General features: G+C 70.2%; 52 protein-coding genes (2 of these 52 running past the window's edge). 24 read left to right on the top strand and 28 right to left on the bottom strand.

Annotated elements, in window-relative coordinates; translation table 11 throughout:
• Together OG453_RS25895 and OG453_RS25890 are read left to right on the top strand one after the other, a co-directional pair.
• A protein-coding gene (locus tag OG453_RS25895; protein ID WP_266873128.1) for a carbohydrate ABC transporter permease crosses the window boundary here: on the top strand, window positions 1–96 show its end. The gene continues 768 nt to the left of window position 1, outside the view; 96 of the gene's 864 nt are visible here — the last part of the coding sequence; its start codon lies off the left edge, out of view; the stop codon is at window positions 94–96.
• Between the two features lie 81 nt (window positions 97–177).
• Complete coding sequence (locus OG453_RS25890; protein WP_266870890.1) at window positions 178–2496, top strand: bifunctional serine/threonine-protein kinase/ABC transporter substrate-binding protein; 2319 nt, start codon at window positions 178–180, stop codon at window positions 2494–2496.
• 33 nt (window positions 2497–2529) lie between these two features.
• On the opposite strand, the gene OG453_RS25885 is transcribed toward OG453_RS25890, so the two are convergent.
• Together OG453_RS25885 and OG453_RS25880 are read right to left on the bottom strand one after the other, a co-directional pair.
• On the bottom strand, window positions 2530–3039 hold the full coding sequence (locus OG453_RS25885; protein ID WP_266870889.1) for an HIT family protein: 510 nt from the start codon (window positions 3037–3039) through the stop codon (window positions 2530–2532).
• A 4-nt stretch (window positions 3040–3043) separates the two neighbouring features.
• On the bottom strand, window positions 3044–3874 hold the full coding sequence (locus OG453_RS25880) for a class I SAM-dependent methyltransferase (protein WP_266870888.1): 831 nt from the start codon (window positions 3872–3874) through the stop codon (window positions 3044–3046).
• A gap of 76 nt (window positions 3875–3950) precedes the next feature.
• On the opposite strand from OG453_RS25880, the gene OG453_RS25875 reads away from it, so the two are divergent.
• Complete coding sequence (locus OG453_RS25875) at window positions 3951–4559, top strand: TetR/AcrR family transcriptional regulator (protein ID WP_266870886.1); 609 nt, start codon at window positions 3951–3953, stop codon at window positions 4557–4559.
• Between the two features lie 634 nt (window positions 4560–5193).
• Entirely contained in the window at window positions 5194–5832 is a 639-nt protein-coding gene (locus OG453_RS25870; protein WP_323178714.1) for a helix-turn-helix transcriptional regulator, read from the top strand.
• Between the two features lie 26 nt (window positions 5833–5858).
• Here OG453_RS25870 and OG453_RS25865 read toward each other — a convergent pair whose 3' ends face one another.
• The gene (locus OG453_RS25865; RefSeq protein ID WP_266870882.1) at window positions 5859–6884 is read right to left on the bottom strand and encodes an ATP-dependent 6-phosphofructokinase; all 1026 of its coding nucleotides are present in this window, start codon (window positions 6882–6884) and stop codon (window positions 5859–5861) included.
• Window positions 6885–7154: 270 nt separating this feature from the next.
• On the opposite strand from OG453_RS25865, the gene pta reads away from it, so the two are divergent.
• From pta to pyk, 3 genes are all read left to right on the top strand, one after another.
• Window positions 7155–9233 carry a phosphate acetyltransferase gene (pta, locus tag OG453_RS25860; protein ID WP_266870880.1) on the top strand — a complete coding sequence of 693 codons (2079 nt, stop codon included), beginning with the start codon at window positions 7155–7157 and terminating at the stop codon, window positions 9231–9233.
• A 65-nt stretch (window positions 9234–9298) separates the two neighbouring features.
• Window positions 9299–10513, top strand: a complete 1215-nt coding sequence (locus OG453_RS25855) for an acetate kinase (protein ID WP_323178668.1) — start codon at window positions 9299–9301, stop codon at window positions 10511–10513.
• A gap of 87 nt (window positions 10514–10600) precedes the next feature.
• Complete coding sequence (pyk, locus tag OG453_RS25850; RefSeq protein ID WP_266870876.1) at window positions 10601–12031, top strand: pyruvate kinase; 1431 nt, start codon at window positions 10601–10603, stop codon at window positions 12029–12031.
• 97 nt (window positions 12032–12128) lie between these two features.
• On the opposite strand, the gene OG453_RS25845 is transcribed toward pyk, so the two are convergent.
• From OG453_RS25845 to OG453_RS25830, 4 genes are all read right to left on the bottom strand, one after another.
• Entirely contained in the window at window positions 12129–13442 is a 1314-nt protein-coding gene (locus OG453_RS25845) for a hypothetical protein (RefSeq protein WP_266870874.1), read from the bottom strand.
• Window positions 13432–13998: a DUF6114 domain-containing protein gene (locus tag OG453_RS25840; protein ID WP_266870872.1), complete on the bottom strand. Its 567-nt coding sequence runs from the start codon at window positions 13996–13998 to the stop codon at window positions 13432–13434. Before OG453_RS25840 ends, OG453_RS25845 begins: the two co-directional genes overlap by 11 nt.
• A 136-nt stretch (window positions 13999–14134) precedes the next feature.
• Window positions 14135–14752 carry a DUF6230 family protein gene (locus tag OG453_RS25835; RefSeq protein WP_266870871.1) on the bottom strand — a complete coding sequence of 206 codons (618 nt, stop codon included), beginning with the start codon at window positions 14750–14752 and terminating at the stop codon, window positions 14135–14137.
• A gap of 648 nt (window positions 14753–15400) precedes the next feature.
• Entirely contained in the window at window positions 15401–16387 is a 987-nt protein-coding gene (locus OG453_RS25830) for a tetratricopeptide repeat protein (RefSeq protein ID WP_266870870.1), read from the bottom strand.
• A gap of 349 nt (window positions 16388–16736) precedes the next feature.
• Here OG453_RS25830 and OG453_RS25825 point away from each other — a divergent pair, with 349 nt between their 5' ends.
• Window positions 16737–17369: a TetR/AcrR family transcriptional regulator gene (locus tag OG453_RS25825; protein WP_266870869.1), complete on the top strand. Its 633-nt coding sequence runs from the start codon at window positions 16737–16739 to the stop codon at window positions 17367–17369.
• Between the two features lie 76 nt (window positions 17370–17445).
• Here the strand turns inward: OG453_RS25825 and OG453_RS25820 are convergent, their stop codons facing one another.
• Both OG453_RS25820 and OG453_RS25815 read right to left on the bottom strand, forming a co-directional pair.
• On the bottom strand, window positions 17446–18450 hold the full coding sequence (locus tag OG453_RS25820; protein ID WP_266870868.1) for an SDR family NAD(P)-dependent oxidoreductase: 1005 nt from the start codon (window positions 18448–18450) through the stop codon (window positions 17446–17448).
• Window positions 18447–19628 (bottom strand): glycosyltransferase, encoded by a 1182-nt coding sequence (locus OG453_RS25815; RefSeq protein ID WP_266870867.1) that lies wholly within the window; start codon window positions 19626–19628, stop codon window positions 18447–18449. The genes OG453_RS25820 and OG453_RS25815 overlap by 4 nt, the downstream gene beginning before the upstream one ends.
• 198 nt (window positions 19629–19826) lie before the next feature.
• Between OG453_RS25815 and OG453_RS25810 the strand changes: the two genes are divergently transcribed.
• A complete protein-coding gene (locus OG453_RS25810; RefSeq protein WP_266870865.1) occupies window positions 19827–20531 on the top strand; it encodes a response regulator transcription factor in 705 nt (234 codons plus the stop codon).
• Entirely contained in the window at window positions 20528–21910 is a 1383-nt protein-coding gene (locus OG453_RS25805) for a cell wall metabolism sensor histidine kinase WalK (RefSeq protein ID WP_266870864.1), read from the top strand. Before OG453_RS25810 ends, OG453_RS25805 begins: the two co-directional genes overlap by 4 nt.
• Window positions 21911–21947: 37 nt before the next feature.
• On the opposite strand, the gene OG453_RS25800 is transcribed toward OG453_RS25805, so the two are convergent.
• The 5 genes from OG453_RS25800 to OG453_RS25780 form a co-directional block, all read right to left on the bottom strand.
• Window positions 21948–23045, bottom strand: coding sequence for an alpha/beta fold hydrolase (locus OG453_RS25800; RefSeq protein WP_266870863.1), 1098 nt, complete (start codon window positions 23043–23045; stop codon window positions 21948–21950).
• Between the two features lie 190 nt (window positions 23046–23235).
• On the bottom strand, window positions 23236–24936 hold the full coding sequence (locus OG453_RS25795) for a methylmalonyl-CoA mutase (RefSeq protein ID WP_266870862.1): 1701 nt from the start codon (window positions 24934–24936) through the stop codon (window positions 23236–23238).
• A 74-nt stretch (window positions 24937–25010) separates the two neighbouring features.
• Window positions 25011–25343 carry a DUF3817 domain-containing protein gene (locus OG453_RS25790; protein ID WP_266870861.1) on the bottom strand — a complete coding sequence of 111 codons (333 nt, stop codon included), beginning with the start codon at window positions 25341–25343 and terminating at the stop codon, window positions 25011–25013.
• Window positions 25344–25410: 67 nt separating this feature from the next.
• Complete coding sequence (locus OG453_RS25785; RefSeq protein WP_266870860.1) at window positions 25411–25920, bottom strand: MarR family winged helix-turn-helix transcriptional regulator; 510 nt, start codon at window positions 25918–25920, stop codon at window positions 25411–25413.
• A 10-nt stretch (window positions 25921–25930) separates the two neighbouring features.
• Window positions 25931–27214 (bottom strand): MFS transporter, encoded by a 1284-nt coding sequence (locus OG453_RS25780; RefSeq protein ID WP_266870859.1) that lies wholly within the window; start codon window positions 27212–27214, stop codon window positions 25931–25933.
• A gap of 82 nt (window positions 27215–27296) precedes the next feature.
• Here OG453_RS25780 and OG453_RS25775 point away from each other — a divergent pair, with 82 nt between their 5' ends.
• Both OG453_RS25775 and OG453_RS25770 read left to right on the top strand, forming a co-directional pair.
• On the top strand, window positions 27297–28280 hold the full coding sequence (locus OG453_RS25775) for a DUF5937 family protein (RefSeq protein WP_266870858.1): 984 nt from the start codon (window positions 27297–27299) through the stop codon (window positions 28278–28280).
• A 130-nt stretch (window positions 28281–28410) separates the two neighbouring features.
• Entirely contained in the window at window positions 28411–29448 is a 1038-nt protein-coding gene (locus tag OG453_RS25770) for a glycoside hydrolase family 6 protein (protein WP_266870857.1), read from the top strand.
• 7 nt (window positions 29449–29455) lie between these two features.
• Here OG453_RS25770 and OG453_RS25765 read toward each other — a convergent pair whose 3' ends face one another.
• The 4 genes from OG453_RS25765 to OG453_RS25755 all read right to left on the bottom strand — a co-directional run bounded on the left by OG453_RS25765 (window position 29456) and on the right by OG453_RS25755 (window position 34860).
• Window positions 29456–31414: a kelch motif-containing protein gene (locus OG453_RS25765; protein WP_266870856.1), complete on the bottom strand. Its 1959-nt coding sequence runs from the start codon at window positions 31412–31414 to the stop codon at window positions 29456–29458.
• A gap of 3 nt (window positions 31415–31417) precedes the next feature.
• A complete protein-coding gene (locus OG453_RS25760) occupies window positions 31418–33232 on the bottom strand; it encodes a cellulose synthase catalytic subunit (RefSeq protein WP_266870855.1) in 1815 nt (604 codons plus the stop codon).
• Between the two features lie 174 nt (window positions 33233–33406).
• The gene (locus OG453_RS45370) at window positions 33407–33619 is read right to left on the bottom strand and encodes an acyl-CoA carboxylase epsilon subunit (protein WP_353962303.1); all 213 of its coding nucleotides are present in this window, start codon (window positions 33617–33619) and stop codon (window positions 33407–33409) included.
• Complete coding sequence (locus OG453_RS25755) at window positions 33616–34860, bottom strand: cytochrome P450 (RefSeq protein WP_266870854.1); 1245 nt, start codon at window positions 34858–34860, stop codon at window positions 33616–33618. Before OG453_RS25755 ends, OG453_RS45370 begins: the two co-directional genes overlap by 4 nt.
• Before the next feature lie 189 nt (window positions 34861–35049).
• Here OG453_RS25755 and OG453_RS25750 point away from each other — a divergent pair, with 189 nt between their 5' ends.
• Genes OG453_RS25750 through OG453_RS25740 form a run of 3 tightly spaced genes read left to right on the top strand, consistent with a single transcriptional unit; the run spans window position 35050 to window position 37949 of the window.
• Window positions 35050–36138 carry a type III polyketide synthase gene (locus OG453_RS25750; RefSeq protein ID WP_266870853.1) on the top strand — a complete coding sequence of 363 codons (1089 nt, stop codon included), beginning with the start codon at window positions 35050–35052 and terminating at the stop codon, window positions 36136–36138.
• A 60-nt stretch (window positions 36139–36198) separates the two neighbouring features.
• Window positions 36199–37416 carry a cytochrome P450 gene (locus tag OG453_RS25745; RefSeq protein WP_266870852.1) on the top strand — a complete coding sequence of 406 codons (1218 nt, stop codon included), beginning with the start codon at window positions 36199–36201 and terminating at the stop codon, window positions 37414–37416.
• Complete coding sequence (locus tag OG453_RS25740) at window positions 37413–37949, top strand: cupin domain-containing protein (RefSeq protein WP_266870851.1); 537 nt, start codon at window positions 37413–37415, stop codon at window positions 37947–37949. The genes OG453_RS25745 and OG453_RS25740 overlap by 4 nt, the downstream gene beginning before the upstream one ends.
• 223 nt (window positions 37950–38172) lie before the next feature.
• On the opposite strand, the gene OG453_RS25735 is transcribed toward OG453_RS25740, so the two are convergent.
• The 6 genes from OG453_RS25735 to OG453_RS25710 all read right to left on the bottom strand — a co-directional run bounded on the left by OG453_RS25735 (window position 38173) and on the right by OG453_RS25710 (window position 42099).
• Window positions 38173–38496 (bottom strand): hypothetical protein, encoded by a 324-nt coding sequence (locus tag OG453_RS25735; RefSeq protein WP_266870850.1) that lies wholly within the window; start codon window positions 38494–38496, stop codon window positions 38173–38175.
• A 780-nt stretch (window positions 38497–39276) separates the two neighbouring features.
• Window positions 39277–39906 (bottom strand): TetR/AcrR family transcriptional regulator, encoded by a 630-nt coding sequence (locus tag OG453_RS25730; protein WP_266870848.1) that lies wholly within the window; start codon window positions 39904–39906, stop codon window positions 39277–39279.
• Window positions 39903–40586 carry a DUF4166 domain-containing protein gene (locus OG453_RS25725; RefSeq protein ID WP_266870847.1) on the bottom strand — a complete coding sequence of 228 codons (684 nt, stop codon included), beginning with the start codon at window positions 40584–40586 and terminating at the stop codon, window positions 39903–39905. The genes OG453_RS25730 and OG453_RS25725 overlap by 4 nt, the downstream gene beginning before the upstream one ends.
• The gene (locus tag OG453_RS25720; protein ID WP_266870846.1) at window positions 40583–41281 is read right to left on the bottom strand and encodes a hypothetical protein; all 699 of its coding nucleotides are present in this window, start codon (window positions 41279–41281) and stop codon (window positions 40583–40585) included. Before OG453_RS25720 ends, OG453_RS25725 begins: the two co-directional genes overlap by 4 nt.
• A 183-nt stretch (window positions 41282–41464) precedes the next feature.
• Window positions 41465–41758, bottom strand: coding sequence for an MTH1187 family thiamine-binding protein (locus OG453_RS25715; RefSeq protein WP_135330232.1), 294 nt, complete (start codon window positions 41756–41758; stop codon window positions 41465–41467).
• Window positions 41755–42099 (bottom strand): DUF3817 domain-containing protein, encoded by a 345-nt coding sequence (locus tag OG453_RS25710; protein ID WP_266870845.1) that lies wholly within the window; start codon window positions 42097–42099, stop codon window positions 41755–41757. Before OG453_RS25710 ends, OG453_RS25715 begins: the two co-directional genes overlap by 4 nt.
• A gap of 165 nt (window positions 42100–42264) precedes the next feature.
• Between OG453_RS25710 and OG453_RS25705 the strand changes: the two genes are divergently transcribed.
• From OG453_RS25705 to OG453_RS25690, 4 genes are all read left to right on the top strand, one after another.
• Window positions 42265–42903, top strand: coding sequence for an AIM24 family protein (locus OG453_RS25705; protein ID WP_266870844.1), 639 nt, complete (start codon window positions 42265–42267; stop codon window positions 42901–42903).
• A 1-nt stretch (window position 42904) separates the two neighbouring features.
• The gene (locus OG453_RS25700) at window positions 42905–43555 is read left to right on the top strand and encodes an AIM24 family protein (RefSeq protein ID WP_266870843.1); all 651 of its coding nucleotides are present in this window, start codon (window positions 42905–42907) and stop codon (window positions 43553–43555) included.
• 8 nt (window positions 43556–43563) lie between these two features.
• A complete protein-coding gene (locus OG453_RS25695) occupies window positions 43564–44361 on the top strand; it encodes an AIM24 family protein (RefSeq protein WP_266873127.1) in 798 nt (265 codons plus the stop codon).
• Between the two features lie 120 nt (window positions 44362–44481).
• Window positions 44482–44958 (top strand): MarR family winged helix-turn-helix transcriptional regulator, encoded by a 477-nt coding sequence (locus tag OG453_RS25690; protein WP_266870842.1) that lies wholly within the window; start codon window positions 44482–44484, stop codon window positions 44956–44958.
• Window positions 44959–44961: 3 nt separating this feature from the next.
• Here OG453_RS25690 and OG453_RS25685 read toward each other — a convergent pair whose 3' ends face one another.
• The gene (locus OG453_RS25685) at window positions 44962–46398 is read right to left on the bottom strand and encodes a HAMP domain-containing sensor histidine kinase (protein WP_266870840.1); all 1437 of its coding nucleotides are present in this window, start codon (window positions 46396–46398) and stop codon (window positions 44962–44964) included.
• The gene (locus tag OG453_RS25680) at window positions 46395–47078 is read right to left on the bottom strand and encodes a response regulator transcription factor (RefSeq protein ID WP_266870839.1); all 684 of its coding nucleotides are present in this window, start codon (window positions 47076–47078) and stop codon (window positions 46395–46397) included. The genes OG453_RS25685 and OG453_RS25680 overlap by 4 nt, the downstream gene beginning before the upstream one ends.
• A gap of 135 nt (window positions 47079–47213) precedes the next feature.
• Between OG453_RS25680 and OG453_RS25675 the strand changes: the two genes are divergently transcribed.
• Window positions 47214–47897: a PepSY domain-containing protein gene (locus tag OG453_RS25675; RefSeq protein ID WP_266870838.1), complete on the top strand. Its 684-nt coding sequence runs from the start codon at window positions 47214–47216 to the stop codon at window positions 47895–47897.
• 279 nt (window positions 47898–48176) lie between these two features.
• Here OG453_RS25675 and meaB read toward each other — a convergent pair whose 3' ends face one another.
• Together meaB and OG453_RS25665 are read right to left on the bottom strand one after the other, a co-directional pair.
• Complete coding sequence (gene meaB / locus OG453_RS25670) at window positions 48177–49133, bottom strand: methylmalonyl Co-A mutase-associated GTPase MeaB (RefSeq protein ID WP_135330224.1); 957 nt, start codon at window positions 49131–49133, stop codon at window positions 48177–48179.
• 51 nt (window positions 49134–49184) lie between these two features.
• Window positions 49185–50387 carry an acetyl-CoA C-acetyltransferase gene (locus OG453_RS25665; protein ID WP_266870837.1) on the bottom strand — a complete coding sequence of 401 codons (1203 nt, stop codon included), beginning with the start codon at window positions 50385–50387 and terminating at the stop codon, window positions 49185–49187.
• A gap of 135 nt (window positions 50388–50522) precedes the next feature.
• Between OG453_RS25665 and mce the strand changes: the two genes are divergently transcribed.
• The 4 genes from mce to OG453_RS25645 all read left to right on the top strand — a co-directional run.
• Window positions 50523–50963 carry a methylmalonyl-CoA epimerase gene (mce, locus tag OG453_RS25660; RefSeq protein ID WP_249587713.1) on the top strand — a complete coding sequence of 147 codons (441 nt, stop codon included), beginning with the start codon at window positions 50523–50525 and terminating at the stop codon, window positions 50961–50963.
• A gap of 231 nt (window positions 50964–51194) precedes the next feature.
• Window positions 51195–55067 (top strand): polarized growth protein Scy, encoded by a 3873-nt coding sequence (gene scy / locus OG453_RS25655; protein ID WP_266870836.1) that lies wholly within the window; start codon window positions 51195–51197, stop codon window positions 55065–55067.
• A 182-nt stretch (window positions 55068–55249) separates the two neighbouring features.
• The gene (locus OG453_RS25650; RefSeq protein WP_266870835.1) at window positions 55250–56185 is read left to right on the top strand and encodes a cellulose-binding protein; all 936 of its coding nucleotides are present in this window, start codon (window positions 55250–55252) and stop codon (window positions 56183–56185) included.
• Window positions 56186–56346: 161 nt separating this feature from the next.
• A protein-coding gene (locus OG453_RS25645; protein WP_266870834.1) for an ABC transporter ATP-binding protein crosses the window boundary here: on the top strand, window positions 56347–56744 show its 5' end (the start). The gene runs 592 nt beyond the window's last position; 398 of the gene's 990 nt are visible here — the first part of the coding sequence; its start codon is at window positions 56347–56349; the stop codon falls past the right edge of the window.

Genomic DNA, 56744 nt, shown 5'->3' with positions numbered 1-56744 from the left:
TCGATCATCTACTCGACGCCCGTGATCCTCCTGTACGTCCTGATCTCACGGAAGCTGGGCGGCGGCTTCGCGCTCGGCGGCGCGGTGAAGGGGTGAAGGGGTGAGGGAGTGAAGGGGTGACCTGCCCGCCCGCTGTCCGAGCCGCTGGCTAGGATCACCGGGTCTGAGGGAGGACACATGCGGGGGCGTTTGCTGAACGGTCGGTACGAGTTGCTGGCGCCGATCGGTGCCGGTGGCATGGGGCAGGTCTGGCGGGCCCGGGACAGAAGCCTGGGCCGCGAGGTGGCGGTCAAGCTCTTCGTGCCGTCGACGTCGGCGGGCGAGAGCGAGGCCGATCAGCTCCTGGCCAGGTTCCGGCAGGAGGCCCGTGCCGCGGCCGCGCTCGACAGCCCGTACATCGTCGCCGTGCACGACCACGGCACGGACGACGGGACCCCGTACCTGGTGATGGCCCTGGTGCAGGGGCGCTCGCTCGACCAGGTGCTGCGCGAGAGCGTCCGGGTCCCGGTGGCGGACGCGCTGCGCTGGGCGGCGGACATCTGCCGCGCCCTGGACGCGGCGCACTCGGCGGGCGTCGTGCACCGCGACATCAAGCCCGGCAACGTAATGATCACCCCGGACGGCACCGCGAAGGTCGTCGACTTCGGCATCGCCACGTTCATGGAACGCGTCGCGGGCGACTCGCGCCTGACCCAGACCGGGCAGCTGCCGTTCGGCAGCGTGCCGTACCTGGCGCCGGAGCGGTTCCGCCAGGAGCCGGGCGACGGCCGCACGGACCTGTACGCGCTCGGCTGCGTCCTCTACGAACTCCTCATCGGCAGACCGCCGTTCACCGGTTCCGCGGCCGGCGTCATGTACAACCACGTCAACGACGCGCCGCTGCGCCCGAGCGCGGCACGCGGCGAGGTGACGCGGCCGGTGGAACGCCTGGTCCTCGACCTGCTCGCCAAGGACCCGGAGGACCGCCCGGCGGACGCGGCGACGGCGCTGGAACGGGTCCTGGCGGCGGCTGGGGCGCAGCCGCCGGGTGCGGAGTCGACGCGTACGAAGTCGTCCGATTCCGTACGTCCCGCTGAAGTGCCGCCCGACGTACAGGACTCGGTTGCCGATTCCCCCTCGGACCGTCGACCGGCGACCTCACCGGCGGCGGATCCGCCCCACGAGCCGACGGTCCGGGTGGGGAACCCGGGCGGAGATCCGGGCGAGGCGCCCGCGGTGGCCCGTATCGCGAACGCCGACACCCGACCGGCCGTCCACAAGGACGCCGCCGCTCCGGCCGCGCCGGACGCCCGGCAGCCCCGCTCCCGCAAACGCCCGCTGATCGCCGCCGCCCTCGTCCTCGCGGTCGGCATCCCGACGGGCCTGGGCATACGCTCCCTGACGTCCGACTCCTCCAACGATTCCAGCAACTCCGTAGGCAAGGACAAGGAAACGATCTACGAGATCGGCGTCGCCCACGACTCCCGCCACGTCGGCGCCCCCAGGGAAGGCGTCGAGCCGGACGAGTACGAGACCTCGGAGTTCAAGCAGTTCACCACGCAGCAACTGCGCACCGTGAAGTCCGCGTTCGCCGAGACGCTCGGCACCAAGGGCGGCGGCCGCTTCCGCATCGTCCCTGTGACGGCCGACCCGGACGTCAGCTCCCGCAAGATGCTGGCGAAGCACCCGCGCATGCTCGCCGTCATCGGCGACACCTCCGGCTTCGCCTGGGTGCACGACACGGACGAGGCGTTCCTCCCCGAGATCAGCACCTGCTCGGGTGTCGCCCACGCCGACGGTGCGTTCGCCATCCCCGCGGATGACGCGCGGCAGGGCACGGCGATGGCCCGCTACCTCCTGTCGCAGACGAAGGCCCGCCGGGTGCTGGTGGCGGAGGACGAGCTCTGGGCGAACCGCGAGGACGGCATCGGCACGGCGCTGCGCAGGGGCGGCATCACCACCGAGGCACTGAACACCAGCCCCAGCGACGTGAAGCCGCCCCAGATCCCTGCCCTGGCCACCAAGGCACGGGCGGAGGCGGTGGTGGTCCCTGCCAACTCGGACGCCGGAATGTGGACCAAGCGCCTCAGGGCTGACGGCTTCAAGGGCCCCGTGCTCACCCAGAGCAGCTTCGAGGGCGTCTGCCAGGACTCCGAGAAGCGGACGAGCACCGAAGCCACCGAGAAGAACGTCCCCGCAGGCGTCCTGCGCACCCGCAACTACACCGGCGAACCCGACCAGAACCTCCCCGCGCAGGGCAACCAGGAGCTGTACGACGGCGCGCTGGCCCTGGCCACAGCCCTCGGCAAACTCCCCGCCGACGACTCGGCAACCTCCCTGCGACACACCCTGGACCGCGAGATCCAGCGGGTCTCGGTCAACGGCGTACTCGACGAGGTGTCCTTCGAGAAGCGCCGTTCGGCACGGGGCCGCCCCGTGTGGATCGACCGCCGCGGCAACGGCACTTGGCAGGAAATCGGCAAGGTGGACGACAAGTACGAGCGCATGGGTCAGTAACCCGGGGGCGGACACCAAGCCCCGCCCGACGTCCTACCCGTGCTCCTCACCATGCTCCCCGAGAACACCCCGCGCGCCCACAGCCGCACGGATCCGCGCGGCAATGCCGGCGGCCTCGTCCGGCGACACGGCAAGGACCCCGTTCTCGGTCATCAGGGAATGGAACTGCTGCTCGCAGTAAGGGACTCCGGGCGGCAGAGCCGCGATGTGCCAGTGCAGATGACTGTTCCCCTGCCGGCTGCCGAGGGAGTAGAGGTAGGTCCGCTCGACTTCGAGGACATCTTCGACAGCGAGGGCGACTTCCCGCACGACGAGCATGAGTCGTACGTAGGCGTCCTCGTCGACGTCACGGACGACATGCTCGATGTGCGCCTTCGGCGCGACGAGGACCTTCCCGGGGAGGGTGGGCCACCGGTCGAGGAAGGCGACATGTGCCTCGTCCTCGAAGACGATCTCGTGCGGGTAGTCCGGATGCCCGCCGAGAAACGCACAGACAAAGCACGGCCCGCTCCGCGAACGCTCCATATAGGCCTCGAGATCCATGTCGTCACCCTGAGGCAGGGTCAGTTCGCTTCGCGGTGACCGCCACCGTCGCGTACTCCATCGTGAATCCGCCGCCCATCGCGTCGATGGCGGACCCGACGCCCTCAAGGACCTTCGCCAGCTTGTCCGGCGGGAGCTGGGTGAGGTTGCCGTGGGTGGGCAGCTGGTCCAGCCACGCGTCCCGACCATAGGACTGCTCCCAGTCGAACCGCCACTGCTCCGGGGCGCTGAACCCACCCACTGCCCGCATGCCGTCGGCGGCCTTGTCGAACATGACCTGATACACGTCCAGGGCTCGCTTCGGCAGCGCGTCGACGTTGAACGGGGAGTCCGGCATCACCCGCCGGAAGACCGTCGCCTGGGCTTGTGCCAGTTCGGGCGGAAGCTGGAACACATGCCAGAACGCCGCAAGGCGGCCGCCGGGCCGCAGCACGCGCGCGGCCATGGCCGCTCCCGCGACGGGGTCGATCCAGTGCCAGGCCTGCCCCGCGACAACGGCATCGAATTCCCGCCCGGCGGGATCCCACTCCTCGAACGTCGCCACCTCCGCCTCCACCCCGAACTGCCGCGCCAGTCCGGCCATCCGCGGGTCGGGCTCGACGCCAAGGACCCGGCAGCCGGCGGCCTGGAACTGCCGGGCGACGATGCCGGTACCGGAGCCGACATCGAGAACTTCGGGTCCCCCGGCGACGATCCGGTCCACGAGACCCTGGGGATACCGGGGCCGGGCCCGGTCGTACCGCTCGGCGCCAGAACCGAACGACTCGGCCACGTGCCGATACTGATGAGGCTTGAGGGCAGGGGGAGTTGATCCCTCCGAAGGTATAGTGGGCATGCGCCCACTATGGTGGGCACGTGCCCACTCGTCAACGGAGGAGCGGGCCCGCCCACCCCCGAAGTGGAGACACACGGTGCCGACAGGGGTAGCCATCCGCGACGCCCGCGAGCAACTCTTCGACGCGGCAGAACGCATCCTGCTCCGCGACGGCCCGAGCGCACTGACCAGCAGGGCGGTCACGACGGAGGCAGGCTGTGCAAAAGGCGTCCTGCACCGCCACTTCACGGACTTCGACGCGTTCCTGGCAGAACTGATCCTGGACCGCATCGCGGTTGTCGAACGTCAATCCGCCGCCCTATGCGAAGCCGCCGGAACCAGCACGGTCACGGCCAACCTCACCACGGCCGTGACGACCCTGTTCGGAGGCTCGATCGCGGCGTCGATCGTCGCCCTGATCACCTTCCGAGACGACCTCAGAACCCGCCTCCGCGAAACGAGACCAACCCCCGGCATCCCCCTCCTGACGGAGGCCACGACCATGCTCGCCTCGTACCTGACCGCCGAACGGGACCTGGGCCGCATCACCCCCGGCGCGGACATCACCACCCTCGCCCCCACCCTGATCGGCGCCGCCCACCTCCTCTTCGCCGACCGGAGCGGCGCCCCGCCGGAGGCAGCGGCAGTCCAGAGAACCGTGACCACGGTGCTGGCAGACGCCGTACGGATTCCGGACCGCCCCTAGGCTCGGGCGAGATGCACACGGAACACGACCACATCCGAACCTGGCTGACCGGCCGTCAGCACTGGACCCTCGGGGCCGACACCTCCGACCGCTTCAACACCTTCCTGCGCGGCTTCCCCTGGACGACGAGCCGGGTCAGCACGCGTTCACGTACCTCATGTACTCCTGGCGCGAACCCGGCATCGTCTGCCGCACCGTCGACGCCATGAAAGACCTAGACCTGCTCTTTTCCTCGGCCCCGGGCCCGAGGTACTTCTGCGGTGCCGATCTGGTGAACGGTGTCCCGCGTCCGGTATTCGGTGACTTCGCGGAGTACGACGGCCACGATGTCGTCACGGCGTACGGAGCGAGGACTTCCGGATCGACGAAAGAGAGCCATGAGCACACCGCCCCCGCCGGGGCGGTCCACCGTCCACGAGGACGCGTCACCCCGGCCCGAGAGTCCGAGGGGCGAGACGGATGTAAACCCCACGAAACCCCCGTAGCTTCCTACCAATCCGCAACCTCGTGTGAACGCACCGTAGTCACCACCCCCGCGTGCACCTACCGTGTGCCCGTGCAACCGAGCCAGCCCAACCAGCCCACGCCCCCGTTCAACTTCCCCGCCGCCCGTCGCCTCCGCGAGGCGTTGGGGATGGCGCACGGGCATGTCGCCTACGGGATGCGGGCGAGCTACGGGCTCGCGTACATCACGCCCGAGACCATCGCCGCCTGGGAGCGCGGGCTCGCCGCGCCCACCTCCGCCGAGCTCACCGCGCTCGCGGGCACCCTGTGGTGCTCGCCCGGTGAACTCATGGGCGCCGCCACGACCCTGCGGGAGCACCGGATCGCCCGCGGGCTCGCCCCGGAGGACGTCGCTCGGGGGTCCGGCGTCGAGATCCAGGCGTATCTGCACATGGAGGAGACCAACACCTGGCGCGGCAACGACCGGCAGTCCGCCGCCCTCGCCGAAGTGCTGCAGCTGCCGCTGCAGGATTTCATCACCGTCACCGGGCGCGCCGACGAGCTCGCCGAGCTGCTGCGCAGCGCCGTGACCAGCCGCTGGCAGGGGCTCGTGCGGCCCGTGAGCAAGATGCTGCCCGTGCCGAAGCGGCACCTGGAGGACGTGCTGCAGCAGCTGCACACCGACTATCAGTCGCGGATGGTACGGACGCTGAGCTGGGGCGGCGGGACGGGTGCGGACGCGTCAGGTAGCGCCGGCCGCGACTACCTGGACCGGATCCTCGAGCACTTCTGGGCGCAGATGCGGGGGACTGGGACCGCCGGGCGCTGACACCCGGCAACCAGCCAGACCCACAGCTAGAAGACCGACTCCGCCTCGTCCATCCGGTCCTTCGGCACCGTCTTCAGCTCCGTCACCGCGTCCGCGAGCGGCACCATCACGATGTCCGTGCCCCGCAGCGCCGTCATCCGGCCGTAGTCCTCGCGGTGCGCCGCCTCCACCGCGTGCCAGCCGAAGCGGGTCGCGAGGACGCGGTCGTACGCCGTCGGGGTGCCGCCGCGCTGGACGTGGCCGAGGATGACCGGCTTGGCCTCCTTGCCGAGGCGGGCCTCCAGCTCGTACGCGAGAGCCGTACCGATGCCCTGGAAGCGCTCGTGGCCGAATTGGTCGATCTTGCCCTTGGTGTAGTCCATGGTGCCGTCGGCGGGGTGCGCGCCCTCGGCCACGCAGATCACCGCGAACTTCTTGCCGCGCGCGAACCGCTCCTCGACCAGCTTCACCAGGTCGGCGGGGTCGAAGGGGCGCTCGGGGAGGCAGATGCCGTGGGCGCCGCCCGCCATGCCGGATTCGAGAGCGATCCAGCCCGCGTGGCGGCCCATGACCTCGACCACCATCACGCGCTGGTGGGACTCGGCCGTCGTCTTGAGGCGGTCCATCGCCTCCGTCGCGACGCCCACCGCCGTGTCGAAGCCGAAGGTGCGGTCGGTCGAGGAGATGTCGTTGTCGATTGTTTTCGGGACGCCCACCACCGGCAGGCCCGCGTCCGACAGCATCTTCGCGGCCGTCAGGGTGCCTTCGCCGCCGATCGGGATCAGTACGTCGAAGCCGATCGACTTGGCGAGCGCGGGCGCGTCCTCGCAGGCCGCGCGGAAGCGGTCGCGCTCGAGGCGGGACGAGCCGAGGATCGTTCCGCCGCGGGCGAGGATGCCGCTGACCTCGTTGAGACCGAGGCTGCGGTAGCGGCCGTCGAGCAGGCCCGCGTAACCGTCCTCGAAGCCGATGACCTCGTCGCCGAAGTGCGTCACGGCTCGGTGCACGACCGACCGGATCACTGCGTTGAGGCCGGGGCAGTCGCCGCCTGCGGTGAGAATTCCGATGCGCATCGTGCTGTGTCTCCTGCTCCCTGTTGATACTTGTGAGCCGGTCCGATTGTTCCATGGCCGCGGAGGGGTCGCCGCTCGCGGCTGGGCCGCCGGATCCTGGGGAGGAGGGGCTTGGGGCCGCCCGACAGGGCCTTTCGTCCGGCGGGCGGCCTAGCCAGCCACGGAGGTATTGTCAAGGGGGCACGGCAACCTTATCGGGTCATTTGTGCAGCCTTGCCCGGTCTTGCCGGGACGGGTACCCAGACCGCAGCGAAGAAGGAGAGAGCACGCGTGACGCGCAGCGTGTACGTGACCGGGATCGACCGGGGCGACGGCCGCCAGGTCATCGAGCTGGGAGTCATGGAGCTCCTGACCCGTCAGGTCGACCGGGTGGGGGTCTTCCGGCCCCTCGTCCATGACGGGCCCGATCGTTTGTTTGATCTCCTCCGCGCCCGCTACCGGCTCGCGCAGGACGCGGCCTCCGGGTACGGCATGGACTACCACGAGGCCTCCGCGATCCAGGCCGAGCAGGGCACCGACGAGCTGGTCTCCCAGCTCGTCGACCGTTTTCACCGGGTGGCCAGGGACTACGAGGTCGTCCTCGTCCTGGGGACCGACTTCGCCGCCACCCAGCTCCCCGACGAGCTCGCACTCAACGCCCGTCTCGCCAACGAGTTCGGCGCCGCGGTCATACCCGTCGTCGGCGGCAAGAACCAGACCGCCGAATCGGTGCGCGCCGAGACGCGCAACGCCTATCGCGCGTACGAGTCGCTCGGCTGCGACGTCCTGGCGATGGTCACCAACCGGGTCGCCCCCGCCGACCGCGACGAGATCGACGAACGGCTCGCGGCCAGTCTGCCCGTGCCCAGCTACGTCCTGCCCGACGAGCCGGCGCTCGCCGCCCCCACGGTCGCCCAGATCACCCACGCGCTCGGCGGCCGGGTCGTCCTCGGCGACGACGCGGGCCTGGCCCGTGACGCGCTCGACTTCGTCTTCGGCGGCGCCATGCTGCCGAACTTCCTGAACGCCCTGACCCCGGGCTGCCTCGTGGTCACCCCCGGCGACCGCGCCGACCTCGTCGTCGGCTCGCTCGCCGCGCACAGCGCCGGTACGCCGCCCATCGCGGGCGTCGTGCTGACCCTCAACGAGCAGCCGGGCGAGGAGATCCTCAAGCTCGCCGACCGGCTCGCACCCGGCACCGCGGTCATCGCCGTCTCCGGCGGCTCCTTCCCCACCGCGGCCGAACTCTTCGCCCTGGAAGGGAAGTTGAACGCCGCCACACCCCGCAAGGCGGAGACGGCCCTCGGCCTCTTCGAGCGGTACGTGGACACCGGCGGCCTCCTCAAGCGCGTATCGGCGCCCAGCAGCGACCGCGTCACGCCGATGATGTTCGAGCACAAGCTGCTCGAGACGGCCCGCTCGGACAAGCGCCGCGTCGTGCTGCCCGAAGGCACCGAGGAGCGCGTCCTGCGCGCCGCCGACGTGCTCCTGCGCCGCGGCGTCTGCGACCTGACCCTCCTCGGCCCGGTCGAGCAGATCCGCAAGAAGGCCGCGGACCTCGGCGTCGACCTCACCTCCGCGCAGCTCATCGACCCGCAGACCTCCGAGCTGCGCGACGCCTTCGCCGCCAAGTACGCCGAGCTGCGCGCCCACAAGGGCGTCACGGTGGAGCTCGCGTACGACGTCGTCGCGGACGTGAACTACTTCGGCACGCTGATGGTGCAGGAGGGGTTCGCCGACGGCATGGTTTCGGGTTCTGTTCACTCCACGGCCGCCACCATCCGGCCCGCCTTCGAGATCATCAAGACCAAGCCCGACGCCTCGATCGTCTCGTCGGTCTTCTTCATGTGCCTTGCCGACAAGGTTCTCGTGTACGGCGACTGCGCGGTGAACCCGGATCCGAACGCCGAGCAGCTCGCCGACATCGCCGTCCAGGCGGCCGCCACCGCCGAGCAGTTCGGCGTGGAGCCGCGGATCGCGATGCTCTCGTACTCGACGGGCACGTCGGGTTCGGGCGCGGACGTCGACAAGGTGCGCGAGGCGACCGAGCTGGTGCGCGCGACACGCAGCGATCTGAAGATCGAGGGGCCGATCCAGTACGACGCCGCCGTCGAGCCCTCGGTCGCGGCGACGAAGCTGCCGGACTCCGAGGTCGCGGGCCAGGCCAGCGTGCTGATCTTCCCGGACCTCAACACCGGCAACAACACCTACAAGGCGGTCCAGCGCTCGGCCGGCGCGATCGCCGTCGGCCCGGTCCTCCAGGGTCTGCGCAAGCCGGTCAACGACCTGTCCCGCGGCGCCCTCGTCCAGGACATCGTCAACACCGTCGCCATCACCGCGATCCAGGCCCAGGGCCCGGCCAACGTGTGACCGATGACAGATATCAGATGACAGATATCCAATCCCGTACGACGTCTACAGAAAGCACCTCCCCCGTGACCGCCACCCGCGTCCTCGTCCTCAACTCCGGCTCCTCGTCGGTGAAGTACCAACTGCTCGACATGCGCGACAGCTCACGTCTCGCGGTCGGCCTGGTCGAGCGCATCGGCGAGGAGACCTCGCGGCTCAAGCACACCCCGCTGATCGGCGGCGGCGCCGAGGAGCGGGAGCGCGAGGAGCCGATCGCCGACCACGAGGCGGCCCTGAAGGCGGTCTCCGCCGAGCTGGCCGCCGACGGGCTCGGCCTTGACTCCCCCGAACTGGCCGCGATCGGCCACCGCGTGGTGCACGGCGGCCTGAAGTTCAGCGCGCCCACCGTCATCACGGACGAGGTGCTCGCGGAGATCCAGCGGCTCGTCCCGGTGGCGCCGCTGCACAACCCGGCCAACATCACCGGCATCCGCACGGCCCAGGCGCTGCGCCCCGACCTCCCCCAGGTCGCCGTCTTCGACACGGCGTTCCACACGACGATGCCGGAGTCGGCGGCCCGCTACGCGATCGACGTGGCCACCGCCGACGAGCACCGCGTGCGGCGCTACGGCTTCCACGGGACCTCGCACGCGTACGTGTCGCGCGAGACCGCCAAGCTGCTCGGCAAGGCGCCCGAGGACGTGAACGTCATCGTGCTGCACCTGGGCAACGGCGCCTCCGCGAGCGCCGTCCGCGGCGGCAAGTGCGTCGATACGTCGATGGGGCTCACGCCGCTCGAGGGGCTCGTGATGGGTACCCGCTCCGGTGACGTGGACCCGGCGGTCGTCTTCCATCTGGCCCGCGTCGGCGGGATGTCGATCGACGAGGTCGACGCCCTGCTCAACAAGAAGAGCGGCCTGATCGGGCTCTGCGGCGACAACGACATGCGGGTCATCCGGCGCCGCATCGACGAGGGCGACGAGGCGGCCGCGCTCGCCTTCGACATCTACATCCACCGTCTGAAGAAGTACATCGGCGCGTACTACGCGGTGCTCGGCCGGGTGGACGCCGTCGCGTTCACGGCGGGGGTCGGCGAGAACGCGGCTCCCGTGCGGGAGGCTGCCGTCGCGGGCCTGGAGGAGCTGGGGCTCGCGGTCGACGGCGAGCTGAACGCTGTACGTTCCGACGAGGCACGGCTCATCTCGCCGGAGTACGCACGGGTCACCGTGGCTGTTGTCCCGACGGACGAGGAGCTGGAGATCGCGCAGCAGACCTACGCACTGGTCGGGAATCGGCCATGACCGCAACGCCTGAGCGCGCCTCCGCCCATTTGTAGTTTCCACCAGACGGAATATTCCGTAGCGAAACAAACCGATAGGATCGCCCCCATGCGCCGTTCCAAAATCGTCTGCACGCTGGGTCCAGCCGTCGACTCCGAAGCACAGCTCGTCTCGCTGATCGAAGCCGGCATGAACGTGGCCCGATTCAATTTCAGCCACGGCACGCACGCCGAGCACTCGGGGCGGTACGACCGCGTCCGGGCCGCCGCCGAGAAGACCGGCCGGGCGGTCGGCGTCCTCGCCGACCTGCAGGGGCCGAAGATCCGTCTGGAGACCTTCGCCGAGGGACCCGTCGAGCTGGTGCGCGGTGACGAGTTCACCATCACCACCGATGACGTGCCCGGTGACAAGTCGATCTGCGGCACCACCTACAAGGGCCTGCCGGGCGACGTCTCGCGCGGCGACCAGATCCTCATCAACGACGGCAACGTCGAGCTGAAGGTCATGGACGTCGAGGGCTCCCAGGTCAAGACCATCGTCATCGAGGGCGGTGTCATCTCCGACCACAAGGGCATCAACCTGCCCGGCGCGGCCGTGAACGTGCCCGCCCTTTCGGAGAAGGACGTCGAGGACCTCCGCTTCGCCCTGAAGATGGGCTGCGACATGGTCGCCCTGTCCTTCGTGCGCGACGCCGACGACGTCAAGGACGTCCACAAGGTGATGGATGAGGAGGGCCGCCGGGTCCCCGTCATCGCCAAGGTGGAGAAGCCGCAGGCCGTCGAGAACATGGAGGGCGTCGTCGCGGCGTTCGACGCCGTGATGGTGGCCCGTGGCGACCTGGCCGTCGAGTACCCGCTCGAGAAGGTCCCGATGGTGCAGAAGCGCCTCGTGGAGATGTGCCGCCGCAACGCCAAGCCGGTGATCGTCGCGACCCAGATGATGGAGTCGATGATCACCAACTCGCGCCCCACGCGCGCCGAGGCGTCCGATGTCGCCAACGCGATCCTGGACGGCGCGGACGCGGTCATGCTGTCCGCCGAGTCGAGCGTGGGCGCGTATCCGATCGAGACCGTGAAGACGATGTCGAAGATCGTCACCGCGGCCGAGGAGGAGCTGCTCGCCAAGGGTCTGCAGCCGCTCGTGCCCGGCAAGAAGCCGCGTACGCAGGGTGGTTCGGTCGCCCGTGCCGCCTGCGAGATCGCGGACTTCCTCGGCGGCAAGGCGCTGATCGCCTTCACTCAGTCCGGCGACACGGCCCGCCGGCTCTCCCGCTACCGCGCCGCGCAGCCGATCCTGGCATTCACCACGGACGAGTCGACCCGCAACCAGCTGGCCCTGAGCTGGGGCGTGGACACGTACGTCGTCCCGCACGTGGACAACACCGACGCGATGGTCGAGCTGGTCGACGCCGAGCTGATCAAGCTGCAGAAGTTCAACGACGGCGACACGGTCGTCATCACCGCGGGCTCGCCCCCCGGTGTCCCCGGCACCACCAACATGGTCCGGGTGCACCACCTGGGCGGCGGCGACCGCGACTGACCCGCCCGTCCTGTACGCCACTGAGGGCGCCCCCTGTGAAGGGGGGCGCCCTCAGTGGTGTTGCGGCTCCCGAACGGGTCTGTCGCGACTGGAGAGATCAGTCGGTGATCGACTGGTGCAGCCCGGGGACGTGCAGGTTTCCGCCGAACTGACCGGCCTGCTTCACCTTCACGTCCGTGAAGTAGATCAGCGGGATGTTCAGCGGCGGCGGGTGCTCCGGGTCGAACGTGATCGGGATCAGGCCGAAGAGCTTGCCGGAGATCGACTCGGTGTACATCGTCGTCTCCCCGCCACGGATCGTGGAGGTGGAGCCCTTCTCGGCCTGCACGTGGTACTTCTTGCCGGCCGGTCCTTCGACGATCTGGTGCAGGTCGCCGATGTCCGTGTTCTGGATGACGTACTTCAAGGCCTGCTTGGTCTGGCCGTTGGGCTGCGTCAGGTTCACGACGCCCTGGTAGTCCGCGCCCTTGAGCGTCAGAGAGCTGGCTTCCAGGTGCCAAGGCTGGTTCGGGATCGGCGCGGGCGTCTGCTCGGCCTTTCCGTCGACCTTCTTCTCGACCACGCACGGGAACGGCTTCTTGCCGTTCTCGTCCGGTGCCATCGGGTCCTTGGCCTCGGCGCCCTCGTCGGTCGCGTCGTCCGCCGCCTTCTCGGCCTCTTCCTTGGCCTTGTCAGCCTTGTCGGCGGGGTTCCCGGCCTTGTCCGCACCGTCCTTGACGCCGTCCTCGACCTTGTCGGCGGTGTCCTCAACGGGCTTGGTGACGTCCTCGACCGTGTCCTTCGCCGTGTCCTCGGAGGACTCCTCCGAGGCGGAGGGCGTCGGCGTCGGCTCGGCGGACTCCTCCTCGTCGGGCGTGAAGAGGTCCTTGAGCGCGGGTCCGACACCCAGCGGGTCCAGCGGGTTCTCGGTCTCGGTCTCGGAAGGCTCCGGAGCGGGCTCCGTCTCCTCCTTGTCGGCGTCGTCGGACGGCGACGGAGTGGGCTCCGCCTCGTCCGCGCCGTCGTCGCCCGAGCCGGCCTTGTCGTCGGCGGAGGGCGAAGGCGTCGGCTCGGCGGTGTCCTTGCCGGCCTCGTCCTTCTCGGCCGCTTCCTGCTCGGCCTTCTCCTTCGCCGCCTTCTCCTCCGCAGCCTTGTCGGCCTCCTTCTCGGCGTCCTTGGACGCCTCGTCCGGCGCCGTGACACACGGGCCGTCCTGGAAGGGGTTCTTCGGCAGCGGCTTGGCCTGCGCGAGCTGCGGGGTCAGTCCCATGCCCATCAGGACGGCGGTCGGCATGGCCGCGATGGCTATCGCCTTGCCCGCCGGAACGTGCAGGCGGGTAAGGAGCGGCTTTCTGGGTGCCGCGTGGCGCGGCCCGGATCTCGCGCGGGACTGGCCCGCGGAGTCCTCATGGTGCACCTCGTCAGCCGGCACGGTGCCTCCCGTTCGTCCCGTTGTCCGGGCTCGTTCCTGACAGATCGTCCGTAGTGCCGCTCACCCCGTTCGCGGCCCCCGCGGCCGCGGGCTCCGGCGCCCCGTCGTCGGAGCCGTCGCCGTCCTGGTCGGCACGTCCCTTCGCGGGCTTGGCATCGGGCTTGGCCGCCGCCCACGAGATGCCGAGGGCACCGCCGATCAGGGCGAGCAGGAAACCGATGACGAAGCCGCCGAAGTTGGAGACCACCAGGGAGACCAGAGCGAGCAGAATCGCCGCGACACCCGCGAACACCCGGGAATGCGGCTGGAACCACATGGTCAGACCGAGCACGACAAGCAGGACACCGATGATCAGCGAACCGGCACCGGCGGTGGTCGCCATCCGGATCGTCATCGTGCCGAGCGTGAGGTTCGCGTACGGGAAGTACATGATCGGGATGCCGCCGAGCAACGTCAGCAGACCACCCCAGAACGGGCGCTGACCGCGCCACCCTCGGAACGATCGGCGCATCCGGCCGAGCTTGATGCCAAGGCCCACTTGCGCTTCGGCGCTCATGTCGTACAGCTCCTCGGGGAATGGCGTTTGGTTCTGTGTGTCCTGCGGTTTCGGGCACGGGGACGACTCACGTTCCGTCGCGTCCCCGCGCCCGGCCGTTCTTCGCAACAAGTACTGAATTAAGGCGTCAATTGCCTCAGTAGCACTCGTGCTTGCCCTTCTTGACCGACATCGCCAGGCCAGAGAGCTTGAAGGTGCCGGCGGTGGTCGCCCACGCACGCTGCTTGACGTCGGTGAACCGCACCTTGTCAGCCTGCTGCGCGAACGAGTCCGGGGCGTACTTGTCGCCCTTCGCCGGGCCGGGGCCCTTGGTGGTCTGGTCGACCGAGACGCCGATGTCGACGTTGGTGAACGTCGCGTCGGCCTTCAGGTCATCGGCGTCGATGTAGAGCTTCTTCGCCTCGACCCTCGGGCCGCCCTTGGCGCCGGCCTTGAGGGTCATCGACACATCGCCGAAGACCGGGACCGGGACGACAACGGACTGGCACAGGTTGGTGATCTTCGCCGATTCGAGGCCGACGACGGCGACCGGGTGGTTACCCGACTTACCGCTGTCAAGCGCCCCGTACTGGACGAATCCCTCGCCGTCGAGCTGGTCGGCAGTCACCTTGAACTGCTGACCGGACACACTGAACGATGCCGCCAGCGCACCCTGGGACAGGGCCACGCCTATCGCGGCAGTAGCCGCGACGCTCGGCACCATGACTACGGCGAACCGCTTCCATCTGGTTCCGCCACGAGCCACGGACTCCATGACTTTCCTCCTTCTCGGACGTACATCTCCGGCCCTGACTGCTCCCGTTCGGGCGGCTCAGTCGGGCAGGGATGGGAGAAGTGCTACGTCCTCGGGAAGGAGAGCGCCCGCATCGGAGGCGCGCAACTGCGCCCTAATCACCGGCGATCACCCCCGAGCGACAACCACTGGTCGCACGCAACACGCACAACCTGCCGGACAGGCCCTGCCGGATGGCAGAGACCCCCCTGTCCAAGACCGGTGACGGGGTGTCTCCGGCCTGCTCGGTGGGGACCCAGAAACCCCGCTCCCGATTGGCTGTCGGGCTGCGGGTTATTGGACCGAGCGTCGCCGATCGTGGTGCATTCTCGCCGCCCGCACAAGGGGGTTCGTTACTCGCTAGTAACGGCGCGATAACCGATGCACGACCGCGCGGTATCGGTCGGGCACGGACGGTGTCGTCAACGCGCGGAACAGACCGGGATGTTGAAGGACGCAACCGGACAGAAGACCGGCTCGGACTTACTCCAAGTAACAGCGGCCGCGATTACCAAGATTTGGTAAAACGCGGCCACTGTGGCGCCTTGGCGACCAAGTTTTCACTCGGGCATCACAAGCCCCAGTGTTTAGGGACTGGTCAGCGAACGACTCGCGAGGGGTCGAACAGGGTCAGAACAGGACCCGCGCGAGCTGTGTGCGCGCCGCCGTCACCCGCGGGTCGTCCGAGCCGACCACTTCGAGGAGTTCGAGCAGCCGCACCCGCGCGGCGTCCCGGTCCTCGCCCGCCGTGCGCCGCACCGCGTCGATGAGCCGCCCGAAGGCGTCCTCGACATGACCGCCCACCAGATCCAGGTCGGCGGCGGCGATCTGCGCCGGCACGTCCGCGGGGTTGTCGGCCGCGTCCTTGCGGACCTGCTGCGGGTCCAGGCCCTGGACGCGCTGCAGCAGTTCGGCCTGGGCGAGACCGAGCTTGGCCTCCGTGTTGCCCGGGTCGTCGCCGAGTACGTTGCGGTACGCCTGGACCGCGCCGCCCAGGTCGCCCGCGTCAAGCGCCTCGACCGCCGCTTCGAGCAGCGCGTCATAGGGACCCGCCGGAACCTCGGCGGGAGCGGGCGCCTCCTGGTCGCCGCCCTGGGCGTCCGGGTCGACGACGAGACCGGTCAGGCCGAAGCGCTCCTCTCCGACCTGGATCAGCTGGTCCAGGGTCTGGCGGATCTGCTCCACCGGGGCCGCGCCCTGGAAGAGCGGCAGGGCCTGCCCGGCCACCACCGCGAAGACGGCCGGGATCCCCTGGACCCCGAACTGCTGCATCAGCATCTGGTTGGCGTCGACGTCGATCTTGGCGAGGACGAACCGGCCGTTGTACTCCCGCGCGAGGCCTTCGAGCAGCGGACTCAGCTGCTTGCACGGCTCGCACCACTCGGCCCAGAAGTCGATGACGACCGGGACCTCGGTGGAACGCTGCAGGACCTCGCTCTCGAAGCCCGCCTCGTCTACGTCGATGACGAGACTCGCGGGAGAAACGGCGGACACGGCGCCGCCGCCCTGCCGGGCCGCTTCGGCGCGCGCCTGCTCCGCCTTCGCCTTGGCCTCCTGGGCCGCCTTCACGGCGGCGAGGTCGACGACTCCGCTCATGGACATGTTCCGTGGCTGCATGAGTACATCCTCCCCCAAGCCGTGCGGGAACCGCGCCTGTCCGTGACCCCCCGCCGGATTGCGGGGCCACGGACGGCCGCGGTGCCAAGGTCCCGAGGAGGACCGCTGGTTGTCGGTACGGGGTCCCCACCCCGTACCTGTGGTGTCGCTGTGGTTGTCGCTCCACTGTCGCTGCTTCGGATCGTGGGCTTCGAGAAGTGCCGTTCGTCTGCCGCTCACGATCTTTCGCTACGAGTCGTAGCGTAACTGTCCCGCGTCGCGCGTGGACCGCCCACCTGGACGAACTTCGGTGATCTCGCTCACTCGCCGCCGTTCAGGACGGATCCGTACTGGCCGGTATGGTCGCGGGATGCAGAGCCGCATCCCCCCATCCGCCCGCACGGGCGGCCGTCCCCGCAGCGCGGCGGCGGACACCGCGATCCTGGAGTCGACCCGTCAGGCACTGGTCGAACTCGGCTGGTCCAAGCTGACCCTCGGCGATGTCGCCACGCGGGCCGGCGTCGCCAAGACGACCCTCTACCGCCGCTGGGCGGGCAAGAGCGAGCTGGTCGTGGACGCGGTGGCGGAACTCTTCGACGAGCTGGAACTGCCGGACCGGGGCAGCCTCGCCGCCGACATCGAGGGCGTGGTCCTGCAGTTCGCGGCACTGCTGAGCCGCCCCGAGACGAAGACCGCGCTGATGGCGGTGGTCGCCGAGTCGACGTCGGACGAGCCCCTGCGGGAGCGGATCCGCACGTCGATCGTGGACCGCCAGAAGCGGCTGGTCCTCGCGGGGCGGCAGCGGGCACAGCAGCGGGGGGAACTCCCCCCGGAACCCGACCCCGCGGCCGCCGCGCGGACGGCCGACCTCATCTTCGACGTGACAGCGGGCGCGGTGGTCCACCGCGCCCTGGTCAGCGCGGAACCAATCGACGAGGCCTGGGCCCGCAGCTTCACCTTGCTGCTGCTGGGCGGGCTGTCGGCGGCTGCGGCGCAACCTTGATCGGGCGGCGACGAGAGTGCCCCGCAAGGGGCGCGGGGAACTGCGCGACCAGCCACACACAGCCCGCGGCCGAAGATCAGACCTGATAGCGGTCCGGAGCAAAGAGGCGCAGGTTCTCGGCAACCCAGGCCGAGGTCAGCTTCAACCCCTCCGTCAGGGAAACCTGAGGCTCCCACCCCGACAGCTCCCGAGCGAGGGAGTTGTCGGACAGCAGCCGCTGCACCTCGCTCCCGGAGGGGCGGAGGCGGGACGGGTCGACGACCACCTTCGCCTCGCGGCCGGACGCCACGATCAACGCCTCCGCCAGGTCACCGATCGAAATCTCCCGGCCCACCCCGAGATTCACCGCATGGCCAACGGCACCCGCACACCCCGCCAGCGCCATGAACCCCCGCGCGGTGTCCGTCACGTACGTGAAATCACGCGTCGGCGTCAGCGAGCCCAGCTTGATCTCCCGTGCCCCGGAGTGGAGTTGGGCCAGGATCGTGGGGATCACCGCGCGGGCCGACTGCCGCGGCCCGTACGTGTTGAAGGGGCGCACCACCGTCACCGGCAGCTCGAAGGCGTGCCAGTGGGAGAGCGCCATCATGTCGGCGCCTATCTTCGACGCGGAGTACGGCGACTGGGGCTGAAGCGGGTGATCCTCGGAGATGGGGGCGGTCAGCGCCGTCCCGTACACCTCGCTGGTGGACGTGTGGACCAGCCGCCGCACCGAGTGCCGCCGGCACGCCTCCGCCACGTTCTCCGTGCCGACGACATTCGTCTGGACGTACGCGCCCGGGGAGTCGTACGAGTACGGAATGCCGATCAGCGCGGCCAGGTGGAAGACGGTGTCACAGCCCTCGACCGCGTCCATCACGCGCCCGGCGTCCCGGACGTCGCCCGCGAGCATCTCGACCCGCGGGTCGCCGAGCAGATGCGCGAGGTGCCCCTTCTCCGCGTACGGCTTGTAGTGCACGAAGGCGCGGACCTTCGCGCCCTGCTCCAGGAGCAGATCGACGAGCGTCGAGCCGATGAAGCCCTCGGCTCCGGTGACGAGGACAGTACGGCCGGTCCAGTCGAAGGTGTCGTTGCGGTTCATGCGTACTCCAAGTGAGAGGCGTGGTGGGTGAGTTGGATGACCCGCTCGGCGAGCAGATCGGCGGCGCGGGCGTGCGGCCCCGGATCGGCCGCACCGCTCATCGCGGCGAGCCGCGCGGGATCGGCGAGCAGCGGCCCGACAAGCTCCGCGAGCCGCGCCGCCGTCGTCTCGCCGTCGGACAGCAGCAGACCCGCGCCCGCGTCGGAGAGGACCCGCGCGTTGTGGGTCTGGTGGTCGCCGGGCGCGTGCGGGTAGGGGACGAGGACGGCCGGAACCCCGGTGGCGGCGAGCTCCGCGACGGTCGCCGAACCGGCGCGGCAGACGACCAGGTCCGCGGCGGCGTACGCGAGGTCCATCCGGTCGAGGTAGGGCACGGCGCGGGCGATGGTGTCCGCACCCGCCTCCGTCAGGCGCCGCCGCGTCTCGTCGAGGGCGGCGGGCCCGGTCTTGATGAGGAGCTGTACATCGCCGCGGTGCCGCCAGCGCGCCGCGAGCCCCACGGCCGCCTCGGTGAGCCGGGCCGCACCGAGACTGCCGCCGTTGAAGAGCAGCATCCGGGCCGCTTCCGGCACCCCGTACTCCCGGCGGGCCTCGGCCCGCAGCGCGGCACGGTCGAGCGCGGCGAGCGGCGCGGCGATCGGCATCCCGGTGGTGAAGGCCCGGTCGCCGCCGGGCAGATGCGCCTTGCTGCGGTCGAAGGCGACCGCGATGTTCGGGGTGAGCCGGGCGGCGAAACGGTTGGCGCGGCCGGGGACGGCGTTCGACTCGTGGATGAGGCTGGGCAGACCGGCCATCCTGGCGCCGACGATGACCGGGGCGCTCGGGTAGCCGCCCATGCCGACGGCCACCTGCGCGCCCTGTGCCCGCAGGATCGCCCGGCACTGGGCGCCGGACTTCACCAGGGCGGCGGGCAGCAGATACCGCTTGGCGCCGAGCGACGGGTCGAACGGAATCATGTCGACGGTGTGGAGCCGGTACCCGGCGTCCGGTATCAGCCGGGTCTCAAGCCCCCGTTCCGTACCGACGAAGGAGACGACCGCGCCGGGCACGGCCCGCCGCAGGGCGTCGGCGAGGGCGAGCCCGGGATAGATGTGCCCGCCGGTGCCGCCCGCGCCGATGACGACGGAGAGCGGCGGCCTGGCCCCCGCATCGGGAGATCGCATATCGGGTGTTCGCATGGCAATGGAGCATCACGAGCAGGTCTAAGAGTGTTTTAAGAGCAAGGTTTGGCACCTTTGATCCATGAGATCTCCGAGCACAAGCGACGCCCGTCCGCGTTGTGGGCAGGCGTTCCGCACGGCGGAACGGGTGGGCACGACGCCACACCGCCGGGCACCGATGAACCAGGCGCCCAGCACCGGCACGGCAGGCCCCACGTGACGCAAGCCCCCGCCGCCAAGATTCTCGTAGTAGATGACGACCCCGAGGTCCGCGCAGCGGTAGAGGACGCCCTCACGATCGAGGGCCACCTGGTCCGCGGCGCCGCCGACGGCCAGCGCGCGCTCACGGCAGTGGCCCGCTGGGAGCCCGACCTCCTGGTCCTGGACGTCCTGATGCCGGTCCTGGACGGCCTCGCCGTATGCCGCCAATTGCGCGCCGCAGGCGACCGCACCCCCGTACTCGTCCTCACCGCCCTGGACTCCGTCAGCGAACGCGTCGACGGCCTCGACGCGGGCGCGGACGACTACCTGGTCAAGCCCTTCGCCCTGGACGAGCTGGTGGCCCGCGTCAGGGCCCTGCTGCGCCGCGCCGCCCCCGAGCGCGCCGCCGACGAAACCGGCGGCGAGCTCAGCTACGGAGACCTCACCCTCGACCCGGCCACCCGCACCGGCCGCCGGGGCTCCCGCCCGATCGAGTTCAGCCGCACCGAAGCCGCCCTGCTCGAACTGCTCCTGCGCAACGCGGGCCAGGTGCTGCCCCGCGAACTGATCCAGGAGTCGGTATGGGGCCGCGACTTCGGCCCGGACTCCAACTCCCTTGCCGTGTACGTCGGTTATCTGCGCCGCAAGCTGGAGTCGGACGGCGAGCCCCGCATCGTGCACACCGTGCACGGCGTCGGCTACCGGCTCGGCAGCCCATGAGCGCCCGCCGCAGGCTCGGCGCCCGGTGGCGCCGCCGCCGCCCGCTGCGCGCCCGGCTCGCGGTGGCCACCGCCGCGGCGGTCGCCCTCGTCGCGGTCGGGGTGTGCATGGCCGCGTTCCTCGTCATCCGCTTCAAGCTGTACCAGCAGCTCGACCAGAACCTCGCCCAGTCGGCGACCCTGATCGCCCAGCAGCAGCACGACGGCGGGCCGGGCGTCGTCACGGGCCAGTGCCGGTTCCTCGGCGCACCGGCCTGCTCGCAGATCGTCCCCGCCGACGCGGACGACGACCCGTCCGAGCCCTACCTCCTCCCGGTCTCGTCCGCCACCCGGCGGGTCGCGAGCGGCCAACTGGCGCCGTACAGAACGGACTTCACGCTGCACGGGAAGCCGGTCCGGATGCTCACCACCAGCTACGGCAAGGGCGAGGCCGTGCAGGTCGCCCTGCGGGCCGACATCGCGAACCGGGGCGTGCGGCAGACCGCGTACCTCCTCTCGGCGGTGGGCGGCGTCGGCATCCTGCTCTCCGGGCTCGGCGGCTACTGGGTCTCGCGCACCGCCCTCGCCCCGGTCGCCCGCCTCACCGCCACCGCGGAACGCATCGCGGCCACCCGCGACGCCCGGCACCGCATCGAGCTGCCGCCGGGGCCACCGGGCCGCGAGGACGAGGTGACGCGGCTCGCGACCTCCTTCAACACCATGCTGGCCGAGCTGGAGGAGTCGGTCACCGCCCGCCGCCGCCTCGTCGCCGACGCCTCGCACGAGCTGCGTACGCCGCTGACGGCGCTGCGTACGAACGCGGAACTCCTGGCCCGGGCCGACCGCCTGACGGACACTCAGCGCGACCGGGCATCAGGAGCCCTGACCCGCCAGCTCCGTGAAGTCACCGGCATGGTCAACGACTTGATCGAGCTGGCCCGGGACGAGGAGCCACAGCCCCTCCTGGAGGAGGTACGCCTCGCACCACTGGTGGCCCACGGGGTGGACGCGGCGCGCGGCCACTGGCCCCAGGTCCCCTTCACCCTCCAAGTGGCCCCGGAAGCCGCCGAGTTGAACATCCCAGGAGTCCCCGCACGCCTGTCCCGCCTGCTGACGAACCTCCTCGACAACGCGGCCAAGTTCAGCCCGCCGGGGACGCCGGTGGAAGTGACCCTCACCCGCACCACCCTGACGGTCCGCGACCACGGGCCCGGCATCGCGGCGGAGGACCTCCCCTACGTCTTCGACCGCTTCTACCGCGCGGAGAAGGCCCGCGCCCTTCCGGGCTCGGGCCTTGGCCTGGCGATGGCACGCCAGATCGCGCACGCGCATGGCGCGGAGCTGACCGCCGAGGCGGCGCCGGGCGGCGGCGCGCAGTTCAGACTGACGCTCCCTGCTTAGCCCACGCCTACTGGGTCCACTCCTACTTGGTCCACCCCTACTTGGTCCACGCGCAACTGCCGAGCGTCGCCTTGCCCTCGGCGACGAGCCGGTCCGCTTCCTTCGCGTACGGCACCTTCGTGTGCTTGCCGCGGCAGATGACCGTCCGCTCCCCCTGCCCGGCCAGGTCGACCAGGATCTGATCCCAGTGCCGGTACTGCACGTCGTGCCCGGAGTCGGCGTACGTACGCACCTTCGCCGTGTCGGGCAGCGCCTCCTGCCAGGTCTTGAGGGTGGCCGGCGGAACGGTCGTGTCCTTCTTTCCGCCGTAGAGGTAGACGGGGGCGTCGAGCTTCGCGAGATCCGGGCCCGGCCGCTCGCAGTACAGCTTCTGCTCGTGCACCTGCGGCGCCGGATCGGCCTGCTGGCCGCGCTGGTTGTAGGTCCGCGCGCCCTCTTCGTACGCCGTGTCGGCGAAGCCCGGTATCGACTTGACGGGGCTGTCGTCGGGGAACGCCCACCACTTGCGGGGATCCTTGATCGAGTCCTTCAGGGCGGCGGCAAGCGCCTCGTCGGACATCGCGCAGTACGCGGGCTTCGCCCCGTACGGCGGGAGCGCGGCGGCCAGATGCAGCGCCGAGATCCGCCCGGGCGCCCGCGAGGCCAGCTCCGCCGCGTACGGCCCGCCGCCGGAGATCGCGACGACGCTGACGTCGTCGATCTTCAGCCGGTCGAGCACCTCCAGCGCGTCCTTCGCGAAGTCCGCCTTGCCCAGGCCCTTGTCGAATTCGGTGTCGCCGAAGCCGTTGCGCTCCACGGAGATGATGCGCAGGCCGAGGTTCTCGCGCGTCGTACGGAAGTAGTCCGTCATGTGCGCGGCGCGGGCGCTGGTGCCGGTGCCGCCGATGTAGAGGACGGGCTTGCCGTCCTTGTTGCCGGAGTCGGAGTAGTGCGCCGTCCGCCCGTTCGCCAGCTTCGCCGCGTACACCTCGGGGCCCAGCGAGTCGAAGGCGTCCTGGACCTTCGGCTCGGCCGGCGGGCTGGCGCTCACCTCACCGGAACCGCCCACCGCCAGCGCACCGAGCAGAGTGACCGAGGCGACTCCGATGGCGGTGACGGCGGTACGGGTGGGCCCGGGCAGGCTCGCAGGTGACACAGGTGGCTCCAGGGGCAGAACGAACTGACGTTCGCCGCGCCTACCCAACTAAGTGCCGACCACACCCATCACTTCGACCATGCAGGTGCGCCCCGCAGGGGCGCGGGGCTGTGACACTTGCGGCTCCGCCGCGTGGGCGCGACAAGCCACAACGAGCCCGCAGATCCCCACGCACCACCAAACCCCCGAACTAGAACCCAGGCGGCTCGGTGTAAATCCCCCACTCATCCCGCAGCGCATCACAGATCTCCCCGAGGGTCGCCTCGGCCCGCACCGCCTCCAGCATGGGGCCGATCATGTTCGACCCGTCCCGCGCGGCAGCCAGCATGGCGTCCAGCGAGGCCCGCACCCTCGCATCGTCCCGCGCACCCCGGCGGGCCCCGAGCACCTTCACCTGCTCCCGCTCCACCTCATGACTGACCCGCAGAATCTCCAGGTCACCGGTGACGGAACCATGGTGGACATTGACGCCCACGACCCGCTTGTCACCCTTCTCCAGGGACTGCTGGTACTGGAAGGCCGATTCGGCGATGTTGCCGGTGAACCAGCCGTCCTCTATGCCCCGCAGGATCCCGGAGGTGATGGGCCCGATGGGGTGCTGCCCATCCGGGTGCGCCCGACGCCCCCGCTCCTTGATCTGCTCGAAGATCTTCTCGGCGTCGGCCTCGATACGGTCGGTGAGCTGCTCCACGTACCAGGAACCGCCCAGCGGATCCGCCACGTTGGCGACGCCGGTCTCCTCCATCAGCACCTGCTGCGTGCGCAGCGCGATCTCGGCGGCCTGCTCGCTGGGCAGCGCGAGGGTCTCGTCGAGGGCGTTCGTGTGCAGGGAGTTGGTGCCGCCGAGGACCGCGGAGAGCGCCTCGACGGCGGTGCGTACGACGTTGTTGTACGGCTGCTGTGCCGTCAGGGAGACCCCCGCGGTCTGCGTGTGGAAGCGCAGCCACTGGGCCTTGTCGGTCTTGGCGCCGTACACGTCCCGCATCCAGCGGGCCCAGATCCTGCGGGCCGCGCGGAACTTGGCGATCTCCTCGAAGAAGTCCAGGTGCGCGTCGAAGAAGAAGCTCAGTCCGGGCGCGAAGACGTCCACGTCCATGCCGCGGCTCAGGCCCAGCTCGACGTAACCGAAGCCGTCGGCAAGCGTGTACGCCAGCTCCTGCGCGGCCGTCGCCCCGGCCTCGCGGATGTGATAGCCGGAGACCGACAGGGGCTTGTACGCGGGGATGTCGCGCGCGCAGTGCTCCATCAGGTCGCCGATGAGGCGCAGGTGCGGCTCGGGCTGGAAGAGCCACTCCTTCTGGGCGATGTACTCCTTGAAGATGTCCGTCTGGAGCGTGCCGTTCAGGATGCCCGGGTCGATGCCCTGCCGCTCGGCGGCGACCAGGTACATGCAGAAGACGGGGACGGCGGGTCCGGAGATCGTCATCGACGTCGTGACGTCACCGAGCGGGATGTCCTTGAACAGGACCTCCATGTCGGCGGCCGAGTCGATGGCGACCCCGCAGTGCCCGACCTCGCCGAGCGAGTGCGCGTCGTCGGAGTCGCGGCCCATCAGGGTCGGCATGTCGAAGGCCACGGAGAGGCCGCCGCCGCCGGCGGCCAGGATCATCTTGTAGCGCTCGTTCGTCTGCTCGGCGTTGCCGAAGCCGGCGAACTGGCGGATGGTCCAGGTCCGGCCGCGGTAGCCGGTGGGGTGGAGTCCGCGGGTGAAGGGGTACTCGCCGGGCCATCCGATCCGCTCGAATCCCTCATAGGTGTCCCCGGGCCGCGGCCCGTAGACGGGCTCGACCGGGTCGCCGGAGAGCGTCGTGAAATCCGCGTCGCGCTTCTTCGCGGTGTCGTACCGGGCCTGCCAGCGACGGCGGCCCTCCTCGATGGCGTCAGCGTCCATACCTTCGAATTTACTAGGACGTCCTAGTAAATGTCGATGGCTGACCGCCACGGGTATCTCCGCGGCGGTGGAGGCTACGCCTTGGCGGTGACCGGCGAACCGTCGACGATCAGCGGCTCGACGTCCCGCGCGACCTTGCGCTCGACGAAGAACGCGGCCGTCGGAATGGTGCCCGAGACCAGCACCCAGAGCAGCTTCCCGAAGGGCCACTTCGCCTTGGAGCCCAGGTCGAAGGCGAAGATCAGGTAGATGATGTAGAGGACGCCGTGGACCTGGGAGACGACCAGCGTCAGGTCCTCACCCTTGTCGAAGCCGTACTTGAAAACCATGCAGGTGCACAGCACGAGCAACATGACGGCGGTGACATAGGCCATCACCCGGTATCGGGTCAGCACGCTCTTCTTCATGCGTTCGAGGGTATCGGCCCGTTTTGCGCGATCTTCCGGCGGCCCCGCTTCCGGTACCGCCCGCCCCCTACTGCTCCTCGAAGTCCTCCGCCGCGACCCGCAGCGGCCGCAGCATCGCGAAGATCTCCGCGCACTCCTCGGCGTCGTACACCCCGAGCCCGAAGTCCATCGCCATCAGCTCGCGGGTGGCGGCCTCGACGACCTCGCGGCCCTTCTCCGTGATGGAGGCGAGCGTGCCGCGCCCGTCGTTGGGGTTCGGGCGCTTGTCGACGAGGCCGGACTTCACCAGGCGGTCGACCGTGTTCGTGACCGACGTGGGGTGGACCATGAGCCGCTCGCCGATCTTCGACATCGGCAGCTCGCCGGCCTGCGAGAAGGTCAGCAGGACCAGCGCCTCGTAGCGCGCGAAGGTCAGTCCGTACGGCTTGACGACCGCGTCGACCTCGGCGAGCAGGATCTGGTGCGCCCGCATGATCGAGGTGATCGCACCCATGGCCGGGACCGATCCCCAGCGCTGCTTCCAGAGTTCGTCGGCGCGGGCGATGGGATCGAAGGGAAGGCTGAGCGGCTTCGGCACGCCAAAGACCTTACCCGCCGGTCACATGCTGGTCAGCCCCGTCTCGCAATTCGGTCGCCCGTTCCCGTACGTCATTGGATCCGCCGGGAGCGGTACGGGCCGTGGCCCGGACTTCCACCACCAGGACCAGGCAGCACACCGTGCCCAGGATGCCCGCGCCCGTCACGACCGTGCTCACCGCGAAGAACTCGGCGGCAAGACCGGCGAGCGCCATGCCGACCCCCTGGATCGTCATGAGCCCGGCCGTGTGCACGGTCATGGCCCGCCCGCGCAGCTCCTGCGGCACGGCGTCGACGAACCAGCGGTCGAGGCCCAGGGTGTACGCGGACCCGGCCCCGGCGAGCGCGAGGGCGAGCATCGCCCAGACCAGGCCCGGCGTCACGGCGTACACGGCGAGCGGCAGCAGTGTGACGGAGGCGAGCGGCAGGGCGATGCGGGCACGGGTGCCCGCGGAGAGCACGGACCCGGCGTACAGCTCGCTCGCGATCGTGCCGACCGGCAGCGCGCACATCAGCAGGCCGACGCCCGCGACGCCGACGCCGATCTCGTCGGCGTACGGGGCGGCGAGCGCCTCCGGGGCGACCATGAACATCGGCGGTGCCCAGAGCAGGAGCAGCAGCGCCCGGATCCGGCGGTCGCCGAGGATCTGCCGCGTGCCGCCGAGGGAGTAGCGGACGAGCGCTGAGCCACCGTCCCCGCGGGCGGGCCTGCGCCGCGTGCCGAGCCGCAGGAGCAGCGCCGACGCCAGGAACGTACAGACGGTGATGACGAGTGCCCCGCGCGCGGGCACGAAGGTGAGCAGCACGCCGCCGAGGCCGAAGCCGACGAGCACGGAGCTCTGCGAGACGATCCGCAGCAGGGAGCGCCCGAGCACGAACAGATCGCCGTCCCCGAGGATGTCGGTGAGGGTCGCCATCCGCGTCCCGTTGAAGACCGGCGAGACGACGGCGATGACGCACCGCAGCGCGAGCAGCGCGAAGACGGGCGTCGCGGGCAGCGCCATCAGGGCCGCGCACCCGGCACACAGGAGGTCGCAGAGCACGAGCACCCGGCGGGGCGGATACCGGTCGGCGATCCCGGAGAGCAGCGTCCCCCCGATCAGGTAGGGCAGCATGCCGAGCGCGAAGGTGAGCGCGCTGAGCAGCGGCGACCCGGTGAGCGAGTACACGAGGACGGTCAGCGCGACCTCGCTGACGATGACGCCGAGCAGCGAGAGGGCGTGCGCGAGGAAGACGGTGCGGAACTCACGGACGGCGAAAACGCGGCGGTAGCCGGTGGGTTTCTCTTCGGGCATGTCCGCACCCTGCACGCGCGCGTGCCCTCGCCCTAGAGTTTCGGCTCCAGGCGAATCGGGCGGTCTTTCGGGCGGGGGCGTCATGCCGTATCAATTGCACTTCGGGCAGGACGACCTGCTGCGCTGCCGGTTCGCGATCTCGCCCCTGTGGGAGACGCAGGAGGCCGTGCGCACCCTCAAGCGCCCCGACCGGCACGGCTACCACCCGCAGTGGCTGCGGCGGATCCGCGGGGCGGGTGCGCGGCTCGACCTCGCGGCGGTCTGGCTCCTGATGCCGCGCCGCGGGCACTGCCCCGACTTCCTCGGGCCGCCGCCGATCGGGCCCGCGGCCACCTTCGATGAGGAGATCGCGGCCGTGCGCGCGACGGACCCGGAGGTCGCGCTCGACGACATGGCCCGTGCCCTGGACTGCACGCCGGGGGCGGCGGCCAGCCCGCTGGGGCGCGCGCTCGTCGGCGATCCGGCGCGCGCGGTGCGGGAGCTCGCGGACGTCATGGAGGCCGCCTGGCACGCCCTGATCGAGCCGGACTGGCCCCGCCTTCGCACCCTCTTGGAGGCCGACGTGGCCTTCCACTCGCGCCGCCTCGCCGAGGTCGGGCTCGGCGGGCTCCTGAGCGAGCTCGACCCGCGGCTCAGCTGGAACGCGGGGACGCTCGCCGTGGACTGGAACGGCGAGCATGTGCGCGATCTGCGGGGCGAGGGCCTGGTCCTGATGCCGAGCGTCTTCACCTGGCCCGACGTGGTCGGCGGGCACGACCCGCCGTGGCAGCCGACCATCGCCTATCCCGCACGCGGCCTCGCCGGGCTCTGGGCGGGGCCCGGCGAACGTACGCCCGAAGCACTCGTACGCCTCCTCGGCCGCGGCCGGGCGACCGTCCTCGCCGCGCTCGGCGACCCCGCCACCACCTCGGCCCTCGCCCACCGCCTGGGCCTGGCCCCGTCATCCGTGTCCGCGCACCTGGGCACGTTGCGCGACGCGGGTCTGCTGGTCTCGCGGCGGTACGGGCATCAGGTCCTGTACGAGCGGACGCCGCTGGGCATCGCGCTGGCGAGTGGCGGCATCTGAGGCGGCCCAAGGCGCTATCTGAGGTGATCCGAGTCGATCTGAGGCGACCGGTCCCGGTGTCGCAACCGAAGCGTATTCGACCGTTATGTAACGATTGCCGCGACGCGTCACCGTCGCCCAAGGGGTCTGGATGCACCGGCTGCTCCGCACGTTCACGGCACTCACGGCCCTCACGGCCCTCACGGCCCTCGGGCTCACGGGCTGCTCGTCCGGCTCCGGGTCCGGCTCCGGCAAGGAGAAGCCGGCCGCCGACGCGGGCCCCTCCACCGCCGCCGACCGGCCTCCCGAAAGCGCCTTCTGGGTCGACCCGAAGAGCGCCGCGGCCCGGCAGGTCGAGCAGTGGGAGCAGGAGGGGCGCCCCCAGGACGCCGCCGCGCTCAAGCGGATCTCCGAGCGGCCGATGGCGGTGTGGCCCGCGGGCGACAACCCGGCGCCCGACATCAAGGCCGCCGTCGACGGTGCCGCACAGAGCAACCGCACCGCCGTGTTCGTCGCGTACAACATCCCGCACCGCGACTGCGGCCAGCACTCCGCGGGCGGCGCGCACAGCTCCGACTTCTACCGCCAGTGGATCGACAAGTTCGCGGGGACGATCGGGGACCGCCCGGCCCTCGTCATCCTGGAGCCCGACGCGATCCCGCACATCGTGGACGGCTGCACGCCCGGCGAGTATCACGCCGACCGCTACCAACTGCTCTCCGAAGCCATCCAGCGGTTCAAGCAGCAGCCCCGGGTGAAGGTCTATCTGGACGCGGGCAACCCCGGCTGGATCGACCAGGCGGCCAAGCTCACCGAACCGCTCCGGCAGGCCGGCATCGACCGGGCCGACGGCTTCTCGCTGAATGTCTCCAACTTCCAGAACGACGAGACGATCAAGGCGTACGGCCGCAGCCTGTCGGGAACGGTCGGCGGGAAACACTTCGTGATGGACACCAGCCGCAACGGCAAGGGTCCGCTGGCCGGCGACCGCGAGGACGCCTGGTGCAATCCGCCGGGCCGGGGCCTCGGCACCCCGCCCACGGACAAGACGGGCGACGCGCTGCTCGACGCGGTCCTGTGGATCAAGCGCCCCGGCGACTCGGACGGACCGTGCCGGGGCGGCCCGGAGGCCGGCCAGTGGTGGCCCGACTACGCGCTGGGCCTCGCGCTCAACGCCAAGGGCGCCTGAGGGCACGTCACTTCACGTGGATCCACTTGGCCTCGGACGACGTGCCGTTCCGGTCCGTCACGAACAGCATGTACCAGCCCGGCGGCACCAGCGCGGTGTCGCCCCGGGGCACGTCCACCGTCACCGAACCCTTGCCCTTGGTGAGCCCGAGCGCGATCGACCGCTGCTCCACGTCCGTCGTGTGCGTCACCGCGCTGGGGCGCATCAGCCGGGCCGACGCGATCTTCGCCGCGTCTCGCGTACGGAACGTCGCGCGGCCGTCGGCGGCAAGAACCTCGGGCCCCTTGCCGAGCACGGGACGGTCCTTGCCGGCCTTGTGCAGGGTGGGCGGCGTGAAGACCTCCATGCGCTGCTCGAAGTGGCCGAGCTTGGTGTTCTCCTGGTTGTCGAAGAGCGGGTCGGAGCCGAAGGTGACGACCCGTCCGTCGGGCAGCAGCAGCGCCTCGGAGTGGTAGTTGCGGCCCACTCTGGGTGACGCCGCCTCACGGAAGGCGTTCGTCCTGGGGTCGTAGAACTGCGCCTTGAGGAGGTTGCTCGCGCCGCGCCCCCGGTAGTCCGTGGAGCCGTTGGACGTGAACACCGAGTCGTCCGGCATGATCACGCTGTTCAAGTAGCGGGTGCCATGCGGGAGTTGGGGCCCGGTCCGGAAGACGGGGCTGTCCTCCTTGAGATCCACCACCGCCGTGCGCCGGGTCGCCTTCTCGGACTCACCGACACCTCCACCACCAAGGATCATCACCTTCTGATCCTGCGCGGGCGGCAGCAGCACGGACGCGGACGTCTCCGTCTGATCGAGATCGACAAGCCCGGGGATCTTCTGGAACTTATTGGTCTTCAGATCCCACAGGCCGGGGGCACGGCCCTTGTCGGCAGGGCCGTAGCCCGCGTTCGACGCCGGGTAGAAGAGCTTGCCGCCCTTGGTGAGGAAGAGCGCGGGGTAGGTCGGGAAGTAGCGCTTGGGCCCGTTGGTCCACTTCTTCGTCTTCGGGTCGTAGATCTCGTTGTCGCCCGGGTCGATCATGCCCACGTCGTCGAGCCCGGAGACCGCGAGCACCCTGCCGTCGTCGAGACCGACGAGCGTCGGGTACCAACGGGCCTTCTCCATCGGCTCGACGGGGATGTATTTCTCGGCCTTCGGGTCGAACTCGTAGGCCGCCTTGATCCCTTGGAAGTCCTGCTTGTCCATGGTGATCTTCTCGGCGATCCCGTAGGCGTTGTCCGCTTCCTTGCCGGTCAGGCCCTCGATCTCGTACTGCGCGGACTCCTCGGTGACGGACCGCTCGCCCTCCTGGACGGCCTCCACGAAGACGCGTGCCTCGCTCGCCTTGACCGTCGCCTTCCAGGGCTGCATCACCCCGGACTTGGTGTACGTGATCTTGAAGTCCCGTTTGGCCTTGGGCACGTTGACGTCGAACCTGCTCACGTACTCGACGCCGGAGGGCGAGCGGAAGCGGGTGCCCTTCTTCAGAACGAGCGGCTTGTCGGGGTTCTCGTTCTTGACCCGCATGCCGCCGCCGGCCCGCTCGATCTCGCCGTCGAGGAGTTCGTAGCGCGCCGTGCCGCCCGCCACCAGGAGGCGCCCGTCGGGGAGTTGGGCGTGCCCGGAGCAGAAGAAGTCCTCGGGGGTCGCGATCTTCTTGAAGGTGTCCGTCTTCGGATTCCAGAGGATCGTGTCGAAGGACCCCTTGTCGAACTTCTTCTGCTCGTTGCCGGAGCCCGCGACGATCAGGACCTTGCCGGTGTGCAGGAGCGCCGCGTGGATGGCATTGGTGCGGTACTCGTCAGGAATACCGATCTGCTTCCAGGAGCCGTACTTCGCCTTGTAGCCGGGCTGGGCGATCTTGTACTCGTAGTACTGCTGCTCCGCGAAGGAGAGCGCCGCCGGTGCGTTGAGTCCGACGAGCAGCGCGCCCGCCCCGACTCCGAGGAGTGTCTTCTTCGTCCGTTTCGAGGGCCGGTAGGCCATGGGTCAGTTCCCTCCTGTCGTCGTACCGGTGGCGAATGCCGGCTCCGGATCGCCGTCCGAGCCCGTGGCGACCAGGCCTTCCGTGTCCTTGGCTCCGAGGCGGCGCGCCTGCTGCCGGGCCTCGGCGCCTGCCTTGCGCCCCTTGCGCTCCTTGATCAGCGTGAAGGCCCAGATCGTGATCGGGGCGAGCGAGATGGCCATCGCAAGGACGGCCCAGGTGCGCATCGCCACATGGGTGTGGCCGAGCACGAACGAGGCGGCCAGCGAGGTGGCGAGCAGGGCCGCCCAGAAGAGATGGATGCGGAAGGTGAGCACCCGGTCCGGGCTCGCGCCGCCGCCCTTGGGGGTGACCACGAAGCGGCTCGGGCGGCGCAGGAGGGCGGCGCCGAGCGACTTGGCGTAGATGGGCGCGGAGAGCGCGGACATCGCCATGCCGGCCAGGCCTCCGGAACCCTCCGGCTCGTGCGGGGAGACGTTGTGCCGCCGGTTCCAGAGGTAGAGCCCGACCTGGAGCGCGGCCGCGTCGCTGTAGAGCATCAGCCACACGGACGCGGCGACCTGCGTACCGGACGCCCCGAACCACAGGAAGAGAACACAACTCAGCACGCCGAGCAGCCAGTTGACGGCCGTCATCGGGTAGTAGACGAGCATCATCGTGTACGAGAACAGCCGGCCGGGCGGCATCGTGAACGGCGCCTTCCAGTACTGCTTGAACAGCGTCTCGTACGTCCCGCGCGACCAGCGCATCTGCTGGGTGAAGAAGTCCGTCCAGAAGGCGGGCCCCTCGCCGACGGCGAGCACGTCCGGGGTGTAGACGGACCGCCAGTGCCGCCGGGTGGCGGGGTTCTTGTGGCGGTGCAGCTCGAAGCCGGTCGCCATGTCCTCGGTGATCGAGTCGTAGAGACCGCCGATCTGCAGGAGCGCCTTGATCCGTACGACGTTGTTGGTGCCGACGAACATGGGGGCGCGGTAGCGGTTGCCGGCGCGCTGGATCAGCGCGTGGAAGAGGAACTGCTGCGACTCGGCGGCTTTGGTGACGGGGGTGTCGTAATTCCCGTAGACCTGAGGCCCGACGACGAACGCGACATCTTCGTCCCGGAAGTAACCCATCATCCGCTCAAGGAAGTTGGGGAGCGGGACGTGGTCGGTGTCCACGGAGGCGAAGAAGTCGTAGCCGCCGCCGTGCATCGCGAGCCAGGCGTTGTAGTTGCCGTGCTTGGTGCGGGCCTTGTGGACGCCCTGCTCGCGGTTCCACTCGGGCACGCCGTTGCGGGTGAAGTGCCGGACGCCGAGCTCCGCGCAGAGGGCCTTGGCCTCGTCGTCGTCGCCCTCGTCCAGGAGCCATATGTCGAGCGGTCCGTCATGACGTATGCGGGTCGCGCCCTCGAGGGTGGCGCGGACCATGGCCAGGGGTTCCTTGCCGGGGACGTACGTGGTGAGGAAGGCGACCCGCGTGCCCGGCTCGGGAACGACGGGTATCGGGTCTCTCGCCACCATCGTCGCGTGGGCGATCGATATGACATTGACGAGCATGAAGAGCTCGATGAGCCCGATCGCCACGAGCATCGTGATGTCGAGGCCGATGAGCCAGCTGTCGGCGCCCTCGCGTTCCGTCCAGTGGGTCGGCCAGACGAGATAGACGAGGAGGAGGCCGGTGAGGACGGGGGCGAGCGTCATGAGGAGGACGGCTCGTATTCGGTGCGGCTCGCCGGAGAGGAGCTTGGTGTACTGCACCCGATAGCAGCCGTCGCCGTCCGGCTCGGTGAGTGGGCCGGCGATCGTGCTGTGGGTTTCGTAGTTGTAGCCCTCCGACCGCACAGCGCCTCCAGGTCTTCGATGATCTGGCGATGGCAGGTTCTGATGCGAACGAGCCAATACCCATACGAAAAGGGAGTTTTCGCCGGGTGTCGAACCGGACTCGTCCGTGTGAGCGGTTTTGGGGCGAGCGGTTTCACCGGGGTTGCGGAGCGGGCCCGCTCCTGCTGTGGAGTGTCAGCGCGGAGGGGGCGCCTGCCTGGAGCGCCAGGAGTGCGCGGGGACATACGGCGGTTTCTGATCCCACCAGGCGCGATGGGCACCGGCGGAGTGCGGGGCGCGCAGGGTGTGGGCACCGCGTATCAGCGCGATGAAGACCGCGGTGAGGGCAGCCAGCTCCAAGTGGTTCGGGCTGCCTCCGACGACCTTGATCGTGTGGCGGCGTATCACCAGGACACCGGCAGGGTCTTGGGCCCTCGGATCAGGCCACCCGTCTGCCACTCGATCCGCTCGGGCGGCACCGCGAGCGCGAGTGCGGGGTAGCGGTCGAGCAGCGTGGCGATGATGATCTCGGATTCCATCCGGGCCAGCATCGAGCCCACGCAGTGGTGGGGGCCGTTCCCGAAGGCCATGTGGGCGATGGGCCCCCGGTCGAAGTCGAGCGTGTCGGGGTTCGGGAAGGCCTCGGGGTCGCGATTGGCCGCGAGGTACGAGGAGTAGACCGCCTCACCGGCCCGGACCACGACACCGGCGATCTCGACGTCCTGCGAGGCGATCCGCGGGAGGCCCACTCCGCTGCGGTGCGGGATGTAGCGCAGCAGCTCGTCGACGGCCTGCGGCATCATGTCCGGTTCGGCGCGCAGCCGTTCCAGCTGCCGCGGATGGGTGAGCAGGGCGTAGACCATGTTGGCGCTGTTGTTGCGTACGGCGTGTGCGCCACTCACCAGGATGGCGGTGGCCAGGGAGATGGCCTCCGGCTCCGTGATCTCACCGGCGTCGGAGGCCGCGGCGAGGACCCCGGCCAGGTCGTCCCTCGGCTCCTCGCGACGCCGGGCGAGCAGACTGACGACGCACTCACGGACGGTCGTCCTGGCGTCGCCGCTCCGCTCGGGGGCCGGGCCGGGAGTCGTGATCAGGTTCGCCCAGGACGTCATGCCCTCCCGCATGTCCTGGTCCATTCCCAGCAGGTCGGCGACGGCCGCGAGCGGGAAGGGGCCGTGCAGGTGCTCCACGAGGTCCGCCGGTGAGCCGTGCCGCTCCATCGCGTCGAGCAGGCTGTCGGCGGTGGCCTGCACGGAGGGCCTGAGCTTCTGCATGCTCTTGGCGGTGAACGCTCGCGCCACCACGCGGCGCATGTCATTCAGGCGTGGCGGGTCGGCGTAGTCGAGGGACGCCTGCCGGGAGGCGATCGCGTGCGGGGAGGAACTGGTGACCGTACGCCCGACCAGCTCCTCTCTGCTGAAGCGCGGGTCGGTCGTCGCCGCCTTGACGTGGGAGTAGCGCGCCATCAGCCAGGCGCTGCCCTCGCCGAACGGCAACTGGATCCGAGTGGCCTGCTCGTGCCGCAGCCGGTCGCTGAGGAAGGGGTCGAACTCGAGACCCTCCAAGTCGTCAAGGCCCCAGCAGTGGACCGTCTCGTCCGAAGCCGGCTCCGTCTGCGGCCCGAGGACCGTGCGCGGCTCTGACGTCATGGTTCATCTCCCTGTTTCGATGTCAGCTTTCCTGTCGCTCCCAGCGGTCGATTCCGCCGGATATCGGCTGTGGCATGCCTTCCCTCTCGCCGCTCGATCCGCCTTCCGCCTCGCCCAGCGTCACCGGAATGGCCCCTAGCCACCGGCGGATCAGTCCCGCGCGCGCATTGCGCACGGGTCCGTGAGGCTTTGTCGAAACAGGAAGGGAGAGCCACTGTGGCGACTCTGTGCAGACCGACGGTGTCCGTGCCCGAGTACGTGATCACCATGGAGCAGACCCTCGACCTGGCCCGGTACGTTCATCCGGACCATCCGCAGCTCGAACTGGCTCTGCGGCTGATCGAGAACACCGGCGTCGCGAAGCGGCACTTGGTGCGCCCCATCGAGGAGACCCTCGCGCACCCCGGCTTCGAACAGCGCAACGCCGTGTACGAAGCCGAGGCCAAGGCACGGGTGCCGGCGGTGGTGCGTCAGGCGCTGGCCGACGCGGAAATGCGCCCGGTGGACATAGACCTGATCGTCTACGTGTCGTGCACCGGCTTCATGATGCCGTCGCTGACCGCGTGGCTGATCAACACGATGGGGTTCCGCACCGACACGAGGCAGTTGCCCATCGCCCAGCTGGGGTGCGCGGCGGGCGGAGCGGCGGTCAACCGCGCGCATGACTTCTGCACCGCCTACCCGGAGGCGAACGCCCTGATAGTCGCCTGTGAGTTCTGCTCCCTGTGCTATCAGCCGAGCGACTTGGAGGTGGGGAATCTCCTCTCGAACGGCCTGTTCGGTGACGGCGTGGCTGCCGCCGTCGTCCGGGGCCGCGGCGGCACCGGCATCGAACTGCGGCGCAACGGCTCGTACATCATTCCCCGGACGGAGGACTGGATCGCGTACGAAGTCAAGGCCACCGGGTTCCACTTCAGGCTCGACCGACGCGTTCCCGGCACCATGGAGCCGCTCGCCCCGGTGCTGAAGCAGCTGGCCCACGCCCATGGTTGGGACGCCGCCGCCTTGGATTTCTACATCATCCATGCCGGTGGCCCGCGCATCCTCGACGACCTCAGCAAGTACCTCGGTGTGGCATCCGAAGCATTCCGCTTCAGCCGGGCCACACTGACCGAGTACGGCAACATCGCGAGCGCCGTCGTCCTGGACGCGTTGCGCCGGCTCTTCGACGAGAACGGCACCTTCGACACCGCGCGAGGTCTCCTGGCGGGGTTCGGCCCGGGCATCACCGCCGAGGTCGCACTGGGCAACTGGACCACGGGGCGAGACACCGCTTAGGCGAGACCACTCAGGCGAGACCACTCAGGCGAGAGACCGCGTCACGGAGGAATCGGAACGATGCTGAGGGACGGCCCCGACACCTCGAAGCCACCCATCACGCAGTGGCCCGCCCTGGACCTGGACGGGGTGGACTTCGACCCCGTCCTCGCCGGACTGATGCGGGAGGGGCCGGTGACCCGCATCAAGCTTCCCAACGGAAGCGGGTGGGCCTGGCTCGTCTGCCGGTACGACGACGTGCGGATGGTGACCAACGACCCGCGGTTCAGCCGCAAGCTGGTCGCCGAGCACGATGTCACCCGTCTGGCCCCCCATTTCATCCCCGCCCCCGGCGCGGTCGGCTTCGAGGACCCACCCGACCACACACGACTGCGTCGCGCCGTCGCCGGAGCCTTCACCGCCGGCGGTGTGGAGCGCCTTCGTACGCGGGCGCGGGCGATTCTCGGCGAACTCGTCGACGGGATGCTGAGCGACGGACCGCCCGCGGACCTGACCGAGCGCCTGCTCGCACCCTTCCCCCTCGCCGTCGTATGCGAGCTGATGGGCATTCCGGAGGCCGACCGTCCCACGGTGCACACGTGGACCACCCTGATCCTTTCCTCGGCCAAAGGCGCGCAACGCAGCGAGCAGGCCAAGACGGACATGCTGGCCTACCTCGGTCAACGCCTGCGCGAGGGGCGCGGAACGGGCGGTGACAACGTCATCGGGCTCCTCGTCAAGGCCGTCGAAAACGGAGAGGTCACCGAAGAGGAAGCCACCGGCCTTGCCCTGCTCATCCAGATCGGTGGCGAGGCCGTCACCAACAACGTGGGCAACATGGTCTACATCCTGCTCACCCGGCCCGACCTGCTCGAGCGGCTGCGGAACACACCCGAGCTGCGGCCCTCGGCGCTCAACGAACTCCTGCGCTACATCCCGCACCGCAACGCCGTCGGGCTCTCCCGGATCGCCCTCGAAGACGTCACGATCGCCGGCCACCGCATCCGCGCGGGTGAAGCGGTCTACGTCTCCTACCTCGCCGCCAACCGCGACGCGGAGATCTTCCCCGACCCCGACGAGCTGCGGCTCGACCGCTGCCCCAACCCGCACGTCTCCTTCGGGTACGGACCGCACTACTGCCCCGGCGCCGTGCTGGCCCGCCTGGAGTCCGAACTGCTCATGGACGCGGTGCTCGACCGCTTCACGGAGCTGCGGTTCACCGTCCCCCCGGACGAACTGCGCTGGCGCCCCGGAGCACTCATCCGAGGGCCCGAGGGGCTCCCCGTGACCTGGTCATGACCGCGCACCTCGCCCGCCCTGGACTGCTCGTCCCCCCTGGCCACGGCCGGACCCTGATCACCGCCGCCCAGCAGGTCACGTTCAAGGTCACCGGGGAGCACTCCCGGGTGAGCTCCAGCTTCGAGGTCGTCGTACCGCCCGGCTTCGACGTCGGGGCGCACCTGCACACGCGCAGCGAGGAGCTGTTCTACGTCCTCGAAGGCGAACTCGACGTGATGGCGTTCGAGCCGCGCGTCCGCACCGGGGACGACTGGCGGCACTGGCGGGCACTCGACGGCCGCCGGGTCGTCCGTGCGACTCCCGGAACCGTCATCGTGGTTCCGCCCGGCTGCCCGCACGCCTTCGCGAACCCCACGGGCGAACCGGCCCGCATGTTCTTCCAGGCCTCGCCACCACCGGATCACGAGCGGTACTTCGAGGATCTCCTCACCCTGCTCGACACCGGCGACCCACCGGACCCGGCGGCGATCCAAGAACTGCGGGCCCGCTACGACATCGAGCAGCTCACTCCGCTGCGCCACGGCCTGTCCTGACCACCAGGGCACCCTCATCCCAATACCACCAGGGCACCCTCACGCCATTCTCATGCTCGGGAGACCCGGCCCACTGCGGTGCACCGTCAAGAGGTCAACAACCTCTACCCCCGCAACGGCGACTCGACCCGGCACGTACCAGCGCGGCGGAGGCCAGGTGTTCGGCAACGACGGCAACAAGTGCAAGGTGAAGCACGCGTCGACCGGCGACCGGATCCGCAGCTCAATCGCGAGCTGCCCCTGAGGGACGGCGGCCGGGGTGTGCGCCATGGGCGCGCTCCACGGACAGGCCGCCGGGAAGCATGAGGAACGTCAGGACGACGCCGGCGACGAAGATGACCGCCGATGCCGTGAAGACGGTGTGATAGCTCGCCAGGGCGGCCCGAGCCTCGACGTCGGGCGTGGGCCGCCTGCCCGCCAGGTAGGCGGCTGCGGAGCCGGCGGCGAGGGTGCTCATGAGCGCGGTGCCGAGGCCGGTCGCGACCTGGGCCGGCACGATGTCGACGACGTACGCGCTGTCCGGCGAGAGGTCGGTCATCCATGCCATGCCGGCCGCCGAGTCTGCGGAACAGGCCCGTGCCGCTGCCGATCGCACTGAGCACCATGGATCCGGACATGGGCATGAAGGCCAGACCTGTCTTGGCGGGGCTGTATCCGCGGGTGTGCTGCAGGTAGTACGTGAGGAACAAGAAGACGCCGAACATTCCCATGCCGGTGATGAACACGGCCGCCAGAGCCGTCCCCCGGACGCGGTCGAGCACGATACGCAGGGGCAGCAGTGGATGCCGGGCCCTGCCCTGCCACCACACGAACGCGGCGATCAGCACGGCGGCGGCCGTGAGGAAGCCGCAGCTGTCCGGGGACGTCCAGCCGTGGTCGCCGGCTTCCGCGAGGCCGAACACCATGCAGAAGACCCCGGACGAGGCCAGTGCGGTGCCGGGCAGATCGAGCCTGGGAGGAGCGGTGGGCCGCCGCCTCCTGAGCAGCAGTGCGCCGCCGGTGAGCCCCCCGAGGCGGCGATGGCCCCGAACACGCCGAACGCCCTGCCGCGTTCGGGGCCGACGAATGTCGTGGTGAGCAGGGCGAGGGCAGCGGGTACAAGGAGGGCCGCGAACACGCCTTGCAGGGCGCGGGCCGTCACCAGGACCTCGAAGGTGGCCGCGGCGCCGCCCAGTGCGGAGGGCAGGGCGATGTTCACGATGGTGGCGTCGAGGACGACCATGAGCCCTGGGTGAGGCCGATGACCGCGAGGATCTTCCAGCGGCGCGGATCGGGCGGCGGTGCCCCCTCGGGGCGCCCGTGGCTACGGAGTGCGTGCAGGGCCGCGTCAGGGCCGCGCCCGGCGGAGGCGGTGGCGGACCGCACGCTGGGCCAGTGGGCCCAGGTCCTCAACTGCCGTCACCAGGAGGGACAGTTGCTCCAGAGCATCCAGCGCCCTGTTCGCCCCATCGGCATCCACACCTTCGTACAGCTCGATCCCTACGAAGGACGCCGCCAGCGCCTTGGCAAGACCGGACGGATCGGCGAACTCCCCCAGGGGAGTTGTCGAGAGGACCCGGGTCAGGACCTTCTCGATCTCTTCGATCCAGAGGGCCAGGCCCGCCGCCGTGGCGGGGGCAAGACGGGGCTGCGTCTGAGCCCCCGCCAGGAGCTGGCCGAGGACGGCGACATGACCGGCCGCCCGCTCCTCCTCGTGCATCTGCCTCCCGAACTCAAGGAGTTCGGACAGGGAGGACACCGCCGCCAGGCGGTCCCGGTAGCGGGACACCCGCTGCTCCGAACCGTGCCTGCACGCCGCCGCCAGCAACTCGTCCACCGACCCGAAGTGATAGAAGACCAGCGCCTGATTCACCCCGGCGGCAGCCGCGATCGTGCGCGCCGACGTCTTGGCGATGCCCTGTTCGATGAGGGTGCGCAAGGTGCCCTCGAGCAGCTTCGTCTTGGTGTCGGCGCTCACGCCCGCGCCTCCTCGCGGACAGGCCGAAGGCCCGCCCGTACACCGCAGGCGCGGACATCGGCGTACGTGGCCGTGAAGGAGCCCTCGTACCCGAAGAGCGGCCCGAAGTGCCGGTTCACCACCCGGACTTGGATACGGAAGCGGCCCGTCCTGTCGTCGAAGGACTCCCGGACCTCGGCGTCACCGCCGATCAGCCCAGGAACGCGGACGTCCACCGGCCCCTCCCGGAAGCGGTGCTCTCCGGAGCGGATGAGCAGCGAGCCGTCCGGCTCCACCCGGGGGTGGAGGTCGCTCGCGAGGTGCTGGTGGGTTCCCAAGTAGTCGAGGATCCGGTCCCGGCTCGGTGCGAGGACCATCTGGGCGTCGAAGCGCCGGGAGCGGCCCGGCAGGTCGAAGGTGCGCACGAAGGTCACCGTCTCACGGCCGAACGAGTCGGCGTACGGCACGTTCTCGATGGTGAAGGGGACGTTCCGGCCCACCCTCGGGACGAGGATGTTGCGGGTGCCGCCGACGACCAGGAAGGGCTTCACGAAGCCCCTGCCGTGCCAGATGCGGTCCATCATCCCTCGGCCCGTGCACGCCTCACCGCTCGCGAGGCCCACGGAGAAGCGGCGCTGGAGCTGCGGGTGCAGCCGGTCGAAGTCGGGGCCGAGCACGGTGCGGAAGATCGACGGCGTCATGACGGCTGCTCCTGGAGGGTGGTCAGAATGCGGGGTGCACGCGTGCGTGGCGGTGGCGTACGAAGGCACCGGCGCGCCGCCGGCGTCACGGGCAGCGGCGGCACGAGGAACGCGAGCGCCAGCACCGCAAGGGCCACGACCGGCGCGGCGAGCACCGCCGCGAGCACACAGCCGGCCCGGAAGGCGGCCTCGCCGAGCGCGTGCAGCAGCTGCCGCTCGGGGGTGATCCCCCGCTCCAGCCACAGCCGCAGCCGGTCGAAGGACCACGCCGTGGCCCAGCCCATCAGCGGCCGGAAGAGGGCCCGGTCGGCACAGACACCGAAGCGGCCCCAGCGCGGCCGGTAGTCGTACCCGGTGAGGAAGCGGACGCCGCCGTCCGGGGCGGGTACGTAGCGCCAGTAGCCCGAGCCCTCCTGGAGCAGCGACAGCGGATGCTGGGATGCGAACCGCAGCGCCGACGTCCTGGTGCCGTCGGGGCGGCGCTTCTCGCCCGCGGAGATCCCGGTGCCCGCGATGGTGAGGAAGGGCAGTACGCGCGTGCCGTACCGGAAGTGCTGCGGCTCCCCCGCGACCTGCGGCAGGTAGTCGATCTCGGTGAAGCGCAGGTCCCAGCGCTGGTGCTGTGAGGGCTCCTGCGTACGCGCCCAGAGCTCGTCGAGGCCGGCGGCTATGTGCGCTTCGACGTACAGGCTCACGGCGTATCCCCCAAGTCAGTGCATGCACGTTCGGCATGTTTGAGCGACTGCTCAAACAGACCGTACGGGGATTTGAGCAGTCGCTCAAGTCCGTCGGGTCGACCACGGAGACACAAGGTCGACCGCCGAGACACAAGAAAGCCCCCGCCGTTGCCGGCGGGGGCTCTCAGAAGTCTCGGGGCGTCACTGCGAAAGGTGGCGCTCCACCGTCTCGACCTTCGACGTCATGCCGTCCGTCACCCCGGGGCGGATGTCCGCCTTCATGACGACGGAGACGCGCGGCGCACGCGCCTCGACCGCCGCGACGGCACGCTTGACGACGTCCATCACTTCGTCCCACTCCCCCTCGACGGAGGTGAACATCGCGTCCGTCCGGTTGGGCAGTCCCGATTCGCGGACGACGCGGACCGCGTCGGCGACGTACTCACCCACGTCCTCGCCGACGCCGAGCGGCGTCACGGAGAAGGCGACGATCATGCGCCGACGACCCCCTCGCGGCGGGCGCGCGACGCGATCACGGCGGCCTCGGCCTCACGCTTCAGCTTGCGCTCGGCGAAGAAGCCGCCGGTCGGCAGGACGGAGAGGACGAAGTAGAGGGCGGCCGTCTTCCCGTTCCACTTCGTGCGGTTCCAGGCGTCGAGCCAGAAGAGCACGTAGAGGACGAAGAGCACGCCGTGGATCATGCCCATGGCCGGCACGGCGTTGAAGTCCGTGGTCCGCTTGAGCACCGAGCAGACGAGCAGCAGCAGGAAGGAGACGGCTTCGGGGGCCGAGACCAGACGGAGGCGGCGGAGTGCGGATGCGGTCTTGATGTCCACGGATCACCTTCGGGGGAGGACGGAGGGGGTGAGGGGCGGGCCGCTCGCCGCGATCTTGTGAATGCACGCACAAGCGACCCCCATTGTGACATCGGGGTGTTCTCGGGGTTCGCTCAGGGGCCGTTGCCCTGTTCCGAGCGCATATCCGACGGCTACCGTCGATACGTGGCAACGTTCCGACTGCAAGGCAGCAGGGTGCTCGCCGTGGACATGTCCGGCGACGCCGTCAAGGCGAAGAACGGCTCGATGGTCGCGTACGACGGCCAGATGGCCTTCAAAAAGATGTCCGGCGGCGGCGAGGGCATACGGGGCATGGTGACCCGCCGCCTCACCGGCGAGCAGATGACGGTGATGGAGGTGAAGGGGCACGGCACCTGCTGGTTCGCCGACCGCGCCACGGAGATCAACCTCGTGGAGCTGCGCGGCGAGAAGCTCTTCGTCGAGTCGAGCAACCTGCTCTGCACCGACGCGGGCCTGCACACGGGCACCAGCTTCACCGGGCTGCGCGGCGCCTCACAGGGCAACGGCCTGTTCACCACGACGGTGGAAGGCACCGGCCAGGCGGCGATCATGTCCGACGGCCCCGCGGTGGTCCTGCGCGTCAGTCAGCAGTACCCCCTGACCGTGGATCCCGGGGCGTACATCGCCCACCAGGGAAACCTCCGCCAGAACCTCCAGTCGGGAGTCACGTTCCGTACGTTCATGGGCGAGGGCGGCGGCGAGGCCTTCCAGATCCGCTTCGAGGGCGACGGTCTGGTCTACGTCCAGCCCAGCGAGCGGACCACGATGGCGGGGGACGTCTGACATGCCCTTCCGAGAGATCAACTCGAAGGTGGTCGAGGCGACGGTCCTGCCGGGCCAGAAGCTGTTCAGCCAGCGCGGCGCCATGCTCGCCTACAAGGGGGACGTCTCCTTCACGCCCAACATCCAGGGCGGGCAGGGCGGCCTCGCGTCCATGATCGGGCGCAGGGTCGCCAATGAGGCGACGCCTCTGATGACCGTCGAGGGCAGCGGCACCGTCCTCTTCGGGCACGGCGGGCATCACATCCAGGTGATCGCCCTCTCCGGAGACACCCTCTATGTGGAGGCGGACCGGCTGCTCGCCTTCGACGGCACGCTCCAGCAGGGCACGATGTTCATGGGCTCGCAGGGCGGCGTGATGGGCATGGTGCGCGGCCAGGTCACCGGGCAGGGACTGTTCACGACCACCCTCAAAGGACAGGGCGCGGTCGCCGTCATGGCGCACGGCGGGGTCATCGAGGTGCCGATCACCCCGCAGCGCCCGGTGCACGTGGACCCGCAGGCCTATGTGGCGCACCACGGCGACGTGCGCAACAAACTCTCCACGGCGCTCGGCTGGCGCGACATGGTGGGGCGGGGCTCGGGCGAGGCGTTCCAGCTGGAGCTGTCAGGGAGCGGTGCGGTGTTCGTCCAGGCGTCGGAGGAGAAGCTGTGACCCCCTCAATGCCCGCGGGCGGACCCCCCGGGAACACGGTGTTCGACCCGATGACGCTGCCGAGCGACGACAGCGTGAACGCGTACACGTTCTGCGTGGAGCTCAAGGGGAGCCAGTGGTTCCTGCAGAAGGGGAAGATGATCGCCTACTACGGGTCGATCGACTTCAACGGCATCGGGCACGGCCGCCTGGACCGCCTGGTGCGCACGAGTTTCCATTCGCCCCTGCACGCGAGCGACTGGGTCGTGGCGGAGGGCCAGGGCAAGATGCTCCTCGCCGACCGGGCCTTCGATGTGAATTCGTACGACCTCGAGGACGGCAACCTGACCATTCGCTCGGGCAACCTCCTCGCTTTTCAGCCAACTCTCGCCCTGAAGCAATCAATCGTTCCGGGCTTCCTGACCCTGATCGGATCCGGAAAGTTCGTGGCCGCGTCGAACGGTCCTGTGGTGTTCATGGAGCCGCCGATCCGCGTCGATCCGCAGGCCCTCGTGGGCTGGGCGGACTGCCCTTCGCCCTGCCATCACTACGACCACGGATACCTGACGGGGGTCATCGGGGGCGTGCGGGCACTGACCGGGATCGGCGGGACCTCGGGCGAGGAGCACCAGTTCGAGTTCGTGGGGGCGGGGACGGTGCTGCTGCAGTCCTCGGAGATGCTCATGGCAGACCAGGCGACGGGTGCGGTGCCGCAACAGGCGGGGGTGCCGGGCGCCGGGGGTGCACCCGGTCAACACGGACAGCAGCCGGGACAACCACGCCTTCCCGGACAACTGGGGGACCTCCAGCGTCGCTTCGGCCTGTGAGCGGTAGTCTGCGGAGTGTGACGACGAACGTCTGTGCCCCTCCGTGACATGGAGGGTGAGAGGCGCGTGTCACACACCCCCATTCGTTCACCTTTCAACTTCTTAGGTAGAATCGATTTCATGGAGACCGATACGGCCCCGCAGTGGCTGACCAACGAGGAACAGTGCGCCTGGCGCACCCACGTGGAGGTCAACAGGATGCTGACATACCAGCTCGAGAAAGACCTCCAGCCGTTCAACCTGACCATGAACGACTACGACATCCTCGTGCATCTCTCCGAGTCGGACGAGAAGCGGATGCGTATGAGCGATCTCGCGGCCGCCACGCTGCAGTCCAAGAGCCGCCTGTCCCATCAGATCACCCGCATGGAGAACGCGGGCCTGGTCCGCCGGGAGAACTGTGAGTCCGACCGGCGCGGCCTCTACACCGTGCTCACGGACGAGGGCATGGAGACCATGAAGAAGGTCGCCCCGCACCACGTGACCTCGGTCCGCCGGCACTTCATCGATCTGATCTCGCCCGAGGCGCTCGGCGAGCTCCACAAGGCACTGACCCCGATCGCGGAGCACTTGCGCGCGCAACGGGGCAAGCCCTGACGCTCAGCCGGACCGCGGCGCGAGGGGCACCCTGAGTTCGAAGAGCGCTCCCCCGCCGGGAGCCTCCTGGACCGTGAGCGTGCCGCCGTGCCGTTCGGCCACGTCCCGCGCGATGGCGAGGCCCAGACCGGCCCCGCCGTCATCACGGGTGCGTGCGTCGTCGAGCCGTACGAAGCGCTCGAAGACGTGCTCGCGCTCGCTCTCCGGCACACCGGCCCCGTCGTCTGAGACCGCGAGGACCGCCCAGGCCCCTTCGGCACGGGTGGCGACCGTGACGTGGGTACGGGCGTGGCGCTGCGCGTTGTTCACGAGGTTGCCGAGCACGCGCGCCAACTGGCCGCGCGATCCGGCGACTTCGGCGCCCGACAGGTCAGTCCGCACCTCGACGCGGTCCCTCGTCCGCTGGGACAGCTCCTCGCGGGCGAGGGCCGCCAGGTCCACCCGCGTCGCGCCGGGCTTCTCCCCGGCGTCCAGGCGGGCGAGCAGGAGCAGGTCGGCGGCCAGCTCCTGAAGGCGCACGGTGTCCTCGACGGCGCCGTCCACATCCAGCAACTCCGGGTGTGCCGCGCCCACTTCGAGCTGGGTGCGCAAGGACGCGATGGGGCTGCGCAGTTCGTGCGAGGCGTCGGCGACGAAGCGGCGCTGGCGTTCCACCGACGCCTGCAGGGCGGCGAGCGTCTCGTTCGTGGTCCGGGCCAGGCGGGCGACCTCGTCATGCGTGTCCGGCTCGGGCACACGCCGCGCGAGGTCCTCCGAGGCAGTGATCGCCGCCATCTCGGAGCGGATCGCGTCCACCGGGCGCAGGGCGCGCCGCGTGACCAGCCAGGTCACCGCGGCGATCACGGCGAGCAGCAGCGGGAAGCCGATGAGCAGGGATGTCAACGCCGTTGACATCGCGCTCTGTTGGGACTCCAGCGAGCCGCCCGCGTAAACGGTGAGATCGCCCTTCTTCTCGACGCTCACCTCGACCTCGGCGAAGCGGTAGTCCTCCGTCTCGCCGTCGACGGTCGCCGAGCCGTCGGTGAACTTCTTGTCGTCGGACAGCTCACCGCGTTCGAGCGCTTCCTCCGCGCTGTCGTCGTCATCGTCATCGTCGCCGCCGGGCGCGGGGGACGCCTGCTCGGGCTTGACCGCGGCGGTGCCCGTGCCGCTGATGCGCTCCAGGTCCTCGCTGGCCGCGACCAGTCGGCCGTCGGCGTCGACGATCTGCACGGGGTTGTCCTCGCCCTCGGGCAGATCCAGCTTGTCGTACGCGATGTCGGCGGTGATCTGCGAGGCCAGTCGCCGGGCCGCCGAATCCGCGTCGGACTCCGCCTCGCCGATGAGACTGAACCGCAGCGAGAGCAGCACGGCGGCGCCCGCCGCGACCAGCGCGACCGCGACGACGAGGCTCGCGCCGAGGGTGGCTCTGGCCCGGACCGAACTGAACAAGCGGCTCATCGGGGGGCCTCCAGGCGGTAGCCGGCGCCGCGCACCGTCTTGATCAGCCGCGCCCCCAGCTTGCGCCGCAGGGCACTCACGTACACCTCGACGATGTTGGGGTCGCCCTCGTACGCGAAGTCCCAGACATGCTCCAGGATCTCGCCCTTGGAGACCACCTCGCCCCGGCGCAGGACGAGCTGCTCCAGGACGGCGAACTCCTTTGCGGTGAGCGTCACTTCATCGCCGTCGTCGTTGCCGTCGCCACCGCGGAAGACGCGGCGCGCGGCGGTGTCGACCTTCAGGTCTCCGAGGGTGTGGACCGGGGACGGGCCCGCGTTGCCGCGGCGGCGCAGCAGCGCCTTCACGCGGGCCACGAGCACGACGTACGAGAAGGGCTTGGTGAGGTAGTCGTCGGCGCCCGTGTCGAGCCCCTCGGCCTCGTCGTACTCGCCGTCCTTCGCGGTGAGCATCAGGATCGGTACGTCGTGACCGGCCGCGCGCAGGGTGGCGCAGACGCGGTAGCCGTTCATGCCCGGGAGCATGATGTCGAGGATGACCAGGTCGTACGTTCCCTCGCTCGCGCGGTGCAGTCCGTCGACGCCGTCGTGGACGACGTCGACGGCGTAGCCCTCGGCGGTCAGGCCCTTGGCGAGCGACAGGGCAAGCCGCTTCTCGTCCTCCACGATCAACAAACGCATGCGCTCAGGGTCCCAGAGCGAACCTGAAGAGTTCTTCAGGCACCTTCAGGCTGGCTTCAGCATCACTCAGCCAGATTGTTCCTCGTCGAAAGCGAACGGCCGCTGAACGGTCGGACCGACTCGGGAGGAACCCTCATGAAGCGCAACATCGTCATCGCCACCGTCGCCGCCGTGGCCCTGATCGGAGGCGGCACGGCGACAGCGATGGCCGTCACCGGCGACGACGAGTCGACCGCCGCCAAGCAGTCCAGCGTCCAGGTCAAGGACGACGACGGGCAGGACGACGCCACGGAGAACAAGACCGAGGTGAAGGTCGCGAAGGTGACGGCCGCCGACGCGATCAAGGCGGCGCTGGCCAAGCAGTCCGGTACGGCGGTCTCCGCGGAGCTGGACGACGAGGACGGCGGCAGCCTGTACTGGGACGTCGACCTGGTCGGCAAGGACGGCAGCTGGCACAGCGTCCAGGTCGACCCCGGCACCGGCAAGGTGCTCGGCTCGCACACCGAGCGGGACGAGGACGGCGACGCCGAGCGGGTGGCCGCCGTCCTGAAGGGCGCCTCCACCACGGCCGAGGACGCGGCGAAGGCCGCGGCGGCCAAGGGCACGGTGACGTCCGTGGACCTGGATGACGACGGTGCGGCTACCGCCTGGGACGCGGAGACGGTCGCCTCCGGCGGGGTTGAGTCGGACTGGCACGTGGACCTGCGGTCGGCCGCGGTGACCCCTGACCGCGGCGACAGCGCCGACCACGACGACAGCGACGACAGCGACGACAGCGACGACTCGGCGCACGACGACCGCGACGGCCAGGACGACTGACGTCGTACCTGCCGCTTGAACCACGGGGCCCGCGCTCTCTCCCCCGGAGGGCGGGCCCCGTTTCGTGCTCCTTGGCGCCGGGCACCAAGCCGCCGCTCCGCGGCGGACCTTTCCCGCCCGCCCACCCGATTACCCCGCAGGGGATCGGGCGGGTGGGTGGGAGACCGACCGCGGAGCGGGGAAACCCCCGGCACCCGCCCGGCTCAGGGGCAGCCCCAGCCCGCCCTGCGGGCACCGCGGGACCAGCCCAAGGTCAGCCGGGCGCCCGCGCCAGCACCCTCAGCCCGAAGTCAGCCCCGCGACCAGCTCGTCCGCCGCCGCATAGGGATCCAGCTCGCCCGCGACGATCCGCTCCGCCAGCGCCGAGAGACGCCGGTCGCCGTGCAGATCCGCGATCCGCTCCCGCAGGGCCGTCACCGCGATGGTCTCCACCTCACGGGCGGCCCGCGCCGCCCGGCGCTCCGCGAGGACGCCCCGCTCCTCCATCCACGCCCGGTGCTTCTCCAGGGCCTCGACGACCTCGTCGATCCCCTCGCCCCGCGCGGCCACCGTCTTCACGATGGGCGGGCGCCAATCCCCCGCGCCGCGGGACTCCCCGAGGCCCAGCATGTGGTTCAGCTCGCGCGCCGTCGCGTCCGCGCCATCACGGTCCGCCTTGTTCACGACGTACACATCGCCGATCTCCAGGATTCCGGCCTTCGCCGCCTGGATTCCGTCGCCCATGCCGGGCGCCAGAAGCACCACCGACGTGTCCGCCTGCGAGGCGATCTCCACCTCGGACTGGCCGACGCCCACCGTCTCGACCAGGATCACGTCGCAGCCCGCCGCGTCCAGGACGCGGATCGCCTGCGGTGCCGACCACGCGAGGCCGCCGAGGTGGCCCCGCGTCGCCATCGAGCGGATGTAGACGCCGGGGTCGGACGCGTGCTCCGACATGCGGACCCGGTCGCCGAGCAGGGCGCCCCCGGAGAAGGGGGAGGAAGGGTCGACGGCCAGGACGCCGACCCGCTTCCCCGCCCGCCGGTACGCCGACACCAGCGCCGACGTCGAAGTCGACTTGCCGACACCGGGCGAACCGGTGAGGCCCACCACGTACGCATGGCCCGCCAGCGGAGCCAGCGCCGCCATGACCTCACGGAGCTGCGGTGACGCCCCCTCGACCAGTGAGATCAGCCGGGCCACGGCCCGCGGCCTGCCCTCGCGGGCCTGCGCCACCAGGGAGGGGACGTCCTGCATGTCAGACAGCTCCGTTCCAAGACGTAGGGAAGGTGTGCACGCGGCAACGCGTCAGGCCTTCGCCACCTTCACGATCAGCGCGTCGCCCTGGCCACCGCCACCGCACAGCGCCGCAGCGCCCACGCCGCCGCCGCGCCGCTTCAGCTCCAGGGCGAGGTGCAGCACGACCCGCGCGCCGGACATCCCGATCGGGTGACCCAGAGCAATGGCCCCGCCGTTGACGTTCACCTTTTCCGAGGACACCCCGAGGTCCTTCATTGACTGCACCGCGACCGCGGCGAAGGCCTCGTTGATCTCGATCAGGTCCAGGTCCTCGACCGCCAGGCCCTCCTTCTTCAGGGCGTGCTGGATGGCGTTGGACGGCTGCGACTGGAGCGAGTTGTCCGGGCCGGCCACGTTGCCGTGCGCCCCGATCTCGGCGATCCAGTCAAGGCCAAGCTCCTCGGCCTTGGCCTTGGACATGACCACGACCGCGGCCGCGCCGTCGGAGATCTGCGAGGACGTGCCCGCGGTGATCGTGCCGTCCTTGGCGAAGGCGGGGCGCAGCTTGCCCAGGGACTCGGTGGTCGTCTCGGCGCGGATGCCCTCGTCCTTGGCGAAGAGGACCGGGTCGCCCTTGCGCTGCGGGATCTCGACCGGGGTGATCTCGGCCTCGAAGATGCCGTTCTTCTGGGCGGCCGCGGCACGCTGGTGGGAGGCGGCGGCGATCGCGTCCTGCTCGGGGCGTGCGATGCCCAGGCGGGTGTTGTGCTTCTCCGTGGACTCGCCCATGGCGATGTTCTCGAAGGAGTCGGTCAGACCGTCGTACGCCATCGAGTCGAGCATCTCGATCGCGCCGTACTTGTAGCCCTCGCGGGACTTGGGGAGCAGGTGCGGCGCGTTGGTCATCGACTCCTGGCCGCCGGCGACGACGATGTCGAACTCGCCGGCGCGGATCAGCTGGTCGGCGAGCGCGATCGCGTCGAGCCCGGAGAGACACACCTTGTTGACGGTGAGTGCGGGGACGTTCATGGGGATGCCCGCCTTGACGGCGGCCTGCCGTGCCGGGATCTGCCCTGCCCCGGCGGTGAGCACCTGGCCCATGATCACGTACTGAACCTGGTCGCCGCCGATGCCGGCCCGGTCGAGCGCGGCCTTGATGGCGAAGCCGCCCAGGTCGGCGCCGGAGAAGGACTTCAGGGAGCCGAGCAGGCGGCCCATGGGCGTGCGCGCGCCCGCGACGATCACTGAGGTGGTACCGGTCGTTCCAGACATGTGAACGGCCCCTTGGGAGGAGAGGTTAATGAGGGTTTACTTGAATGTACTGAGCGGTACGGCGTGCGTCATCGGGGCCTGGGTGTGATCGCGCGCACGTTGCGTAATCGCCGCCGGAAGGGCTGCACTTAAACCATGCTGACGCGAATCGATCACATCGGGATCGCCTGTTTCGACCTCGACAAGACCGTCGAGTTCTACCGGGAGACTTACGGCTTCACGGTCTTCCACACCGAAGTCAACGAAGAGCAGGGCGTACGCGAGGCCATGCTCAAGATCAATGAGACGAGTGACGGCGGGGCTTCCTACCTGCAACTCCTCGAACCCACCCGCGACGACTCCGCCGTGGGCAAGTGGCTGGCCAAGAACGGCGAGGGTGTGCACCACATCGCCTTCGGCACCGCTGACGTGGACGGCGACGCCGCGGCCATCAAGGACAAGGGCGTACGAGTCCTTTATCAGGAGCCCCGGATCGGGTCGATGGGGTCGCGCATCACCTTCCTGCACCCCAAGGACTGCCACGGCGTGCTGACCGAACTCGTCACCTCGGCAGCTCAGGAGTCACCGGAGCACTGACCTCCGCATACTTGGGCCGGTAAGGTTGGGGTCGGCCGTCCGAAGTCTGGGCGGCCGGTCGTCCGTACGCTGGGCGGCCGCGTGCCGGGGTCCGGGTTTCGGGGGACGAGCGTCGGGGCAGCAGCCCATGCTCCGCTGTTGATCTGACACCATTCCCCGGGGGCCCCGTTCGGCGGATGGACAGGGCTCGTACTTCAGGACTTGCGACCAGGGGACGGATGGGACCGCGCAGTGCGGGGCTACGAACGCCAAGAGAGCTCGCGGGCTGAGACGGACCATCTTTCGCGGTTCGAGGCCGAGATGGACCGGCTGAAGACCGAACGAGAGAAGGCTGTTCAGCACGCCGAGGACCTCGGCTACCAGGTCGAGGTGTTGCGCGCCAAGCTGCACGAGGCGCGCCGCAACCTCGCGTCCCGCCCTGCCTATGACGGCGCGGACATCGGCTACCAGGCCGAGCAGTTGCTCCGTAACGCCCAGATCCAGGCCGATCAGCTGCGCCAGGACGCCGAGCGCGAGCTGCGGGACGCCAGGGCGCAGACCCAGCGCATCCTCCAGGAGCACGCCGAGCAGCAGGCCAGGCTCCAGTCCGAGCTGCACTCCGAGGCGGTGTCGCGCCGTCAGCAGCTCGACCAGGAGCTGTCCGAGCGCCGCCAGACCGTCGAGTCGCACGTCAACGAGAACGTGGCGTGGGCCGAGCAGCTGCGCGCGCGTACGGAACAGCAGGCGCGCCGTCTGCTCGACGAGTCCCGCGCCGAGGCCGACCAGGCCCTGGCCGCCGCCCGCGCCGAGGCCGAGCGCGTCGCCGAAGAGGCGCGGCAGCGCATGTCGAGCGACGCCGAGTCCGCCCGCGCGGAGGCCGAGTCGATCACGCGCCGGGCCCGCACGGACGCCGAGCGCCTCCTGAACGCCGCGTCGACGCAGGCGCAGGAGGCCACCGACCACGCGGAGAGCCTGCGCTCGACCACGGCCACCGAGTCCGAGCAGGCGCGCCGTCAGGCCACCGAGGCGAGCCGGGCCGCCGAGCAGCGGATGGCGGAGGCCGAGACGGCGCTGCGCGAGGCGCGCACGGAGGCCGACAAGGTCGTCGCCGAGGCGAAGGAGGCCGCGGCCAAGCAGCTGTCGGCCGCCGAGGGCGCCAACGAACAGCGCACGCGTACGGCCAAGGAGCAGGTCGCCCGCCTGGTCGGCGAGGCCACGAAGGAAGCCGAGGCCACGAAGGCCGAGGCCGAGCAGGTCGTCGCCGACGCCCGCGCCGAGGCCGAGAAGCTGATCAAGGACGCCGGCGAGAAGGCCCGCACGATCACCGCCGAGGAGACCGCGGGTCAGCTCGCCAAGGCGGCCCGTACGGCGGAGGACGTACTCGACAAGGCTTCGAAGGACGCCAAGGAGACGACGAAGTCCGCCACCGAGGAGGCCGAGCGGATCCGCTCGGAGGCCGAGGCGGAGGCGGACCGGCTGCGCGGCGAGGCGCACGACATCGCCGAGCAGCTCAAGGGCGCGGCGAAGGACGACACCAAGGAGTACCGCGCCAAGACCGTCGAGCTGCAGGAGGAGGCGCGCAGGCTGCGCGGCGAGGCCGAGCAGCTGCGGGCCGACGCGGTCGCCGAGGGCGAGCGGATCCGTGGCGAGGCCCGGCGCGAGGCCGTCCAGAAGATCGAGGAGGCGGCCAAGTCCGCCGAGGAGCTGCTCGCCAAGGCGAAGGCCGACGCGGACGAGCTGAAGTCGGCCGCGACCACCGAGAGCGAGCGGGTCCGCACCGAGGCCATCGAGCGCGCCACGACCCTGCGCAAGCAGGCCGAGGAGACCCTTGAGCGCACCCGCGCGGAGGCCGAGCGGCACCGCGAGGAGGCCGCCGAGCAGGCCGAGGCCACGAAGTCGGAGGCCGAGGACGCCGCGCGGGCGCTGCACGACGAGACCGAGCGGGCGATAGCGGCACGGAAGTCCGAGGCCGCCGACGAGCTGACGCGCCTGCACACGGAGGCCGAGGAGCGCCTGGCCGCCGCCGAGCAGGCGCTGACCGACGCCCGCGCGGAGGCCGAGCGCATCCGCAAGGAAGCCGCCGACGAGACGGACCGGCTGCGCACGGAGGCCGCCGAGCGGATCCGCACCCTGCAGGCGCAGGCCGAGACCGAGGCCGAGCGGCTGCGCACGGAGGCCGCTTCGGACGCCTCGCAGGCGCGCGCCGAGGGCGAGAACGTCGCCGTGCGGCTGCGTTCGGAGGCCGCCGCCGAGGCGGAGCGGCTCAAGTCGGAGGCCCAGGAGTCCGCGGACCGGGTCCGCGCGGAGGCCGCCACCGCCGCCGAGCGCATCTCCACCGAGGCCGCGGAGGCGCTTTCCGCCGCCCAGGAGGAGGCCGCGCGGCGTCACCGCGAGGCCGAGGAGACCCTCAGCTCCGCGCGCGGCGAGGCCGATCAGGAGCGCGAGCGGGCCCGCGAGCAGAGCGAGGAGCTGCTCGCCTCCGCCCGCAAGCGCGTCGAGGAGGCACAGGCCGAGGCCGTCCGCCTGGTCGAGGAGGCCGACCGCAGGGCGACCGAAATGGTCTCCAGCGCCGAGCAGACCGCGCAGTCCGTACGGGACTCCGTGGCCGGCCTGCACGAGAGCGCGCAGGACGAGGTCGCGGGCCTGCGCAGCGCCGCCGAGCACGCGGCGGAGCGTACGAGGACCGAGGCGCAGGAGGAGGCGGACCGCGTCCGCGCGGACGCCTACGCCGAGCGTGAGCGCGCCACGGAGGACGCCAACCGCACCCGGCGCGAGGCGAACGACGAGGCCGAGGCCGCCAAGTCCCTCGCGGAGCGCACGGTTTCGGACGCGATCGCGGAGGCCGAGCGGCTGCGCTCGGAGGCTTCCGAGATCGCCCAGCGTTCGCGTACGGAAGCCTCGGACGCGATCGCATCGGCCGAGCAGGACGCCTCACGCACGCGTGCCGACGCCCGCGAGGACGCCAACCGCATCCGCAGCGACGCCGCGAACCAGGCCGACCAGTTGATCGGCGAGGCTCGCGGCGAGGCCGAGCGGCTGCAGACGGAGACGACCGCCGAGGCCGACCGGCAGCGCACGGACTCGGTGGCGAAGGCCGAGAAGCTCATCTCGGACGCCACGGGCGACGCCGAGCGGCTTCGCGCGGACGCCGCCGAGACGGTGGGCTCGGCCCAGCAGCACGCCGAGCGCATCCGGTCCGAGTCCGAGCGCGTCAAGGCGGAGGCCGCGGCCGAGGCCGAGCGGCTCACCTCGCAGGCGCGGGAGGAGGCCGAGCGCACCCTGGACGAGGCGCGTCAGGCGGCCAACAAGCGCCGCTCGGAGGCTGCCGAGCAGGTCGACACGCTCATCACGGAGGCGGCGGCCGAGGCCGAGAAGCTGACGTCCGACGCCCAGGAGAAGGCGCTCAAGGCGACCACGGACGCGGAGGCGCAGGCCGACACGATGGTCGGCGCGGCCCGCACGGAGGCCGACCGGCTTGTCTCCGAGGCGACGGTCGAGGGCAACTCCGCGGTGGAGAAGGCCCGTACGGACGCGGACGAGCTGCTCGTCGGCGCCCGCCGCGACGCGACGGCCATAAGGGAGCGCTCCGAGGAGCAGCGCGACCGTCTGACCGCCGAGATCGAGGAGCTGCACGAGCGTGCGCGCCGCGAGTCCGCCGAGGCGATGAAGTCCGCGGGCGAGCGCTGCGACGCGCTTGTGAAGGCCGCCGAGGAGCAGCGTGCCGAGGCCGAGGCGAAGGCCAAGGAGCTGGTGTCGGACGCGAGTTCCGAGGCCGCCAAGGTGCGTATCTCCGCCGTGAAGAAGGCCGAGGGGCTGCTCAAGGAGGCCGAGACGAAGGTGGCCGGCCTGGTGCGCGACGCCGAGCGGGTCACGGCGGAGGCGGAGGCCGAGGCCGAGCGGATGGTCTCCGAGGGCAAGCGCGAGCTCGAAGTGCTCGTCCGGCGGCGCGAGGACATCAACGCCGAGATTTCCCGTGTCCAGGACGTGCTCGAGGCGTTGGAATCTTTTGAGGCCCCGGCAGCCGGCGCGAAACCGCCGTCGAACGGCGGCTCCGGCACGGGGGGCGTCAAGGCCGGTGCGGCGGCGGGGTCAACTCGATCGGGTGGCAAGACGTCTGAGGGCTAGCCAAGGAGCTTCTGCCGTGCTTTGAAAGGACCTTCGGCACTGTCCCTGGCAAGTGCTCTGGCGGTTAGCCACTCAAAAGGGGTGTCATTCTCCAGATCAAACGGGCATCTGCTCGATGACACGCCGCTTGGACCCCTAGGATTCCCTCTATCACCTCACCGGTCTCATTCGACAGGAACCCCATGAGCGACACTTCCCCCTACGGCTTCGAGCTTGTGCGGCGTGGGTACGACCGCGCTCAGGTGGACGAACGTATCTCCAAGCTCGTCTCCGACCGTGACAGCGCTCTCGCACGTATCACTGCTCTGGAAAAGCGCATCGAGGAACTGCACCTCGAGACGCAGAACGCCCAGGCCCAGGTAGCCGACGCCGAGCCGTCGTACGCCGGTCTCGGTGCCCGCGTCGAGAAGATCCTCCGCCTCGCCGAGGAGGAGGCGAAGGACCTGCGCGAGGAGGCCCGTCGCGCCGCCGAGCAGCACCGCGAGCTCGCCGAGTCGGCGGCCCAGCAGGTGCGCAACGACGCCGAGTCGTTCGCCGCCGAGCGCAAGGCCAAGGCGGAGGACGAGGGCGTCCGGATCGTCGAGAAGGCCAAGGGCGAGGCGGGTGCGCTGCGTACCGAGGCGCAGAAGGACGCTCAGTCCAAGCGCGAGGAGGCGGACGCCCTCTTCGAGGAGACCCGCGCGAAGGCCGCCCAGGCCGCCGCCGACTTCGAGACGAACCTCGCCAAGCGCCGCGAGCAGTCGGAGCGTGACCTTGCCTCGCGGCAGGCGAAGGCGGAGAAGCGCCTCGCGGAGATCGAGCACCGCGCGGAGCAGCTTCGCCTCGAGGCGGAGAAGCTGCGCACGGATGCCGAGCGTCGCGCCCGGCAGACGGTGGAGACGGCTCAGCGTCAGGCAGAGGACATCGTCGCCGATGCCAATGCCAAGGCTGACCGGATTCGGAGCGAGTCGGAGCGGGAGCTTGCCGCTCTGACGAACCGTCGCGACTCCATCAATGCTCAGCTGACCAACGTTCGCGAGATGCTGGCCACCCTCACGGGTGCGGCCGTCGCCGCGGCGGGTACGCCTGCCGAGGACGAGCCGATCACCCGCGGGGTGCCTGCTCAGCAGACGCGATAGCGTCGTGGGGACACTGCGGGTCCGCTGTGGCTTGTCGCGCCCACGCGGCGGAGCCGCAGATTAGTACAGCCCCGCGCCCCTAAAGGGGCACTCCCCCCAAGGCGCGTATAGAGCCCCCTGTCCAAGTGGCAGGGGGCTCTAGCCCGTTTTAGCGTTGGCGCATGATCGAGCTCGAGGGGCTGACCAAGCGGTACGGCGAGAAGGTCGCCGTCAACCATCTGACCTTCACCGTGCACCCGGGCATCGTCACCGGCTTCCTCGGCCCCAACGGCGCGGGCAAGTCCACGACCATGCGGATGATGCTCGGGCTCGACAATCCCTCGGCGGGGAACGTCCGTATCGACGGCAAGCGGTACGCGCAGCTGAGGGACCCGCTGAAGTACATCGGCGCCCTCCTCGATGCCAAGGCCATGCACGGCGGGCGCAGCGCCTTCAATCACCTTCTCTGCCTCGCGCAGAGCAACGGCATCCCGCGCGCCCGCGTCCACGAGGTCCTGGACACCGTCGGCCTGACCCAGGTCGCCAAGAAGAAGGCCAAGGGCTTCTCGCTCGGCATGGG

The sequence above is a fragment of the Streptomyces sp. NBC_01381 genome, from assembly GCF_026340305.1.
Classification (GTDB): Bacteria; Actinomycetota; Actinomycetes; order Streptomycetales; family Streptomycetaceae; genus Streptomyces.
Note: the sequence above shows the minus strand (reverse complement) of the source record. Positions and strands in the feature narration are given on the sequence as shown.

What these genes read in the sequence shown, in the direction of transcription:
- OG453_RS25665 (WP_266870837.1), bottom strand. Translation starts at nt 50,387, where the DNA reads ATGTCTGGAACGACCGGTACCACCTCAGTGATCGTCGCGGGCGCGCGC.
- OG453_RS25865 (WP_266870882.1), bottom strand. Translation starts at nt 6,884, where the DNA reads ATGCGCATCGGAATTCTCACCGCAGGCGGCGACTGCCCCGGCCTCAAC.
- meaB (WP_135330224.1), bottom strand. Translation starts at nt 49,133, where the DNA reads ATGCAGGACGTCCCCTCCCTGGTGGCGCAGGCCCGCGAGGGCAGGCCG.
- OG453_RS25765 (WP_266870856.1), bottom strand. Translation starts at nt 31,414, where the DNA reads ATGGCCTACCGGCCCTCGAAACGGACGAAGAAGACACTCCTCGGAGTC.
- OG453_RS25885 (WP_266870889.1), bottom strand. Translation starts at nt 3,039, where the DNA reads ATGGATCTCGAGGCCTATATGGAGCGTTCGCGGAGCGGGCCGTGCTTT.
- OG453_RS25840 (WP_266870872.1), bottom strand. Translation starts at nt 13,998, where the DNA reads ATGAGCGCCGAAGCGCAAGTGGGCCTTGGCATCAAGCTCGGCCGGATG.
- OG453_RS25690 (WP_266870842.1), top strand. Translation starts at nt 44,482, where the DNA reads ATGGAGACCGATACGGCCCCGCAGTGGCTGACCAACGAGGAACAGTGC.
- OG453_RS25650 (WP_266870835.1), top strand. Translation starts at nt 55,250, where the DNA reads ATGAGCGACACTTCCCCCTACGGCTTCGAGCTTGTGCGGCGTGGGTAC.
- pyk (WP_266870876.1), top strand. Translation starts at nt 10,601, where the DNA reads ATGCGCCGTTCCAAAATCGTCTGCACGCTGGGTCCAGCCGTCGACTCC.
- OG453_RS25675 (WP_266870838.1), top strand. Translation starts at nt 47,214, where the DNA reads ATGAAGCGCAACATCGTCATCGCCACCGTCGCCGCCGTGGCCCTGATC.
- OG453_RS25755 (WP_266870854.1), bottom strand. Translation starts at nt 34,860, where the DNA reads ATGACGTCAGAGCCGCGCACGGTCCTCGGGCCGCAGACGGAGCCGGCT.
- OG453_RS25815 (WP_266870867.1), bottom strand. Translation starts at nt 19,628, where the DNA reads ATGCGAACACCCGATATGCGATCTCCCGATGCGGGGGCCAGGCCGCCG.
- OG453_RS25805 (WP_266870864.1), top strand. Translation starts at nt 20,528, where the DNA reads ATGAGCGCCCGCCGCAGGCTCGGCGCCCGGTGGCGCCGCCGCCGCCCG.
- OG453_RS25830 (WP_266870870.1), bottom strand. Translation starts at nt 16,387, where the DNA reads ATGCAGCCACGGAACATGTCCATGAGCGGAGTCGTCGACCTCGCCGCC.
- OG453_RS25725 (WP_266870847.1), bottom strand. Translation starts at nt 40,586, where the DNA reads ATGACGCCGTCGATCTTCCGCACCGTGCTCGGCCCCGACTTCGACCGG.
- mce (WP_249587713.1), top strand. Translation starts at nt 50,523, where the DNA reads ATGCTGACGCGAATCGATCACATCGGGATCGCCTGTTTCGACCTCGAC.
- OG453_RS25775 (WP_266870858.1), top strand. Translation starts at nt 27,297, where the DNA reads ATGCCGTATCAATTGCACTTCGGGCAGGACGACCTGCTGCGCTGCCGG.
- OG453_RS25685 (WP_266870840.1), bottom strand. Translation starts at nt 46,398, where the DNA reads ATGAGCCGCTTGTTCAGTTCGGTCCGGGCCAGAGCCACCCTCGGCGCG.
- OG453_RS25700 (WP_266870843.1), top strand. Translation starts at nt 42,905, where the DNA reads ATGCCCTTCCGAGAGATCAACTCGAAGGTGGTCGAGGCGACGGTCCTG.
- OG453_RS25770 (WP_266870857.1), top strand. Translation starts at nt 28,411, where the DNA reads ATGCACCGGCTGCTCCGCACGTTCACGGCACTCACGGCCCTCACGGCC.
- OG453_RS25695 (WP_266873127.1), top strand. Translation starts at nt 43,564, where the DNA reads ATGCCCGCGGGCGGACCCCCCGGGAACACGGTGTTCGACCCGATGACG.
- OG453_RS25880 (WP_266870888.1), bottom strand. Translation starts at nt 3,874, where the DNA reads ATGCCCACTATACCTTCGGAGGGATCAACTCCCCCTGCCCTCAAGCCT.
- OG453_RS25740 (WP_266870851.1), top strand. Translation starts at nt 37,413, where the DNA reads ATGACCGCGCACCTCGCCCGCCCTGGACTGCTCGTCCCCCCTGGCCAC.
- OG453_RS25825 (WP_266870869.1), top strand. Translation starts at nt 16,737, where the DNA reads ATGCAGAGCCGCATCCCCCCATCCGCCCGCACGGGCGGCCGTCCCCGC.
- OG453_RS25715 (WP_135330232.1), bottom strand. Translation starts at nt 41,758, where the DNA reads ATGATCGTCGCCTTCTCCGTGACGCCGCTCGGCGTCGGCGAGGACGTG.
- OG453_RS25745 (WP_266870852.1), top strand. Translation starts at nt 36,199, where the DNA reads ATGCTGAGGGACGGCCCCGACACCTCGAAGCCACCCATCACGCAGTGG.
- OG453_RS25680 (WP_266870839.1), bottom strand. Translation starts at nt 47,078, where the DNA reads ATGCGTTTGTTGATCGTGGAGGACGAGAAGCGGCTTGCCCTGTCGCTC.
- OG453_RS25870 (WP_323178714.1), top strand. Translation starts at nt 5,194, where the DNA reads ATGGCGCACGGGCATGTCGCCTACGGGATGCGGGCGAGCTACGGGCTC.
- OG453_RS25835 (WP_266870871.1), bottom strand. Translation starts at nt 14,752, where the DNA reads ATGGAGTCCGTGGCTCGTGGCGGAACCAGATGGAAGCGGTTCGCCGTA.
- OG453_RS25820 (WP_266870868.1), bottom strand. Translation starts at nt 18,450, where the DNA reads ATGAACCGCAACGACACCTTCGACTGGACCGGCCGTACTGTCCTCGTC.
- OG453_RS25790 (WP_266870861.1), bottom strand. Translation starts at nt 25,343, where the DNA reads ATGAAGAAGAGCGTGCTGACCCGATACCGGGTGATGGCCTATGTCACC.
- OG453_RS25890 (WP_266870890.1), top strand. Translation starts at nt 178, where the DNA reads ATGCGGGGGCGTTTGCTGAACGGTCGGTACGAGTTGCTGGCGCCGATC.
- OG453_RS25795 (WP_266870862.1), bottom strand. Translation starts at nt 24,936, where the DNA reads ATGGACGCTGACGCCATCGAGGAGGGCCGCCGTCGCTGGCAGGCCCGG.
- OG453_RS25780 (WP_266870859.1), bottom strand. Translation starts at nt 27,214, where the DNA reads ATGCCCGAAGAGAAACCCACCGGCTACCGCCGCGTTTTCGCCGTCCGT.
- OG453_RS25735 (WP_266870850.1), bottom strand. Translation starts at nt 38,496, where the DNA reads ATGGCATGGATGACCGACCTCTCGCCGGACAGCGCGTACGTCGTCGAC.